General features: G+C 59.6%; 63 protein-coding genes and 3 tRNA genes (2 of these 66 running past the window's edge). 32 read left to right on the top strand and 34 right to left on the bottom strand.

Going from position 1 to position 55,445, the window contains the following annotated elements:
• The 5 genes from HDE76_RS03500 to HDE76_RS03480 all read right to left on the bottom strand — a co-directional run.
• Positions 1–213 carry the 5' portion of a capsid protein gene (locus HDE76_RS03500; RefSeq protein WP_184505417.1) on the bottom strand. The gene continues 735 nt to the left of window position 1, outside the view, so only the first 213 of its 948 coding nucleotides appear in the window; the start codon lies at positions 211–213; the stop codon falls past the left edge of the window.
• 110 nt (positions 214–323) lie between these two features.
• Positions 324–1,085, bottom strand: a complete 762-nt coding sequence (locus tag HDE76_RS20925) for a hypothetical protein (RefSeq protein ID WP_184505415.1) — start codon at positions 1,083–1,085, stop codon at positions 324–326.
• The gene (locus HDE76_RS03490; RefSeq protein ID WP_184505413.1) at positions 1,082–1,291 is read right to left on the bottom strand and encodes a hypothetical protein; all 210 of its coding nucleotides are present in this window, start codon (positions 1,289–1,291) and stop codon (positions 1,082–1,084) included. Before HDE76_RS03490 ends, HDE76_RS20925 begins: the two co-directional genes overlap by 4 nt.
• Positions 1,278–2,849, bottom strand: a complete 1,572-nt coding sequence (locus tag HDE76_RS03485) for a portal protein (RefSeq protein ID WP_184505411.1) — start codon at positions 2,847–2,849, stop codon at positions 1,278–1,280. Before HDE76_RS03485 ends, HDE76_RS03490 begins: the two co-directional genes overlap by 14 nt.
• Before the next feature lie 179 nt (positions 2,850–3,028).
• Positions 3,029–3,208, bottom strand: a complete 180-nt coding sequence (locus HDE76_RS03480; RefSeq protein ID WP_184505409.1) for a hypothetical protein — start codon at positions 3,206–3,208, stop codon at positions 3,029–3,031.
• 287 nt (positions 3,209–3,495) lie between these two features.
• Between HDE76_RS03480 and HDE76_RS03475 the strand changes: the two genes are divergently transcribed.
• Positions 3,496–4,056 (top strand): hypothetical protein, encoded by a 561-nt coding sequence (locus tag HDE76_RS03475; protein ID WP_184505407.1) that lies wholly within the window; start codon positions 3,496–3,498, stop codon positions 4,054–4,056.
• A gap of 328 nt (positions 4,057–4,384) precedes the next feature.
• Here HDE76_RS03475 and HDE76_RS03470 read toward each other — a convergent pair whose 3' ends face one another.
• The 19 genes from HDE76_RS03470 to HDE76_RS03380 form a co-directional block, all read right to left on the bottom strand.
• Complete coding sequence (locus HDE76_RS03470; RefSeq protein ID WP_221262265.1) at positions 4,385–5,194, bottom strand: phage exonuclease; 810 nt, start codon at positions 5,192–5,194, stop codon at positions 4,385–4,387.
• On the bottom strand, positions 5,188–5,505 hold the full coding sequence (locus tag HDE76_RS03465) for a hypothetical protein (protein ID WP_184505405.1): 318 nt from the start codon (positions 5,503–5,505) through the stop codon (positions 5,188–5,190). Before HDE76_RS03465 ends, HDE76_RS03470 begins: the two co-directional genes overlap by 7 nt.
• Positions 5,505–5,657, bottom strand: a complete 153-nt coding sequence (locus tag HDE76_RS03460) for a hypothetical protein (protein ID WP_184505403.1) — start codon at positions 5,655–5,657, stop codon at positions 5,505–5,507. The genes HDE76_RS03465 and HDE76_RS03460 overlap by 1 nt, the downstream gene beginning before the upstream one ends.
• On the bottom strand, positions 5,654–5,878 hold the full coding sequence (locus HDE76_RS03455) for a hypothetical protein (protein ID WP_184505401.1): 225 nt from the start codon (positions 5,876–5,878) through the stop codon (positions 5,654–5,656). The genes HDE76_RS03460 and HDE76_RS03455 overlap by 4 nt, the downstream gene beginning before the upstream one ends.
• A gap of 92 nt (positions 5,879–5,970) precedes the next feature.
• Positions 5,971–7,815 (bottom strand): DNA polymerase, encoded by a 1,845-nt coding sequence (locus HDE76_RS03450; RefSeq protein ID WP_184505399.1) that lies wholly within the window; start codon positions 7,813–7,815, stop codon positions 5,971–5,973.
• A 7-nt stretch (positions 7,816–7,822) separates the two neighbouring features.
• A complete protein-coding gene (locus HDE76_RS03445) occupies positions 7,823–8,071 on the bottom strand; it encodes a hypothetical protein (RefSeq protein WP_184505397.1) in 249 nt (82 codons plus the stop codon).
• 172 nt (positions 8,072–8,243) lie between these two features.
• Complete coding sequence (locus tag HDE76_RS03440) at positions 8,244–9,707, bottom strand: toprim domain-containing protein (protein WP_184505395.1); 1,464 nt, start codon at positions 9,705–9,707, stop codon at positions 8,244–8,246.
• Between the two features lie 145 nt (positions 9,708–9,852).
• The gene (locus HDE76_RS03435) at positions 9,853–10,014 is read right to left on the bottom strand and encodes a hypothetical protein (protein WP_184505393.1); all 162 of its coding nucleotides are present in this window, start codon (positions 10,012–10,014) and stop codon (positions 9,853–9,855) included.
• Complete coding sequence (locus HDE76_RS03430; RefSeq protein WP_184505390.1) at positions 10,011–10,364, bottom strand: helix-turn-helix domain-containing protein; 354 nt, start codon at positions 10,362–10,364, stop codon at positions 10,011–10,013. Before HDE76_RS03430 ends, HDE76_RS03435 begins: the two co-directional genes overlap by 4 nt.
• Entirely contained in the window at positions 10,364–10,756 is a 393-nt protein-coding gene (locus HDE76_RS03425; RefSeq protein WP_184505388.1) for an N-acetylmuramoyl-L-alanine amidase, read from the bottom strand. The genes HDE76_RS03430 and HDE76_RS03425 overlap by 1 nt, the downstream gene beginning before the upstream one ends.
• Entirely contained in the window at positions 10,753–11,199 is a 447-nt protein-coding gene (locus tag HDE76_RS03420; RefSeq protein ID WP_221262263.1) for a RusA family crossover junction endodeoxyribonuclease, read from the bottom strand. Before HDE76_RS03420 ends, HDE76_RS03425 begins: the two co-directional genes overlap by 4 nt.
• Positions 11,177–11,842, bottom strand: a complete 666-nt coding sequence (locus HDE76_RS03415) for a hypothetical protein (RefSeq protein WP_184505384.1) — start codon at positions 11,840–11,842, stop codon at positions 11,177–11,179. The genes HDE76_RS03420 and HDE76_RS03415 overlap by 23 nt, the downstream gene beginning before the upstream one ends.
• Positions 11,843–11,988: 146 nt before the next feature.
• Positions 11,989–12,513 (bottom strand): hypothetical protein, encoded by a 525-nt coding sequence (locus HDE76_RS03410; RefSeq protein WP_184505382.1) that lies wholly within the window; start codon positions 12,511–12,513, stop codon positions 11,989–11,991.
• The gene (locus tag HDE76_RS03405; protein WP_184505380.1) at positions 12,510–12,797 is read right to left on the bottom strand and encodes a hypothetical protein; all 288 of its coding nucleotides are present in this window, start codon (positions 12,795–12,797) and stop codon (positions 12,510–12,512) included. Before HDE76_RS03405 ends, HDE76_RS03410 begins: the two co-directional genes overlap by 4 nt.
• Positions 12,794–13,030, bottom strand: coding sequence for a hypothetical protein (locus HDE76_RS03400; protein WP_184505378.1), 237 nt, complete (start codon positions 13,028–13,030; stop codon positions 12,794–12,796). Before HDE76_RS03400 ends, HDE76_RS03405 begins: the two co-directional genes overlap by 4 nt.
• Entirely contained in the window at positions 13,023–13,178 is a 156-nt protein-coding gene (locus HDE76_RS03395) for a hypothetical protein (protein WP_184505376.1), read from the bottom strand. Before HDE76_RS03395 ends, HDE76_RS03400 begins: the two co-directional genes overlap by 8 nt.
• A gap of 4 nt (positions 13,179–13,182) precedes the next feature.
• Positions 13,183–13,323, bottom strand: coding sequence for a hypothetical protein (locus HDE76_RS03390; protein ID WP_184505374.1), 141 nt, complete (start codon positions 13,321–13,323; stop codon positions 13,183–13,185).
• A gap of 33 nt (positions 13,324–13,356) precedes the next feature.
• Positions 13,357–15,777: a DNA-directed RNA polymerase gene (locus tag HDE76_RS03385; protein WP_184505372.1), complete on the bottom strand. Its 2,421-nt coding sequence runs from the start codon at positions 15,775–15,777 to the stop codon at positions 13,357–13,359.
• 69 nt (positions 15,778–15,846) lie between these two features.
• A complete protein-coding gene (locus HDE76_RS03380) occupies positions 15,847–16,554 on the bottom strand; it encodes a phage antirepressor KilAC domain-containing protein (protein ID WP_184505370.1) in 708 nt (235 codons plus the stop codon).
• 409 nt (positions 16,555–16,963) lie between these two features.
• On the opposite strand from HDE76_RS03380, the gene tig reads away from it, so the two are divergent.
• The 8 genes from tig to HDE76_RS03340 all read left to right on the top strand — a co-directional run bounded on the left by tig (position 16,964) and on the right by HDE76_RS03340 (position 25,894).
• Positions 16,964–18,256: a trigger factor gene (tig, locus tag HDE76_RS03375; protein ID WP_179476901.1), complete on the top strand. Its 1,293-nt coding sequence runs from the start codon at positions 16,964–16,966 to the stop codon at positions 18,254–18,256.
• Positions 18,257–18,297: 41 nt separating this feature from the next.
• Entirely contained in the window at positions 18,298–18,921 is a 624-nt protein-coding gene (clpP, locus tag HDE76_RS03370; protein WP_304624554.1) for an ATP-dependent Clp endopeptidase proteolytic subunit ClpP, read from the top strand.
• A gap of 109 nt (positions 18,922–19,030) precedes the next feature.
• Entirely contained in the window at positions 19,031–20,323 is a 1,293-nt protein-coding gene (gene clpX / locus HDE76_RS03365; RefSeq protein ID WP_179476899.1) for an ATP-dependent Clp protease ATP-binding subunit ClpX, read from the top strand.
• 183 nt (positions 20,324–20,506) lie between these two features.
• Positions 20,507–22,984, top strand: a complete 2,478-nt coding sequence (lon, locus tag HDE76_RS03360) for an endopeptidase La (protein WP_179476898.1) — start codon at positions 20,507–20,509, stop codon at positions 22,982–22,984.
• Positions 22,985–23,358: 374 nt separating this feature from the next.
• Positions 23,359–23,631, top strand: a complete 273-nt coding sequence (locus HDE76_RS03355) for an HU family DNA-binding protein (protein WP_179476897.1) — start codon at positions 23,359–23,361, stop codon at positions 23,629–23,631.
• A 16-nt stretch (positions 23,632–23,647) separates the two neighbouring features.
• Positions 23,648–23,722, top strand: a tRNA-Val gene (locus tag HDE76_RS03350).
• Between the two features lie 9 nt (positions 23,723–23,731).
• Positions 23,732–23,808, top strand: a tRNA-Asp gene (locus tag HDE76_RS03345).
• 154 nt (positions 23,809–23,962) lie between these two features.
• A complete protein-coding gene (locus HDE76_RS03340) occupies positions 23,963–25,894 on the top strand; it encodes a SurA N-terminal domain-containing protein (protein WP_184505368.1) in 1,932 nt (643 codons plus the stop codon).
• An 85-nt stretch (positions 25,895–25,979) separates the two neighbouring features.
• Here the strand turns inward: HDE76_RS03340 and HDE76_RS03335 are convergent, their stop codons facing one another.
• Positions 25,980–26,723 carry a hypothetical protein gene (locus HDE76_RS03335; RefSeq protein WP_343205637.1) on the bottom strand — a complete coding sequence of 248 codons (744 nt, stop codon included), beginning with the start codon at positions 26,721–26,723 and terminating at the stop codon, positions 25,980–25,982.
• Positions 26,724–27,115: 392 nt separating this feature from the next.
• Here HDE76_RS03335 and HDE76_RS03330 point away from each other — a divergent pair, with 392 nt between their 5' ends.
• From HDE76_RS03330 to HDE76_RS03290, 9 genes are all read left to right on the top strand, one after another.
• Positions 27,116–27,451, top strand: coding sequence for an FAD-binding monooxygenase (locus tag HDE76_RS03330; RefSeq protein ID WP_179476895.1), 336 nt, complete (start codon positions 27,116–27,118; stop codon positions 27,449–27,451).
• A 140-nt stretch (positions 27,452–27,591) separates the two neighbouring features.
• A complete protein-coding gene (locus tag HDE76_RS03325; protein WP_166946612.1) occupies positions 27,592–27,906 on the top strand; it encodes a RebB family R body protein in 315 nt (104 codons plus the stop codon).
• 62 nt (positions 27,907–27,968) lie between these two features.
• Positions 27,969–28,442, top strand: coding sequence for a hypothetical protein (locus tag HDE76_RS03320; protein WP_343205636.1), 474 nt, complete (start codon positions 27,969–27,971; stop codon positions 28,440–28,442).
• A 65-nt stretch (positions 28,443–28,507) separates the two neighbouring features.
• Positions 28,508–28,855 carry a hypothetical protein gene (locus HDE76_RS03315; RefSeq protein ID WP_184505364.1) on the top strand — a complete coding sequence of 116 codons (348 nt, stop codon included), beginning with the start codon at positions 28,508–28,510 and terminating at the stop codon, positions 28,853–28,855.
• The gene (locus HDE76_RS03310; protein ID WP_184505363.1) at positions 28,852–29,166 is read left to right on the top strand and encodes a hypothetical protein; all 315 of its coding nucleotides are present in this window, start codon (positions 28,852–28,854) and stop codon (positions 29,164–29,166) included. Before HDE76_RS03315 ends, HDE76_RS03310 begins: the two co-directional genes overlap by 4 nt.
• Entirely contained in the window at positions 29,163–29,366 is a 204-nt protein-coding gene (locus HDE76_RS03305) for a Ras family protein (protein WP_179476891.1), read from the top strand. The genes HDE76_RS03310 and HDE76_RS03305 overlap by 4 nt, the downstream gene beginning before the upstream one ends.
• A 3-nt stretch (positions 29,367–29,369) precedes the next feature.
• Entirely contained in the window at positions 29,370–29,591 is a 222-nt protein-coding gene (locus HDE76_RS03300; RefSeq protein WP_179476890.1) for a hypothetical protein, read from the top strand.
• 4 nt (positions 29,592–29,595) lie between these two features.
• Complete coding sequence (locus HDE76_RS03295) at positions 29,596–30,291, top strand: hypothetical protein (RefSeq protein WP_255481392.1); 696 nt, start codon at positions 29,596–29,598, stop codon at positions 30,289–30,291.
• A 96-nt stretch (positions 30,292–30,387) separates the two neighbouring features.
• The gene (locus HDE76_RS03290; RefSeq protein WP_184505361.1) at positions 30,388–31,458 is read left to right on the top strand and encodes a hypothetical protein; all 1,071 of its coding nucleotides are present in this window, start codon (positions 30,388–30,390) and stop codon (positions 31,456–31,458) included.
• A gap of 399 nt (positions 31,459–31,857) precedes the next feature.
• Here the strand turns inward: HDE76_RS03290 and HDE76_RS03285 are convergent, their stop codons facing one another.
• Both HDE76_RS03285 and gloB read right to left on the bottom strand, forming a co-directional pair.
• Positions 31,858–33,093: a LysM peptidoglycan-binding domain-containing protein gene (locus HDE76_RS03285; RefSeq protein WP_255457557.1), complete on the bottom strand. Its 1,236-nt coding sequence runs from the start codon at positions 33,091–33,093 to the stop codon at positions 31,858–31,860.
• Positions 33,090–33,854: a hydroxyacylglutathione hydrolase gene (gene gloB, locus HDE76_RS03280; RefSeq protein WP_179476888.1), complete on the bottom strand. Its 765-nt coding sequence runs from the start codon at positions 33,852–33,854 to the stop codon at positions 33,090–33,092. Before gloB ends, HDE76_RS03285 begins: the two co-directional genes overlap by 4 nt.
• A 327-nt stretch (positions 33,855–34,181) precedes the next feature.
• Between gloB and HDE76_RS03275 the strand changes: the two genes are divergently transcribed.
• The 3 genes from HDE76_RS03275 to dnaQ are packed head-to-tail and all read left to right on the top strand — an operon-like array spanning position 34,182 to position 36,088.
• The gene (locus HDE76_RS03275) at positions 34,182–34,871 is read left to right on the top strand and encodes a methyltransferase domain-containing protein (protein WP_179476887.1); all 690 of its coding nucleotides are present in this window, start codon (positions 34,182–34,184) and stop codon (positions 34,869–34,871) included.
• Positions 34,872–34,895: 24 nt separating this feature from the next.
• The gene (gene rnhA / locus HDE76_RS03270; protein WP_179476886.1) at positions 34,896–35,384 is read left to right on the top strand and encodes a ribonuclease HI; all 489 of its coding nucleotides are present in this window, start codon (positions 34,896–34,898) and stop codon (positions 35,382–35,384) included.
• Complete coding sequence (dnaQ, locus tag HDE76_RS03265; protein WP_179476885.1) at positions 35,381–36,088, top strand: DNA polymerase III subunit epsilon; 708 nt, start codon at positions 35,381–35,383, stop codon at positions 36,086–36,088. The genes rnhA and dnaQ overlap by 4 nt, the downstream gene beginning before the upstream one ends.
• A 13-nt stretch (positions 36,089–36,101) precedes the next feature.
• On the opposite strand, the gene HDE76_RS03260 is transcribed toward dnaQ, so the two are convergent.
• Positions 36,102–36,803: a protein phosphatase 2C domain-containing protein gene (locus tag HDE76_RS03260; protein ID WP_179476884.1), complete on the bottom strand. Its 702-nt coding sequence runs from the start codon at positions 36,801–36,803 to the stop codon at positions 36,102–36,104.
• A 112-nt stretch (positions 36,804–36,915) separates the two neighbouring features.
• On the opposite strand from HDE76_RS03260, the gene HDE76_RS03255 reads away from it, so the two are divergent.
• A tRNA-Ser gene (locus tag HDE76_RS03255) sits at positions 36,916–37,005 on the top strand.
• Between the two features lie 205 nt (positions 37,006–37,210).
• Here the strand turns inward: HDE76_RS03255 and HDE76_RS03250 are convergent.
• Positions 37,211–38,176, bottom strand: a complete 966-nt coding sequence (locus tag HDE76_RS03250) for a DJ-1/PfpI family protein (RefSeq protein ID WP_179476883.1) — start codon at positions 38,174–38,176, stop codon at positions 37,211–37,213.
• A gap of 123 nt (positions 38,177–38,299) precedes the next feature.
• On the opposite strand from HDE76_RS03250, the gene HDE76_RS03245 reads away from it, so the two are divergent.
• From HDE76_RS03245 to HDE76_RS03235, 3 genes are all read left to right on the top strand, one after another.
• Complete coding sequence (locus HDE76_RS03245; RefSeq protein ID WP_179476882.1) at positions 38,300–38,980, top strand: alpha/beta hydrolase; 681 nt, start codon at positions 38,300–38,302, stop codon at positions 38,978–38,980.
• A 36-nt stretch (positions 38,981–39,016) separates the two neighbouring features.
• On the top strand, positions 39,017–39,889 hold the full coding sequence (locus HDE76_RS03240; RefSeq protein ID WP_179476881.1) for an alpha/beta hydrolase: 873 nt from the start codon (positions 39,017–39,019) through the stop codon (positions 39,887–39,889).
• A 142-nt stretch (positions 39,890–40,031) separates the two neighbouring features.
• Entirely contained in the window at positions 40,032–40,793 is a 762-nt protein-coding gene (locus HDE76_RS03235; protein ID WP_184505359.1) for an MBL fold metallo-hydrolase, read from the top strand.
• Positions 40,794–40,922: 129 nt separating this feature from the next.
• Here the strand turns inward: HDE76_RS03235 and HDE76_RS03230 are convergent, their stop codons facing one another.
• A complete protein-coding gene (locus tag HDE76_RS03230) occupies positions 40,923–41,219 on the bottom strand; it encodes a DUF2384 domain-containing protein (RefSeq protein ID WP_179476879.1) in 297 nt (98 codons plus the stop codon).
• Positions 41,220–42,043: 824 nt separating this feature from the next.
• Between HDE76_RS03230 and HDE76_RS03225 the strand changes: the two genes are divergently transcribed.
• Together HDE76_RS03225 and HDE76_RS03220 are read left to right on the top strand one after the other, a co-directional pair.
• Positions 42,044–42,580: an acyloxyacyl hydrolase gene (locus HDE76_RS03225; RefSeq protein WP_255457556.1), complete on the top strand. Its 537-nt coding sequence runs from the start codon at positions 42,044–42,046 to the stop codon at positions 42,578–42,580.
• Positions 42,581–42,724: 144 nt separating this feature from the next.
• Positions 42,725–43,669, top strand: coding sequence for a 3-hydroxyacyl-CoA dehydrogenase NAD-binding domain-containing protein (locus HDE76_RS03220; RefSeq protein WP_179476878.1), 945 nt, complete (start codon positions 42,725–42,727; stop codon positions 43,667–43,669).
• 489 nt (positions 43,670–44,158) lie between these two features.
• On the opposite strand, the gene HDE76_RS03215 is transcribed toward HDE76_RS03220, so the two are convergent.
• The 3 genes from HDE76_RS03215 to HDE76_RS03205 form a co-directional block, all read right to left on the bottom strand.
• The gene (locus HDE76_RS03215) at positions 44,159–45,391 is read right to left on the bottom strand and encodes a family 1 glycosylhydrolase (protein ID WP_179476877.1); all 1,233 of its coding nucleotides are present in this window, start codon (positions 45,389–45,391) and stop codon (positions 44,159–44,161) included.
• Positions 45,388–46,110, bottom strand: a complete 723-nt coding sequence (locus HDE76_RS03210) for a TetR/AcrR family transcriptional regulator (protein WP_218861926.1) — start codon at positions 46,108–46,110, stop codon at positions 45,388–45,390. The genes HDE76_RS03215 and HDE76_RS03210 overlap by 4 nt, the downstream gene beginning before the upstream one ends.
• Positions 46,111–46,194: 84 nt before the next feature.
• Positions 46,195–48,558 carry a TonB-dependent receptor gene (locus HDE76_RS03205; RefSeq protein ID WP_179476875.1) on the bottom strand — a complete coding sequence of 788 codons (2,364 nt, stop codon included), beginning with the start codon at positions 48,556–48,558 and terminating at the stop codon, positions 46,195–46,197.
• Between the two features lie 839 nt (positions 48,559–49,397).
• Between HDE76_RS03205 and HDE76_RS03200 the strand changes: the two genes are divergently transcribed.
• From HDE76_RS03200 to HDE76_RS03190, 3 genes are all read left to right on the top strand, one after another.
• Complete coding sequence (locus tag HDE76_RS03200) at positions 49,398–50,021, top strand: TetR/AcrR family transcriptional regulator (RefSeq protein ID WP_179476874.1); 624 nt, start codon at positions 49,398–49,400, stop codon at positions 50,019–50,021.
• Between the two features lie 94 nt (positions 50,022–50,115).
• On the top strand, positions 50,116–50,361 hold the full coding sequence (locus tag HDE76_RS03195; RefSeq protein WP_179476873.1) for a hypothetical protein: 246 nt from the start codon (positions 50,116–50,118) through the stop codon (positions 50,359–50,361).
• A 256-nt stretch (positions 50,362–50,617) separates the two neighbouring features.
• The gene (locus tag HDE76_RS03190; protein WP_179476872.1) at positions 50,618–51,409 is read left to right on the top strand and encodes a GDSL-type esterase/lipase family protein; all 792 of its coding nucleotides are present in this window, start codon (positions 50,618–50,620) and stop codon (positions 51,407–51,409) included.
• A gap of 144 nt (positions 51,410–51,553) precedes the next feature.
• On the opposite strand, the gene HDE76_RS03185 is transcribed toward HDE76_RS03190, so the two are convergent.
• Positions 51,554–51,910 (bottom strand): hypothetical protein, encoded by a 357-nt coding sequence (locus HDE76_RS03185; RefSeq protein ID WP_218861922.1) that lies wholly within the window; start codon positions 51,908–51,910, stop codon positions 51,554–51,556.
• A gap of 186 nt (positions 51,911–52,096) precedes the next feature.
• Here HDE76_RS03185 and HDE76_RS03180 point away from each other — a divergent pair, with 186 nt between their 5' ends.
• Entirely contained in the window at positions 52,097–55,168 is a 3,072-nt protein-coding gene (locus HDE76_RS03180; RefSeq protein WP_179476870.1) for a sensor histidine kinase, read from the top strand.
• Between the two features lie 3 nt (positions 55,169–55,171).
• A protein-coding gene (locus HDE76_RS03175; protein ID WP_179476869.1) for a response regulator transcription factor crosses the window boundary here: on the top strand, positions 55,172–55,445 show its start. It continues 359 nt past the right edge of the window; 274 of the gene's 633 nt are visible here — the first part of the coding sequence; its start codon is at positions 55,172–55,174; the stop codon falls past the right edge of the window.

Here is a 55,445-nt window from a genome sequence, read left to right as displayed (position 1 = left end):
GCCCGGTACGTGGTACTCGGAGCCGATGGTGCCGATGGCCGGAAACGACGCCGACTTGCCGTGCATGATGTTGCGCTCGGTCACATGACCGGCCATTGCGTACTCGGCGACGAACGAAGCCAACACCTCACCAGCGTACTGCTTGAGGAATAGTGCCTGTGCATCACCAGCGCCCTGAATCTGACCAAGGCGGTTCGGAGTAGCGTTTGCCATTTTGTTCTTGGGTATTTCCCTTTGGTATTGGATGAGTAGTGGAAGCCCCCCGTCGACGACGCATCGGCTGCTCTTACCGGGCAGTGGCTACGTGGGTGCGGGGGTCTTGTTTAGAACTCGGAGAGGGCCAGCCGCTCCACGACCTTTGCGCGGAACGCAGGATCAGTCTTGTACTGCCGCGAGTTCATCGCGACGGTTACCTCGGCCTGCGACTTGAACGGCTCAACGCCGGTAGCGGCCTTCTTGCCATTTAGCAGGTTGTTCGGTGGAACGCCGTGCGTCTTGGCGTGGCGGGCAGTCAATGCCTCCACAGCAAACTTTGCACGGGCGGCGTCGCCGGATGTCACGGCGTCATTGAAGGCAACCTTCTCGGCCTCGGACAGCGCGGACTTCGCCCACGTCACGAGAGAGCCGTAAGCCTCCTCGCCACCAGCGGTGCCGTAAACAGCCGCATCGTATGCGTCGGCCTGTGCCTGCTTGCCCTGGATGTAGGTGTCAACGGCTTCACGCGGGATGCTGGACTTCGCCAGCTTCTCGTAGGTTTCCTCGGACAGCTTCCCGTCCTTCGCGTATTCCGCATTGAGCGCGTCCCAGTCCAGGCCGGCACCCTCGACAACCTTCTGAGCCTCCTCGTCCCCAGCAGGGATTTCCAGAGGCGGCTTGTCGGCTTCGTTTCCGGCAGAAGCCGCCGCTTCTTCAGCAGCGATGTCCTCGGCGGTCTTGGCCGGCGCGGCGGTCTTCGCCGTCAGCTCAGCGTGAGCGGCTACCAGCTCCTCGACGGTCTTGTAGCCACCATAGGTGACTTCTTCAGACGCCGGGTTGCTCTCGACCGGGTGTTCGACATTGAGTACGAGTTCGGTCTTTTCGCTCACAGTGCGACCTCAGTGAAGTTGTAGATCGACAGGCCGTCAACGACCTTGCGGTATTTCGCCAACGGGTCAGCGGGAGCCAGGGCTTCCTGCTTGACCTCGGGGGTGACCGCAGGGGTCGTATCGACGGCCGCAGTGGCCGTGTCGGTGACTTCGGGGGTTGCTGCCGGATCAGCCGGCGCGTCGGTCACTGGTTTAGCTTTCGCCACTTGGAACTCCTTGTGGTGCCATAGCGGCACCTGCGATGGTTGGGGCTGCGCGGATGGCGGCCTGGTGCATGGTGTCTTGCTGCTGTTCCTGCTGAAGCTGATCGTCCGACTTGATGAGACCCTTCATGGTCAGATCGGAAGCCGCGCCCATACGGGCCATCAGCTCGCCTGGATTGACGTACTGAGCGAACACCTGCGGCCCGAGGGCTGTCTGTGCAGCCTGCGACCACTCCATGATCTTCTGCATGTCCTGACCACGACCGAGGGCGGCGACGCCGACAACGATGCGAGGCTTGATGAGACCAGGGGGCAGATCAGGGAGCCGATGGGCGCGGGTGAGGCGATCCATGATTCGGCGAACCAGGGGAAGCAGTAGGTCTTCAGCAAGGATCGAGTAGATGCCACCGAGTACGTCCTCCAGCTCTTGAGCCAGGTAACGGATTTCCTCTGCAGTGACACGCTCGCCATTGCGCTGAATCGAGGTGCGTACACCGAAGGCCATCTCCAGCCGCGAGATGAGTTTGTCGATGTGCTGACCGACGAAGTTGAAGTCGCCGAACTTTTCCTGTGACACGGCCTTGAGCTGTTCGGCCTTGAAGCGCAGCACGTCGCCGGACTCGGCTTCGGTGATGGTCTTCGGGCGGATCGCGGCGTTCTCATCGAGTGCCCACAGAACCTTGGCGGCTGCTGCGGCTCCCTTGAGGATGGCCTTGCTCAGCTTCTCCAGTGCATCGAAGTCGCCGTAGTAGTCGTAGATCAGGCCAGCGCCGTAGTCCTCGCCGTCTTCCTCGGGAATCCGCAGGGGAATCCAGGGGCACGCGTCGATAGGGTAGGTGCCCTGGGAGCCGGGAACGATGTTGCTGTTCACTTCCTGGTACACCTGCCACAGCTCACCGTCGCGGTAGATGCGGGTATACAGCTCAACGTCCTGCTCGGGGCCGGAATCGGTCTTGCCGCCTTTCTTCTCGTCGAGACCCAACGAGGATTTCAGCTCGTCGCCCAAGGTGGACGGAGCGATGCTGTCGAGGGTGATGATCTCAAGGACGGAACCCATCCCGTCGCGGTCAACGACGTAGCGGGTCAGCGGGTACATCTTGGCGTTGCCTTCGTCGGGCACGTACATCAGCACGTTGCCGGTTGCCACGAGATGCTTCAGGCCGAGGCCCAAGCGTCCACGCATACCGGACGTTTCGATGTCGTTGATGACGGTGCGCTCGATCTCAGCTAGACCCATCTCCAGTTCACCCTGCTGGATGCCGGCCTGCTCTGCGAGCTGGTTAGCGTCCATACCATCGGGTGACAGCTTGAAGAAGTTGGCGTTCGCGGGGAACAGCGCCAGCAGTAGACGGGCGGACAGCGAGTTAACGCATCGCGCGCCTGTGCCTTGGTACGGGGTGGTGCGGGAAGAACTCGACTTGCCCTTCGAGACTTCCTTGTAAAGCGTCGGCAGTGTGAGAGTTGCGCATTGCTTGGCGCGGGACTCGGCGTTGTTGCGATCAGACTTGAGCTGAGAGTAACGGCCTTCTGCTGAGACGGTCTGCGGGGCGGACGTGCTCAAGTTGGGATGACGAGACTGCTTCCGTAAGGGGTGGAGGTGGAGTTATTCAGGTCGATGCGGAGATTCTTTCGACCGGCAGTCGCACTCTCCTGATCCCCAAGTCCGTCGCGGGCGGTCAGCAGGATTGCCGGCTTCTCCGCTTCGACAGGCTTGGGGGCCTTGGGTTTACTGGTACACATTCAGTGCTGCTCCTCTTGTTCGAGCTGTCGCTTTCGCAGGAGGGACAACACCAGCCGACGTTCACCTGATCTCAGAAGGAACTCGTTGTGATCCCCTTTCGGGTCGTAGATGACCTCGGGGTATCGCTTATCCAGCTCGTCGATCAGGTCGTAGGCGTGAAGGGGGATGGTGTCGGACATAGGGGGTTCCGTGGTTCGTGAACGGGATCTTCAGGAACCGTCGGAACCCTTGATGGGAAACGGTTGTTTCCTCCTATGCTTGTGTTTTTACCCCGCCTCTGTGCGTTCGCGGGAGATGCCAGCTATCCTCCGTGCCTATGGGGATAGTCCGAACAAAGTCGCATATATATTTCTGGATCGCAGGTGTATTTCTTGCGTCCGGTGTTGTCTATTACGTTTTGCCACGAGGCGACCTTTTCCAGCAGTTATCCGGTGTCCCACTTGTGGGTTCATTGGTGGGACTGTTGGTGAAGATTTTGCTGGATGAATCAGCACATCAGCGCGAAATTGCTAAAAATGCGGCGCAGAACAATTTCACCTTTGCCGCAACATCGCACATGGCAGCCGTAGCTTTTGATAAACATGTGGAGTTCAGTGAGGCGTACGCGAAAGGACTGCTTGAGGCTCTTTTTGAGCTATTCCGCAAAGGGCCGACAAAAGACGTGCGCGACCAGGCCAATAAGCTGTCGAATCTCAGGCACGATTACGTTGTGTGGCTCACAAAAGACATTGATTCGCAGCTGCAAAAGTTCGAGAAGGCTTTGCTGGAGCTTGCAATGGGTGCCAGCATTGTTTACGACGAGTCCATACCCCCAAATGCCGAGCGCCAAAAAGTCCTGGAGGAGATGTACCGAACGTTTGCGAAGGTAGCGAATATGAAGGAATGGTCAGGCCAGCAACTTACCGACGAGCTAGCTGTAAACACGGCACTTCAACAGCTCAGAACCATCCTTGGTATCGAGACGCTAGTCGGCCTTCGGATGCGAATTGTTGAAAACGCAACCAAAGAACTAGCCACGCAGCCTTAATCTACGGAAGCCACGCGGACTTGTTCCTTCGGGCCACGGTCGTCTGTACCGAGACCGCGTAGCCGATGAGACAGCAGCATCAAGATGCAGCATCCTGCATGCGCGAGATGGTCACGGCCGCTCTCCGGGTCGGTATCTTCCCCGGCCAACGAAGCGAACGTATGTCGAAGCATGGCGTCGTACAGACGCCGATGGTCGAACCCGCCAGTCCAGTTGAACGCGGCGTACTTCTGAGCGCCGAAACCGAAGACGTTTGCGATCTCGGTGATGGCGTCAGCGGGGATCAAGCTGAGCGGTGCCTTACCGGCATCGTGCTTGATTCCCGTTTTTACTGTGGTGTCCAGAGTTTGACCTCCTCGGTCTTGAAGTTGTAGTCGCCGTCGCGCAGGATTCGAGCGCAACGGGCCTGGACTAGCGCGTCCTCAGCGGGGAAGCCCTTGGACTCGTAGACCATCTGCACGGTCGCCCATAGGGCGGCCAGGTGCTCCTCTACCGACAGGCCCATCAGGGCCTCATGCGCTGGCACAAGGAACTCGTCGGCCTTCTTGGGGCCGATACCGGGACAGCCTTTGTAGTTGTCCACGGTGTCCCCGGTGAGCACCTGCTTCATCCAGAACAGATCGGCTTCGTGCTCGGTGATCGAGCGGGTGCCGATGTCGGGCTTGCCGGGGTTGTAGAGGCGGCCGGGGATGGTCTGCATGTCCTTGTCGATGGACACGATGATTCGCTTCCCAGGGCACAGGCGCGGCTTCGGCATGGTTGCCAGCAGACCCAGGATGTCATCGCCTTCGAGGTATTCGCGGGTGATGATCTTCTCCGGGTACAGCTCGTGCAGAAAGCCATCCACTGCGTTCCACAGGGCCGGCTTCGGCTTCGTGCGGTTGCCCTTGTAGGTCGGCAGGATTCCCTTGCGGAAGTTCGTGGACACCGAGAGGGGCAGGAGGAAGTTGCGGGTGCCGAACTTCTCCAGCAGCTCCTCGATATAGTCGTCCAGGTCGGCCTTAGCCTTCTCGGGGTTGGTGACCTCTGCGACTACTACGTCAGCGCCATCGTCCTCGTCTTCCCACTTCACTGTCTTGGTGTTCTTGAACGACAGTTGGTAGCGGAGAACGTCGGCGTCGATGAGGAGGGTCAGCAAACCGACAGTGATCCTTCGATACGAAGCACGCGGCAGAAGCGGCGCGGGTCTTCATCCAGGAACTCGTTCATCTTGACCATGCCTGACCGGATCAGCGCGTCGGCCAGCTCATGCGCGAATCGACGACGTTTGGCCTCGCGGATGTGATCGAGGCGATCCATCTCCAGGCGGGAGTTCACCATGCTCATGTGGTCAATGACGGACTCCGCGCCGACCTTCAGAACTTGCGCTTCCTTCATGTTGCTTACGGCGTGGCTCATCGCTTCGAGCTGACGCTGCAGCTCGGCTTTCGTGGTGGTCTTCGGTGGCATCAGGATTCCTTGGTCTGCATCTTGCGAATTGCAGCGGCGTACTTCGCGAGCTGCAGGTTGTGGCGTGCGGCACGCTCGCGGCTCTTGTGCAGACGCTTCTGCGTGATGGTCTCGACGATGCCTGCGAGGACGAACTGAATCAGTTTGTTCACCTGTGCTCCTGGTAATAGGCGGCCACGCGCAGCAGCTCCTCGGGAGTTGCGTTGCTCTTGATGGCGTTGGCTTTGGACGAGATGACCGTGACGTTTCCCTTCGTGTAACCAAGGGTCGGGTCGTTGCGGTCGAGGGATGGGGAGTTCGGGCCTTGGGCCAGTCCTCCGGTGTTGCGGTAGAGCGGTAAGCCCAGCACCGGGCAGAAGTCGGGGATCACCACGTCCTCTATCGAGAGGTTGAATGGGATGCCCCGCTTCTTCGCCCGGTGCTTCGTCAGTGCAAGTAGACGGCTTGCCGGTGTGGCGCTCTGCCTCAGTGGCAGTCGTGCCAGTTGTTGCCGACTTTGAACTCGCCGGCCAGCGGGCAACGGAAGCCGTAATACTCACCAGCGCGGAAGATCGCGTCGGTGGCGGCGGCACCTACGGTCTCGGCAAGTTCCTCATCGACCTCTAACTGGAACTCGTCATGCACGTTGGCGACGAACTCGTAGTGGAGGCCGGGGATCAGGCCGTTCTCTTGCAGACGCTCATCAAGTAGCACGAGAGCCTTCTTCATCACGATTGCACCGGCACCCTGCAGCAGAGTGTTCAATGCAGCGTGGGCACTGCGGACATGCACACGGCGGCCATCCAGGCCCTTGAGGTATCCCTGCTTGCGAACGGTCTGCTGGATCGCCTTGATGAGCGAGTCCAGAGCTGGCAGTCCTTTCAGGAATTGAGCCTTCAGCTCAGCCCCTCGCTTCGCACCCTTGCCGACAATCGAGCCGATCTTCGCGTCACCTGCTCCGTAGAGGAAGGCGTAGATGAAGGTCTTGGCTTCGTTGCGGGTGAGGAGTCCGGCGGCGAGCTGGTTGGTGGTGTGAACGTCACCTTCCAGGATCACCTTCGCGTATGCACCGCCATCCCATCGGCCCATGAAGTGAGCGAGGCACCGCAGCTCAAGACCGCTGGCGTCTGCGCCGACTTGCTTCTTGCCCTTGGGCACGCCGAACAACGCACGGCACTCAGGGCCGTACAGGGAACCGGAGGAGGGCACCTGCGCCATGTTGGGCGAGGAGTGCGTCATGCGACCGGTGACTGCGCCGTTCTGATTCACTCGACCGTGGATACGGCCGTCCGCCTTCACTGACTTGAACCATGCCTGCTTGCCTTCGCTGAGCTGGCCCAGCCGTTTCTCAACGGTCAGGTATTCGATCAGCAGGGGCACCTCGGGATACTTCAGGCCCTCCAGCGTGGTCTCGTCCATCTTGACCGTGCCGGCGTCGGTGAACTCCGTGGGCTTCCAGCCGTAGAGTGCGGACAGGCGGTCGGCGATGTGCGCGCGTGATCCGGGATTGAAGGTCACGGTCTTCCACTTCTGGAAGGGGACACCGACCTCGTAGCCCTTCGCCTTGTTGGCGCGCTTCGGGATGATGATGCCGGCCTTCGCCTGCCACGGTGGGAACACCGCACGCAGCTTCTCGACCAGCTCGGCGCGGCGGCCGATCAGCGTAGCTTCCAGCTCCGCACCCTTCGCCTTGTTGAACAGGAAACCGTAAGCCTCCTGCCGCCGAAGGATCGGCGCGATGTCGTGCTCCAGGCGGATGCTGTCTTCGCTGAAGCCTAGAGCCATCAGCTTGTCGTACAGCTTGGCGGTGACGCGGATGTCCTGGACGCAGTAGTCGTCCATCTCCTGATTCCACTCCGCCCAAGGGTCGAGGCCCTTGGCTTTCATGATGTCGGAGTAGTCGCCCTTCCAGACGCCCATACGCCAGCCCCACGCTTCGAGCGAGTGCTTGCCCATGAGCCTCTTCGGGTAGATGCCGGCAGTGCGCCGGCCCGCTGCAGCATCCTTCTCGTGCTGCCGTACTCGCTTCACGTCATCGTTGAACAGATCGGTGAACATGAGTTGGGACATAATTAGCGTGTCCCACACACGACCCTTCGGCTTGAACCATGGGTAGACCTTCTGGATCGCAGGGATGTCGAAGCCGATGACGTTGTGCCCGCAGATGTCCGGGGCTTCCATCAGGATGCGCAGTGCTTCCTCAATGCTCAGCTTCGATCCGTGATCGTTGGCCCTGTACGTGATGCCCTTCTTGATGTCGCGCATTGCGATGCAATGAACGCGATCCATTTCCGGGATGAGGCCGTTGGTCTCGATGTCGAATATGAGCATCGAGTGCTTAGTCGATCAGGGCTTTGACGCGGGCAGCAACGCGCTCGGCGCGGTCGGCTTCGTCATGCGCAGCGTCGGCCATGTCCAGGAAGTCATGGGCCAGGTCGGTGTGCGACTCGGCAGCAGCGCGGTGATCCAGTGCCAGCTTCTCCAGCTTGGACACGTCCTTGTTGAAGCGGTTGGTGATCGCGTCAACGGTGGTCGGCACGACAGCGGAGACGACAGCAGCGATCAGGTTCTTGAAAAACAGGTTCATGGCAGTTCCTCGACAGTGATGGTTACGCGCACACGTCGGCCGCCCTGCGGGAATCGCAAGGCGGCATCGGTGGCGGTGGATGGGGTTGCGTAGGGGAAACAGGCGGACGCTGCAGCGAGTAGCGGGGCGTCCTTGGGGATGTAGAAAACGTGCTCGACAGCTTCGGACTCAATCAAAAGTCGTTGCTGCCTTCCCCTGGTTCATCAGGGAACATCGGGGACTCCTCAAGCTCCTGCTCGAACAGCCGGCCGGACTCCACGTCGTAGCCGAGACCGATGGTCTTGCCCGTCGCTTGTCCGGTGAAGCGATCCTTCAGGATGCGGAACGTGGTGTGCTGGCGGACTGCGATGTCCTCCGCCTGCTGGTCACGCTCCAGGCCGAACATGAAATGCGCCCAGAAGCCAATCGCGCGGGAGCCTTTGAAGTGGCGAATCATCACGCGGCCACCTTCCTCATGCGGCTTGCCCTCGGGCGTAGCCAGATGCGAGATGACGTACATGCACACGTTGTTCGCCTGTGCAAACGAGGCGATCTCGGCGGTGATCTTTTCCAGGGCCTTCCGCTCGTCCTCCTCTGCAGCCGCAAGGGCCGTGAGGTGATCGAGGAAGAAGTGTTTGACGCCCTCGGCAGCGGCCAGGTACTTCATCTTTGCGAGCACGGTGGCCCATTCGGTGCTGCCGAAGGAGTCGTACATGAAGACGTTGCCGCTGGCCTCGACCTTCTCGAACGCGTCGGTCAGCTCCTCCTGTGACCACGAGTCGTCAGGCACATGGAAGCGGCGGCCGGCGAGCTTGCCAGCAACACGCTTGCCGGTCTCGACAGGTGGCTGCTCCAGGTAGAACAAGCCGCACTTCTCGTTGAGGTCGATGGCGGTGTGGACGATCTCCTGAGTGAACAGGTCGGTCTTGCCCACGCCTGTGCCGGCACCGAAGAAGTAGCTCTCGCCGTAGCGGCGGCCGTAGGTGGCAGCAGTCAGCGTCGGGAGGAACCAGGGGAGTCCCTGAGTCACGGCGGAGAGCGCCTTCTCCTTGATGTCGCCGAAGGTCACGATGCCATCGGGACGGAACACCTTGGCGTTCCAGATAGCCGTGATGATGTCGCGGGCCTTGCCGGCCAGCAGCATCTCATTCGGGTCTTTCATCGGGAGATGGGCGATCTTGCACTTGCCCGGTGTGAACAGCAGCGCGCACTCCTGTGCGGCGGACTGGCCCACTTCGTCCATGTCGAACAGCAGCACCACTTCCTCGAACTTCTCCAGCCATTCGAGTTCGGCAGCGATTGCCTTGCGTGCGCCCTGCGCGCCGTTGGGAACGGACACGACGGGCCACTTGTTGTCCTGTACCTGACTGACGGTCAGGCAGTCGATCTCGCCTTCAGTGACGACGATCTTGCGGCCCGGACTCCAGAGGTGTTGACCGTACAGGCCAGCGCCCTTGAGTGAGCCGCGCACGTTGAACTCTTTGCCGGCGTACCGGACTTTTTGCGCAACCACTTCGCCATCGCGGATGTAGTTGGCGATCTGTACTGGCTTCCCGTGGTGCTCTCCGACTGTGTAGCGGAACTTGGCACAGGTATCCTCTGACAGCCCACGCTTCGTTAGAGCCTGGGGCTGTCCGTGTAGAAACTCAGCGGACATTCGCTTGCTCCGTTTGTGTGTGTTGGTGCCGTCGCCCTGGCGGGTCTTGCCGCAGGAGAAGCAGTGCGTGTGCCCATCGGAATAGAGGGCACACGCATCAGAGGAACCGCAGTCGTCGCAAGAGCCTTTCGAGACCAGCTCGGATTCAGCGCTTTCCACGCTGGATCGACCACATGGTCTTGCGGGTCACCAGACCGACGTGGCGCTTCAGCGCCGAACCGACGAGTGCGGTTGTCTTGTTGGTGTGGTTCGCAGCGATGTAGGCACTGTGGAACGCGTTACGCATAGCGGTGGCAGTACGGGTCATGCAGATTCCTTCAGGCGGTTGATGAGTTTTTCCACAGCGCAGCGGCAGTAGCCGAGTTCGTGCATCGTTTCTTCGATGTGTTCGACGGTCAGGCGCAGACACTTCGCGCGCGGCGGATTGATGGGGCCGGCGTAGCGCTTCTGCGCTGCGCTCAGGGAGTAGCGGATGTAACGCTGACCAGTGGCGTCACGCGCCTCGGTCTTGGTGACCTCGTATCCCGCCGCAACGATCTCGTCGATGCGCGAGGCAAGGCGTCGGATGCGGTACACGCCTTCGGCTTGCCATGAGGTGATGTGCGCTTCGGCACGGAGGTGCGCGAGCACGGTCTTTGATTGCGGCGGGAGGTTCATCAGGATTCCTTGAGGAGTTCTTTCAGTGAGAGGAGGGGTGGCTCGTGGCCGAACGCCAACGGCACGCCACGCAGCTCTGAAGCGCGCCGCAGCACCTTGATCTGCTCAGGAGTGAATCGACCCTTGGTTTCCAGGGACTCGTTAAGGCCACCGATGAGGCAGACCTGGAGCGAGCTGGAGGCATGGGTGGGCGCAGCAGCACCACGCAAGCTTTCGTCGCGTCCCTTCTCCACGGTGCCGTCCCGTCGAATGACGTAGTGAACAGCGATCTCGGAGTAACCCTGGCGGCGATGTGCGCTCGCCAGTTCCGCAACGCCGATGTCGGCGGAGGGAGCGGTCATGGAACAGGTAACGAAGATGCGCTCGATGGTGTCGAGGGCTTTGATCTTCACAACGAGTAAATACTGAGGGAGGTGTGCGCTGGCTCGTCAGGTCTGACGAAGCGCTTGGTTGTAACCAGGTGGACAATCTGATTGTCGTCAGCCCAGTAGCCGCCGATCTTCGTGATGATGTCGAGGGCCGCCTTTGCGGTGTTATCGACATCCATGCGGGGGAAGAAAAGCTTGGACGTGCGGGCCTTCGTACAGACGGCCGTGGTCACAACGAGGAGCGGGAGGTTCTTGTCGAGCCAGAGGTTGCCCTGGGGGACGACCTTGAGTGCAGCGTCGATCCACTGCTTGTACGGCTTTGCGATGTAGGTGCCCCACTTGGTAACGCGGGGGCGGGATGCGGGTAGAGGTTCGAGTGGGATGACGATGGTGGCGAGATGTCCCGCCACCACTGCTTCCGGCTTCATGCCCGGTGTCAGGAACTTAGAAGTCCCCGCTGCCGCCATGATCGCCCTCGTCACTGCCCGACTCGTCGGAGTCGAACGAACCCGATGCCGGTGTGTCGTCGTCGGCCTCGTAGCCGCCTTCGTCTTCGCCGAAGCCGCAGCCTGCAGCGGTCACGCTACCGAACGTCACCAGCTCCAGCAGCTTCACGCCGACCAGCTTCGGTGACAGGTAGAACTTCTTGGCGCTCGGCACGCCGCCGCCACCCAGCTCGCAGGCAACGCGGAGAACCGAACCGCCACCGATGGTCGGCGGGTTCTTGATTTCCTTGCCCTTGCTGTCGAAGATCGTGGGCTTGCGCGTCCACGGCTTGTTCGTCTTCTTGCTGACGCCGCTCGCCTTCATCTTGAAGTTGATCGTGATGCGGCCGGTTTCTTCGCCTTCCTTGTCCAGCTCCTCGGTGAACACCGGGGCAACCTCGAACTTCTTGTGGGCCGGCTTCTCAGCCTTGAACTCCTCGAACAGTTCGTCGCGGACTTTTTCCAGCGTGGAGATGAGCTTCTGCACTTCGGGCAGGTTCGGATCGAACGCCAGTCGCGCGGTGTACTCGCCTTCGGGCTTGAACTTCGTGTCCGGGGCGTTAAGGTTCGGCCATACGGCCACACCCTTCGGGGTGTTGAGGATCGGGTACTTCTTCTGTGCCATTCAGTCTTCCGTTTCGAGGGTTGAGATTGCAGTCAACACGGCGGTGTCGATGCCGGCCGTGTGGAGATTGCGCAGGGTCGTGGGGGACAGGGAGCCGGATTCATCCAGCTCCCGGTAGGCGTCCCGGAGGAGTTCGGTGGGGGTTATCACGGGGCTTCGACGGTCAGCTCGTGGCCGACGATGAGTACGCCGAGGTTTGCTGCGACGCGGGCCGCGTGCAGGGTTGGATGGCCGGTGGAGTAGCCGTCGCGGTAAATGTTGATGAACGTGGTGAGCGTGGACTTGGTGGGGATCAGATCGAAGCCGCAGTGGCCCAGGTTCGAGGCTCGCCCATCCGGGTAGTAATCGCGCACGGTTCCGTTAACGTCAGCGATGATGGACTTCGCGCGCTGCGGGAAGACAGCGAGCACTTCGTACTTATGGCCTGCCTCGGTCTTGCCTTTCATGCCGGTCTTGAACGCAGTGCTTGGCTTTCCTTTTGCGGCCTTGACCAGCTCCAAGCGATGCTCAGCAGCAGGCTCAGGGAAGGTGCCGTTGTCCAGCTCTACGTAGTAGCAGTCGTAATTCCCCAACGACCTGACGACGCCCACCGAACCCAGCGGAGCGCCGTGGACGCTGTAGTCCTTGATGAACTTCACTCGGTCACCGACGTTGAACTTCTTGTGGCTCATGCGTATTTCCTTTTGATTTCGCCTTCGACGTACAGCGTCACGGCGGTGAAAAAGTCTTGGTTGTCGAAGCGCGCCTGAGCCTCCATGCGAGTGACGATCCCCAGCAGTTCGCGGGGGTCGATCTCGAAGACATCGGCGGTCACCTTCAGCGCGGCGGCCAGTGCGAGAACCTGGCGAGCCGGGTGAAGGTCTTGCAGGGCGTTGATGACCTCGAAGGCCCCCTGAGCCGCAGCTTCAGGGGACGAGGAGAGAACGCGATCCCGGACGGTTGACGCGAGACTCAAGAAAAGCGCGCCATCAGGCCGAGGTTCGTGTCGATGCGGGCGTAATTGACGCCGGACATCGGACGAGGCCACGAGTGGCGCAGCAGGTGGTTGTACGCGCGCCACTTGATCGCACGCTTGATCTCGCCGGTGACGGTGAGGATCAGGTTCAGATCGTTGGTGCGCGTAGCGGCGACGGCCATGCGCTGCATGCGCTTGGTGTAGAACGGGGAGACGGTGCGTGCCTTAGCCATGTTTGCGGTTCCAGAGGTTGCGGAAGGAGTTGCGGATGCGGCGCGCGGCGCGGCGGCTCAGCTCGAAAATCCAGAGGACGACGAGAGCGCCGCTAGCGAGGGCGAAGAAGGAGACGGCGATGACATCGCTCAGAGTCCAGATCAGCACCGGGTCAGCCTCCGACCAGGGCGCGGGCGGTGGCGCGGAAGTCCGCGAGGGTGCCGTGGACGGCCGGGTTGTAGACGGCCAGCACCACGCCGTAGCGGTCGGTGGCGGTGTGGGTATGCAGCATCGAGTTGTATTGAATGGTCATACGCATCCTCAAGGGTTGACTAGAGTCAAGTGATTAGGCAAAAAAGTAGAGGGACTGCTCCACGAGGGAGAGGTCGAGGTCGCCGTTCGGCGGGAGTTCGGGAAGTTCTACGGCCACTTCAGCGGGTAGCTGAGCGACCAGCTCGTTGCGGAAGTCGGTGAGGACTTCACGGGAATACTGCTCGTTGAACGCAGCTCTCAGCGAGGCCGCCAGCACGTCGGTGTCCGCCGCGTGGGTGCCGTATGAATCGTGGATCATGGCGAAGTCCACAATGCCGTTCTCAAGGGCGGTGCAGACAGTGAGCATCAGGTGGGCCGCGTCGCAGGAGTGGATGAAGTTCGGCGAGATGCCGAGGGCCTGACGACGTGAATCAAGTTTTGTTCCTTCTACGCTTGTGTTTATACGCACCGATCTGCCGGAAACATAGGTCTGGACTTGCGTTGCGAGGCTTTCGCGATACTCCTGAAGGACGGGGAAGCCGGCCGGCGTAGTCCAGCTCACAGGCATGTCGCCCTTCGCTGCAACCTTCGCCGACGCCTTCAGCCAATCCATCGCGACGCGCGCGGCGATCACGACCTGACCGATGGAATCCCACAGGACACCAGCAAGGTACGAGGCTTCCTCGTGGGCACCCTTGTCACGGTCGTTGCCCATCTTCTCCATGAGCTGACCGCGCATGCCTGCCTTGGTCACTCCATAAGGAAGGGTCATCACGGGACGCTTAACAATGTCTCTCGTGAGCTGGCCGTCCCAGCGGGCCGCCATCGGGTCGCCGCCTTCGGCTTCCTTCTTGATGCGCTCGGCGGCGACCTTCATCACCTGCGTATAGATGTCAGCGGGTTTCTCCTGGGGGATCAGGTTGGTTGCCTTGCCGCCCACGGGGTCACGCAGCATGGCGCTGAAGTTCTGCAGGCCATTGCATGAGCCGTCGAGGGCGATGGGGAGGTGTGACACGAACTCCGTGCCAGTCATTACATAGCCGGCCCACTCGAAGCAGGCGGCCAGCGCCGACCACGGGGAATCCGCTTCAGTCCAGAAGCGTTGCCCGTCGAGCGGCTGCAGGGCGGAGTCGAGAATCTGCTCCTGGTGATCCTTCACCCACTGGATGCGCTCGGCGAACGGCACCTTGTCCACGCCGAACAGGTTGGCAACGTGGATTGCCAGCCAACGCGCGCCACTGGAACCCAGCGGTTTGCCCTTGGCGAACGTCAGCAGCGCCTTCGCCGTGTCGTCGCCCTGGGGATTCAGGGTTCCCGGTACGGGATAGACGCGGCCCCGGAAGTCCAGGGAGTGCGGGAAGTAGATGGCCTCCTCGCTGGAGAAGCGGGTAGCGAGCGCGATCTTCTGCGCCGCCGAGACGCGCTGTGAGGTAGTGCGTGCGTTGAGTTCGTAAACGTCGGCGCGGGCGCGCTTCCACGCCTTGAACTCCTCGGGCTGCTCTACCTTATATCTGTCCATATCCAGCGACGGCAGTGGTGCCACTTCGATCAGGTCGCGGGAGGGCAGGCCAGCGATACCGCCGCCTGCATCCCACGCATCACGCATGACATTCAGTACCGATGTGTTGATCTTCCAGGCCGTTGCCTGGATCGCGTTGACCGACTGATAGACGGCTGGCATGTCCACGTTCCCCAGCTCGCGCAGGTAGGGCTTGTTTCGGGTACGCACCAGCGGCACCAGGCCGCCAGCGTCGGTCAGGTATCCGCCGCCCTTGGAGGACACCCAAGGTGTCGGAGGAACCAGCATGGGCATACGGATGGGGCTGAAGTGAGCTGCCGCGTCGTGCGCGTTCTCAAGGAAGTCGAGGACGTGCTGCGTGCCGCGCAGCAGGACGCGCTCCTTCGTCTTCCCGTGGGACGAGTCGTTGAACAGCATGCCGAAGCCGGTGGACTCGATGAACAGCTCGACCATCTTCATGCCGAAGTGGACGCCATCGTGGCCGGGGAACGCGAACTGCTCCAGCTCGACGCGGCGGGTTGCTGCTTCCATCACGTTGCGCGAGTGGCGCTGCGATGTGCTCTTTTTCAGGACGTTCTGGATGTGCTTGTGGAGACCGGGGGAGACCTCGCGGAATCGCGAGTAGTTGATGGAGTCCTCAATCGACGTAGCGATGGCCTCAGCGACCGTCTGCACACGGGTATCCCTGTTCGAGATAGCGTTGAGGCAGTGGCGGACGGTGATGTAGGCGAGTTCGGTAGACGGGAACTTCTCGACCCAGCGCACAGCGGTATGCTTCTTGCCGGGCTTCCCGTTGCGAGCGTCGGACACGAAGGTGTCGATGGCTACGGAGAGGGGGTTGATGCTGTCGGTGATGAGACGGCGGCCGGGGCCGGAGTCGGCTTCGTCCTGGCGTCCGCGCTCCTTCTGGTAGCGGTCGATGCCGAGGGTCAGGGATTCTTCTTCGAGGGCGAGCTGTCTGTCGCGGAGGGAAGCGGTCTGCTGCACGGTATCCATGCGGGTCTCCTAGAAACGAAAAAGGCCCCGGTGAGGGGGCCTTGAGGTGGTGAATGAGTTGTTGGTGGATCAGGCGGTGGCGCGCTTCAACCTGCGGTGCAGGTAAAGCAGTCCCTTCGCGGTGACGCGGACTTGCTGGCGGAGACCGTTGTTCCTCTCCACTATCCGGGTCACGAGATAGCCTTCGTTGAGCATCGCCTGCTTCGCCAGCCAGGGGCCGCCCATCTTGTAGAGGAGTCCTTTGGAATCCATCCAGAGACCGAGGGCCTGCCCACTCATCTCTAAGAGGTGGGCTGCTTCTGTGATCGAGTAGGTGCCCTTCAGGTCGCCGACCTTCGAGTGGAACCGCAGCGCCTCATCGGCACCTTCGAGGTTCTTCTTCAGTGCCGCGTTCTCGTCGTGCAGGTCAGCCAGCTCCCGGTAAATCTTTGATAGGTTCGACGGCAGCACGTGCCCTGGCTCGGCGACTTGCGCCATAGCGTCATAGGCATCGACTACTTGATTGTGGAAGGGAGCCGATACCCACATGGAGTAGGAGTAGACGAGGCCCTTGATGACGTAGGTGCCGCCGTATCGACCGCGCGTGGCGACCACAGGCGCTAAGTCACTAATTTGTGCCTTTAGCCGGTCGGCGATGATTTCCTTCACCTGCTTGTTGCGCAGCCAGTAGGCAGGCTTGTGGTGGTGCGCCCCGCCTGCAGCGAGGTGGATGTCGTTCAGATTGAATCTGCCCACGCTGTCCATGCGGACGGTGGTGTTACCGAGGACGATACTCATGGGGTTCTCCTGGACACATAAAGAAGCCCCGGAACCGTGTGGCTCCGAGGCTGGAAATGAAGATGGAAGGGGGACACACTGGAGACCGGGTAGTGCTCCTAAAGAGTCTTTAGGTTCTCTCTCTTGGTTCGTCTCCCCTAGGCTTGTGTTTATATCCACCTGGCACCTGCCGATGGCACCCCGAGAGGCACCGCTGGGACCTGATTGGCACCGAAAACGGCACCTGTTAAGCTAAGTGGCTGTTTATTGTTTGGATGCGTCGGCTTTAGGTTCTGGCGACTAATCATCGTGGGGGTTCGAGTCCCCCCTTTCGCACCAAACCGGGTGATTTTTCTTTTTTTTGTCGGCGGCGGTTGCTGCCAGGGTGCCTATTGCAGGCCCATAACATCAGGTTGTACCAGGAGACGTCATGCAGGTTTCGGTTGAAAACATCGGCACGCTCGAGCGCAAGCTCACGGTGAAGTTTCCCGCGGAGCGGTTCGAGACGCAGGTGACTGCACGTATTGCGGAAATGGGCCGTACGGTGCGTCTGAAGGGCTTTCGTCCGGGCAAGGTGCCTACCACGGTCATCAAGCAGCGCTTCGGCGCGCAGGTGCGTGGCGAGGTGCTTTCCGACCTGATCGGCAGCACGCTGCGTGAAGCGGTGGAGCAGGAAAAGCTGCAGCCCATCGCCAATCCCTCGATCAACACGACCGGCCAGCCGGAAGATGGCGAAATTGCCTACACCGCTACCTTCGAAATCCTGCCGGAGTTCCCGGTCATCGACGTATCGGGTCTGGAAATCACCCGCCCGGTCGCCGTGGTGACCGATGCCGACATCGACAAGATGCTCGAAACCCTGCGCCAGCAGCGCCGCAGCTTCGATGAAGTGGAGCGGGCGTCGGTGGAAGGCGATTTTGTGATGTTCGAATATTCCGCCGAGGCCGGCGAGTATCGTTTCCCAGCCGAAGGCATGGAGCGCGCGGGCAGCGTGCTGGGTTCGGGCAACCTGTTCAAGGCGCTGGACGATGCGCTGGTCGGTCACAAGGCCGACGACAGCTTCGACACCGATATCGCCTTTCCGGCCGACTTCCGCAATGAGGAGCTGGCCGGCAAGACCGCCAAGGTCAGCTTCAAGATCATCAAGGTGCAGGAGCCCAAGCTGCCCGAGATCGACGGCGAATTCGCCAAGCTTTTCGGTATCGAAGACGGCGATCTGGAAGTGTTCCGCAAGGAAGTGCGCGCCAATCTCGAGCGCGAGCTGAAGGCGGCGCTGATGGCCCGTCTGAAGTCCGAAGTGGCGGAAAAGCTCGCCAATCTGCACGGCGAGCTGGAAGTGCCCAAGCTGATGGTGCAGTCCGAGGCGCAGAACATGGCCGCGGGCAACGTGCCGCGCGGCCAGCAGCCGCCGCCGCAGTTGATCGAAGCGGCGCTGCCGATCGCGCAAAAGCGTGTGATTGCCGGGTTGTTGATGGGCGAAATCGCCCGTAAGCAGTCGCTGGTGATCGATCGCAAGCGCGTCGCCGAGCAGCTGGCAGCTATCGCGTCCACCTACGAAGAGCCCGAGAAAGTCATTGAACTCTACAACGGCGACCCCCAATTGATGTCTGGGCTGCAGAATCGTGTGATGGAAGACCAAGTCGCGGAGTGGGTGGCAGAACATGCTAAAACTACGCAGCAAGATCTGAGTTTCGATGACGTGATGCGTCCGGCTAACGCCTGAGCCTTACCAGGTCCATTCAACGGAGAGCTGCAACCATGGCTATGGACCAAATCCAGAATCTCAATTTGATACCGATGGTCGTCGAGCAGACGGCCCGCGGCGAGCGCTCCTACGACATCTATTCGCGGCTGTTGAAGGAGCGCGTGATCTTTCTGGTCGGTGAAGTCAACGACCAGGTCGCCAATCTGTTGGTCGCCCAGATGCTGTTTCTGGAATCGGAAAATCCAGACAAGGATATCCAGTTCTATATCAACAGCCCGGGCGGCGCGGTCACGGCCGGTTTGGCGATCTACGACACCATGCAATTCATCAAGCCGAACGTCAGCACGATGTGCATCGGTCAGGCGTGCAGCATGGGTTCGTTCCTGCTGATGGCGGGTGCCAAGGGCAAGCGCTATGCGTTGCCGAATTCACGCATCATGATCCACCAGCCCTCCGGCGGCGCGCAGGGGCAGGCGACCGACATCGAGATTCAGGCACGCGAGATTCTCTACATCCGCGAGCGCCTGAACCGGCTCTACGTCGAGCACACCGGCCAGCCGATCGAGAAGATCGAGCTGGACATGGAGCGCGATCGCTTCATGAACGCCGTCGACGCCAAGGCTTACGGCCTGATCGACGAAGTGCTCGGCAAACGCGCGGGCGACACGGTCAAATCGGCCTGATCCCCTCGCTGCACACGCGTGTCCCGACCAGCGTTTCGCTCCTGCATGCAGAGGCGGAACGCTGTGTTATTCTCGGGACGCACCCAGATTTACCAGCGGGATCGAAAGTATGAGTGACGATCGGCAGGGCCGTTCTAGCGATAGTGGCAAGATTCTCTATTGCTCCTTTTGTGGCAAAAGTCAGCACGAAGTACGCAAGCTGATCGCGGGTCCCTCCGTGTTCATCTGCGACGAGTGCGTGGAGCTTTGCAACGACATCATCCGCGAGGAGCTGGAGGAGAAGGCCGCATCCGGCCGCACCCAGCTGCCCAAGCCGCGTGAAATTCGAGAATCGCTCGATCAGTACGTGGTCGGCCAGACGCGCGCCAAGAAAGCGCTCGCCGTTGCCGTCTACAACCACTACAAGCGTATCGAATCGCGTCAGAAAAGCGACGACATCGAGCTTGGCAAGTCCAACATCCTGCTGATCGGTCCGACCGGCTCGGGCAAGACGCTGCTGGCGGAAACGCTGGCTCGGCTGCTCAATGTGCCGTTCACGATCGCCGACGCCACCACGCTGACCGAAGCGGGCTATGTCGGTGAGGATGTCGAGAACATCATCCAGAAGCTTCTTCAGAAGTGCGACTACGACGTCGAAAAGGCGCAGTCGGGCATCGTCTATATCGACGAAATCGACAAGATTTCGCGCAAGAGCGAAAACCCGTCGATCACCCGCGATGTGTCCGGCGAAGGCGTGCAACAGGCGCTGTTGAAGCTGATCGAGGGCACGCTGGCTTCGGTGCCGCCGCAGGGTGGCCGCAAGCATCCCCAGCAGGAGTTTCTGCAGGTCGACACGAAGAACATCCTGTTTATCTGCGGCGGCGCGTTCGCCGGGCTGGAAAAAGTCATCCAGCAGCGTTCCGAGAACACCGGCATCGGCTTCTCGGCCGAAGTGCGCAGCAAGGAGCGCACCGAAAACCTCGGCAAGACGTTGTCCGATGTGGAGCCCGCGGATCTCGTTCGCTTTGGCCTGATTCCCGAATTCGTCGGTCGTCTGCCCGTGGTGGCCACGCTCGACGAACTGGATGAGCCGGCGCTGGTCAAGATTCTCACCGAGCCCAAGAACGCCGTCACCAAGCAGTTCAAGAAGCTGTTCGAGATGGAAGAAGTGGAGTTGGAATTTCGTCCGGAGGCGCTGCAGGCGATTGCCCGCAAAGCGTTGAAGCGTAAGACCGGTGCGCGCGGTCTGCGCACCATTCTCGAGCAGGTTCTGTTGGATACGATGTACGAACTGCCGTCGCTGGAGCACGTCAGCAAGGTCGTTGTGGATGACGCGGTGATCAATGGTCAGGCCGAACCCTACTTGATCTATCGCGGCAACCTGCAGCAGCGTGTGGCAGGAGAGGGCGGCGACGCTGCCTGATTCGATCGCAACATGCTGCGTAAGTCGGCATCAACAGCGGCTCCGGTGAATTCCGGAGCCGTTTTTGCTTTACGCAACGGTGATACCTTGAGTGGGCGCTGGTTGGCCTCCACATGAGTAACAGATGCACCCGACGCCGTGTCGGGGCTAACTTATATTCGATTTCCGAGGGAACCCTCTTCGATGGCCAAGAACATCTCACCTCCCGTGCTGATTGACGCGCTGCCGGTATTGCCATTGCGAGATGTGGTGGTTTACCCGCACATGGTCATTCCGCTGTTTGTCGGACGCGACAAATCGATGCGCGCGCTCGAGCGGGCGATGGAGGGCGAGCGGCAGATTTTGCTGGTCGCTCAGAAATCCCCGGATATCGACGATCCGGAGATTTCCGACCTGCATCAGATCGGCACGCTCGCCGGCGTATTGCAGCTGTTGAAACTTCCCGACGGTACGGTCAAGGTGCTGGTCGAGGGCCAGTCGCGCGTGGCAGTCGAGGATTTTCGCGAAGAGGGCGGCATGCTGACCGCGCGTTCGCGCGTGATCGAGCCGGTCTACAACGCCAAGGAGCGCGAGCTCGACGTGGTGTCTCGTACCCTGATTTCGCTGTTCGAGCAGTTGGTCAAACAAAGCCGCAAGCTGCCGCCTGAAGTGTTGGCCAGCCTTTCCGGTATCGATGATCCGTCGCGCGTTGCCGACTCTATCGCAGCGCATCTTTCGGTGCGTATGGCCGACAAGCAGAAGGTGCTTGAAACCACCGACGTGGGCGAGCGCCTGGAGCTGCTGATCGGGCTGGTCGACGGCGAGATGGATTTGCAGCAGGTCGAAAAGCGCATCCGCGGCCGGGTCAAGTCGCAGATGGAAAAGAGCCAGCGCGAGTACTACCTCAACGAGCAGATGAAGGCGATCCAGAAGGAGCTCGGCGACAGCGAAGACGGTACCAACGAAGTCGAAGATCTGCAGAAAAAGATCGAAGCCGCCGGCATGCCGAAGGCGGTGCTGACGAAGGCCCGGCAGGAGTTCAACAAGCTCAAGCAGATGTCGCCGATGTCGGCGGAAGCTACAGTCGTGCGCAACTATCTGGACTGGCTGGTCGGCGTGCCGTGGAAAAAGCGCAGCAAGGTTCGCAAGGATCTGCAGATGGCACAGGAAGTGCTCGACGCCGATCACTTCGGTCTGGAAAAGGTCAAGGATCGCATCCTCGAATACCTCGCCGTGCAGCAGCGGGTCAGCGTGATGAAAGGCCCGATTCTCTGTCTGGTCGGCCCGCCCGGCGTGGGCAAGACCTCGCTGGGACAGTCGATCGCCAAGGCGACCAATCGCAAATTTGTGCGCATGAGCCTGGGTGGCGTGCGTGACGAAGCGGAAATTCGCGGTCATCGCCGTACCTATATCGGTTCGATGCCGGGGCGTATCGTGCAGAACCTCAACAAGGTAGGCGCAAAAAATCCGCTGTTCGTGCTGGACGAGATCGACAAGATGTCGATGGACTTCCGCGGCGATCCCTCATCGGCGCTGCTCGAAGTGCTGGATCCGGAGCAGAACCACGCGTTCAACGATCATTACCTGGAGGTCGATCTCGATCTTTCCGAAGTGATGTGGATCGCGACGGCCAACTCGCTGAACATTCCCGGTCCGTTGCTGGACCGCATGGAAGTCATCCGCATTCCCGGCTACACCGAGGATGAAAAGATCGGCATCGCGCAGAAATATCTGTTGCCCAAGCAGCTCAAGGCCAACGGGTTGAAGCTTGAAGAACTGAGCGTCAACGAGGAAGCGGTGCGCGACATCGTGCGTTATTACACGCGCGAATCGGGCGTGCGCAATCTCGAGCGCGAGATCTCCAAGATATGCCGCAAGGTGGTCAAGGAACTGACTCTTGGCGAAGTGAATAAGGCCAAGGCCGGCGTCGCTGCATCGACGAAGTCGACCAAGGCCAAAGCCAAGGCCAACGTCGGCAAGGTGAAGGTGACCTCCGACAATCTCGAGCATTATCTTGGCGTGCGCCGCTTCGACTTCGGGCGCAAGGAACTGCAGAACGAAGTGGGTCTGGTTACAGGTCTCGCATGGACTCAGGTCGGTGGCGAGTTGCTGAGCATCGAGGCATCGGTCGTTCCCGGCAAGGGTCGGCTGGTGCATACCGGCCAGCTGGGCGATGTCATGAAAGAGTCGATTCAGGCGGCGCTTTCGGTGGTGCGCGCGCGCGCCGATCAGCTCGGCATCGACCCGGATTTCCATCAGAAACTGGATATCCATATCCATGTTCCGGAAGGCGCCACGCCGAAGGACGGTCCGAGTGCGGGCATCGCGATGTGCACCGCGCTGGTGTCGGTATTGACCAAGGTGCCGGTGCGTTCCGAAGTGGCGATGACGGGTGAGATCACCCTGCGTGGTCGCGTGCTCCCGATCGGTGGCCTCAAGGAAAAGCTGCTGGCGGCGCATCGCGGCGGTATCACCACGGTGATCATTCCTGAAGACAACAAGAAGGATCTGGCGGACATGCCGGCGAACATCACCTCGTCGCTGGAGATTCATCCGGTGCGTTGGATTGACGAGGTGCTGGACATCGCGCTGGAGCGTCCGCTGCAGCCGAATCAGGCCAAGGAAGAGACGCCTACGGCCGCGGTCGGCGAGCCGCCGGAAGTGCACTCGCGCACGCACTGATCGGCGGCGTGTCGCACGTCATGGATAGGGTTGTGGCGATTTGAAGAAATGCTTCGCTGCGGCGGAGCATTTTTTTTGTGGATGACGATCATTGCAACACGATGTTCCGTCGTGACGGTTCCGCTTTTGTTTCGCAACCGATTTTGTCAAGTGTGTACAGGCCAAAAACGTTGGTGCAGCTTGTGTTGCGGAGTCTGGCAACGCACTGGTATAAAGACGTTATCGCAATCCAGGCGCTACGTGTGAGCGCAGTCATGCGGGTTGCGTAACGGCGCTTAGCAAGAGTAAGAGCAAAGATTTAACCATCCGTGTCGGCGCCTTTTCCTCCATTTCCGATAAACGCCGGCCGTAAACCGAATCAAGGGAGTTTCTCAATGAATAAAACTGATCTGATCAATGCCATCGCCGAATCCGCCGAACTGACCAAGGCCGACGCCGGCCGCGCCCTGGAGGCTTTCTTCGCCACCGTGCAGAAGTCGCTGAAAGCGGGCGAAGACGTTTCGGTGGTCGGTTTCGGCACTTTCACCGTGCGCAAGCGCGCAGCACGTACCGGCCGCAACCCGCGCACGAACGAAGCGATCAAGATCAAGGCTTCGAAAGTACCCGCTTTCAAGGCTGGCAAGACTCTCAAGGATGCCTTAAACTAAGCGGCTGCTTGGTTTCGGGTGCTTAGCTCAGCGGTAGAGCGTCGCCCTTACAAGGCGGTGGTCGTAGGTTCGATCCCTACAGCACCCACCAGAAAAATGTGGAGCGGTAGTTCAGTTGGTTAGAATGCTGGCCTGTCACGCCGGAGGTCGCGGGTTCGAGTCCCGTCCGCTCCGCCACAGTTCGCAAGGGCGCCCCTGTGGCGCCTTTGTTATTTCGGCAGTGCGCGTTTGTTGGGGTGCAGTAAACAGGTAGCGGCCGCTTGCGGCTATGTCTGTGCTACTGGTGGGTACCCGTTTGACGCGCCATCAATCACGTTGCGGGAAGATTTCGATGCTGCAGGCAATACGTAACAAGATGCATGGGTGGCCATCGGTCATTCTTCTGGGTATTTGCGTTTTGGCGATGTCGCTGTTCGGTATGGAAAGCTATTTCACCTCGCACAACGATACGTTCGTGGCCAAGGTCGGCAAGCACGAAATCACCCAGAATGATTTCCAGACGCGCGTGAACCAGCGGCGCCAGCAACTCAGCGAGCAGGAGGGCGACCAGTTCGACTCCACCGCGTTCGAAAAGCCCGAGGTCAAACAGCAGATTCTCGATGCGATGGTCGATCAGCAGCTCCTGCTGCAGGCCAACGACGACTGGGGCATGCGCGTATCCGATCAGGCGGTTCGCGATTACATCGCGACGATCCCGGCGTTTCAGCTGAACAACCAGTTCGATCCGACCACGTACCGTACCTATCTCGAAAGTCAGCGGCAGACGCCCGACAGCTTCGAAAACGAAATTCGCGCATCGTTGGCGACTCAGCTGATTCCCGATGCGGTCAACGACAGCACCATCATCACCGATGCCACCACGGATCGTTTTCTCAGTCTTATCAGCCAGCGCCGCGATCTGCGTTACTTCGTGCTGCCGCGGCCGAAGCTTGCCGATGCTCAAGTCACCGACGCCCAGATCGACGCCTACTACAAGGCGCATCAGGCCGATTACATGAATCCCGAGCAGGTTTCGGTGAAGTATCTCGAAGTCAACGGCGCCGATCTGAAGCCCGATGCGGCGCCCAGCGACGACGAACTCAAAAAGCGCTACGAAGACGAAAAGCAGCGCTTCGTGCAGCCCGAGCAGCGGCTGGTGTCGCACATCCTGATCAACGTGCCGACCAACGCCACGCCGGATCAGCAGAAGGCTGCACTGGCCAAGGCCGAGAAAATTGCGGCGCAGGCCACGCCCGGCAATTTCGCCAGCCTGGCGAAGCAGGATTCCGAGGATCTGGGTTCGAAATTGCAGGGCGGCGATCTGGGCTGGCTGCAGAAGGGCGTGACCAATGCGCCGTTCGAAGCGGCGATGTTCGCTTTGCAGAAGAATCAGATTTCCAAGCCGGTGCTTTCGCCCGACGGCTACCACATCATCTTTTTGCGCGACCTGCGCAGCGGCGAGTCCAAGCCGTTCAACGAAGTGCGCGATCAGCTGGTCAAGGAGCTTTCCACCGGCGGCAAGGATCGCAAGTACAACGAGGTGGCCGGCAAGCTTTCCGACAATACCTATCAGAACCCGTCGTCGCTTGAGCCGGCTGCCGCGGCGCTCGGCCTGCCGATCAAGACTACGGCCCTGTTCTCGCGCAAGGGCGGCAGCGATGCGCTGTCGTCCAACCCCAAGTTTGTCGCGGCCGCTTTTGGCGACGACGTGCTGGTCCAGGGCAATAACTCGGCGCTGATCGACCTGGGCAACGACCATTCGGTCGTGCTGCATATCGACAAGCTCGTGCCGGCCGCGCTGCGTCCGCTGGCCGAGGTCAAGGCCGACGTGCAGAAAAAGATTCTCGGCGAGCGCACGCTGGCCGCTGAAAAGAAGCAGGCGCAGGACATGGTCGCTGCCTTGAACAAGGGTGAAGCCATGCAGTCGGTTGCCGCGTCGGTCAACGCACCGCTGAAGACAGTGGCCGAGGCCGTTCGCAGTCAGGCGCCTCAGGCTTCTGCAACGACCACGCCCACGCCGGCGCCGCTGCTCAAGCAGGCGTTTTTGATGCCGCACCCGGCAGCCGGCAAGTCGCAGTTCGCCGCGGTGGACATGGGCGACGGCACGTTCGCACTGCTGGCGGTGGACAAGGTACAGGACGGCGATCTGTCCAAGGTTCCGACCGAAGAGCGCGATGCCTTGCGCCAGCAGATGGCCCAGGCCTACGGTGCCGAAGCGACCAGCGAATTGATCGATCAGCTGAGAGCGAAAATCAAGATCCAGATCAACAAGGCGCAAATGTAGCCAAAGCCACGCGGAAAACCTCAGCGTAGAGCGGCCAACCGCATGCGGAACTCGTGGCGAGCATCGAACGAATCGTTTGCGGGTGTCACGTCGATACCACACCACGCAACGCATGACATATCGATGCCGCCAGTTCCTCCTGCTCCCGTATACCGAACTGCACGGAGCGATCAAAATTCTGCGCCCATGTGATACGCCGAAGCGAGTAATCGACCAGTCGTATGGAGGTACGTATCCGCTCCGCGTCCACCCTCATGCTGCCCTCGATAAGCCGGCGCGGCGTGCCGGGGCCTGCGGCGTCCGATGCCGCCTCCTGGCGCACGAAAACATCACCGAATGATGAGAACAGCTGGTTGATCAGCTCTTCGTATAGTCCGTTTGCGAACGCTCTGCCTTCCGTGCGGTCCGCCAGATATCTGATCGGCTGAACCAGAAGGCGGTCGTCCTGCGCCACCGACTGCTCCGGCCGCACGATACGGCGGAACACCGGCGTCAGACGTCCCAACGGGATACTGATCTCGACATCGCCCGATACCGCGTGTTCGGTGTAGTAGCCGGCCAGGCGGTGACGGAGTCGGCCCACCTGCACCCTGATGGCTGGATCCTCTGAGATGAAATCTTCCGGCCGCCGATCGAATACCTCGATGCCGATGGTGTACTCGCTGACATTGCCCGAACAACCTTCCAGCGCCTGATCCACGAGGTATCGGAAAAGGCGACGCATGCGATGTGCCTTCAGGAAGGTTTCACTGGCCAGCACCGACTCGTAAGCGACTCGTATCTCTCCCTTGGCTACATCCTCACTGACTTCGTTGTCATTCTTCACCACATTCCCCCCTCCTTGAAATCCCACTCCGTCCTAGATGGCGCGCGCCCGGCCCAGTGGCGTGCTGTGGGGGCGTACGGGTCAGATGGAAGGATGTCCGATACGCGTCGACCTGCCCCTTGGACCTCCGCCCTCTCGTCCGGGCGCGAATGCCGGCGTCAAGAAAACGGCATCAGCCGAATTGCCGACGGCTAGGAGTGTATGGCGCATGGATGGAGTCGACTGGGTCTGCGTCTCCGACGATAACTCCAGAGCCGCTGCAGTCAGGCATTGTTACCGCAACACGGCATCCGCGGTTACGGTAACGATACTTGTATCCGGTACCTGCGCTCATAAGATCACTCCATCGAAACGGGCGAACGACAACACGTCGCCCTTTAATCCATGGGGGACACATGGCTGGCCAACTTCCGGATGACATAGTCCAGGCAATCGCGATATCCAACGCGAAATCGATCGGCGAGCAACCAGCCATCCTGGCGAACCTGGCACTCGCCCAGCAGATCTTCAACCAGAACATGCAGCAGCAGATCAGTCTGAGCCAGCAGCAGGCGATGAACCAAGTGCAGATGGCCGCCACGGCCAAATGCGTGGCGATAATCGACAACGCCGGCTGCAAGAACCAGTCCTCCATCGACCAGATGGGCAAGGACATAGAGAAGATTGTCAAGGACATGGAGCGGCTCATCAAGAACAAGGAGCAGGGGCGCCAGTCCCAGGACGACACATGACGGGTGTTCGTGGATCGCGCCACCCGCATAGCGAATTCATGCGCATTCATCGCAAGTGAATGCGGTGGATGCCTCCGTCAGGAGGCTCTCATCAGGCAAGTCGGATACATCAACCATCACCTTCTAACAGGAGAATTCGTATGGCAACCCTTCCCGAAGACGTCGTGAGCGCAGTTGCAATCGGCAATCTGAAGTCCATCTCCGAACAGCCCGCGATGCTGTCCAACCTGGCCTACTCCAATACCGTGGCCAGCACCAACCTGTCGCAGCAGAACGCCGTGGCCAACCAGCAGGCCATGAATGAGCTCGGTATCTCCATCGTGGCCAAGGCCTCCAACACGATCAGCAACCTCGGCCCCCTGGAAGCCCGTTCGGCCGTCGACATCCTGACCAACAACGAGCTGGCACAGACCATCGCCGACTTGAAGGCAACGCTGCAGGCGTTCCCCAAGTAAGTCGATAGCACTGCCGTTAATCAGGAGGACGGATCATGTTACATGAACAGATAGTCAGTGCGGTGGCGACGGGCAACCTCAAGGCGATCTCGGAGCAGCCGGCCTTGTTGTCCAACCTGGCCTACTCGAACGTGGTATCCACCACCAACCTGGGCCAGCAGAACGCTGTGGCCAACCAGCAGGCCGGTAACCAGATCAGCACACCGATCGTGGCGAAAGCGGTCAACACGGTGTCCGATCTCGGCCCGATGGACAGTCGTTCCGCGTTGGATGTGCTCACCAACAACGAGCTTGCCCAGACGATCGCCGATCTCAAGGCCTCCGTCGAAGCCTTCGCCGCTCCGCATAAGGGCGCAAAGCACCTGCGGCTTCGTGATCTCGATCTGGCGATCAACGATCAGGGACAGCTGGTGGTTGTCGTGCCCGATGGCCGGGCACTTGAGGTCTTCATCCCAGGGAAGTTCACCAAGGATGATGTGGAAGTGGCCGTCGATACTGGTCGCGGCATCGTCCTCAGGGTGAAGCGTTCGCGGTAATCGCCTTGCGGCAATGACTCCGGGATGGCCGTGCGGCCATCCCGGCTTTTCAGAGGGTCGTAAACATGGAAACGATAGACGTAAGCATATCCATCGAAGAGGCCGACGGCAGCGCCGGCCCCAAGGGAGCGGTTTCCGTGGCCGGCGCGACCATTGCCGAACTTCCTGGCGCCCTGAGCGATCTGGCCTTTTCCAACCAGGTCGGCAGCACTGGCATGGCGGCGCGGTCGCAGGTCGCCAACCAGGATGCTATGTACCGGTTGCGGCAGATGATTCTCGCCGACGCGGTAAACGCCGTACAGACAACGTCACCCACGACGGCACGATCCGCCGTCACCGTGTTCACGTCCAATGAACTGGCACGCGAGATCGCCGGGCTCAAGGCATCCATCGAGGCGTTCGCATCGCCATGACGAACGAAACGCCCATGGAGGATTACAACCGGATGCTCATCGAGCAGATCACCTCGCGCGCGCAACAGGGCTTCAAGGCAAACCTCGTCGTGCCGCACTACGCGGTGGTGCACACCGGCGAGGACAGGATTCTCACCATCGTGCCCGCCAGTTCGCTATCGGAAGACCAGCCCCCGGCCTTTGGTCCCCGCCCATTCGCGGATTGCATCCAGTACGTCAACCGGCAGCTCGTCGTCGATCCGGGAAAGCCGAGGCATCCACTCCTGGAGTCGAATGACGACACCACCCATTCTGCGAGGACAAGGCGATGAACGAGAAGGAATCGATCTCGCAACTCAGCGAGGCCGTGGAACGAATCGCCGAGTCGATGACGAAGGTTGCGACGAACATCGCATTGCTCGGCGTCGAAGGCGACGCAGATGAGCAGATGCGCATCATCACGGAAGAGAACAACAAGGTGCTCGATCGCATCCGCAAGCTCTACAACCTTCCACCCGCACCGGGCCGCTGAGCCATGGCGGCGACCGGAAGCATCGTCACGGCACCGCTCGCGGCCGCCGACGCGCTCAACGCGACGGCGATACCGAGCGCAGAAGCCGGTTACACCTTCATGATGCAAATCCTGGGCAACGAGGCCACGCCGCTCATCTTCGCCTCGCTGGCCTTGAGCGGCACGGCTATCGTGGAAGGCCTTTTCGCCTATGAAGCCGTGACGGCGCTGGCACGAAAGGACTGAACCCATGACCAGGCAGCGCTACGAACCTCGGCCACTTCCCGAACAGGTGATCGTCGTTGCGTTTCCCGACGCCTGGAGCCAGTCCTCGTGGCCGTCCGGTGCGCCACAACCCGATGGCGATTTCTTCGTGGTGCAGGCGAATAGCCAGGAAGTTGTGCTGCCCCGGCATGTCATCGACTGGCTGACGCTTCACGCGCCCACTCCGCTGGGAACGGACATAAGTCGCGTCGATTACCTTGCGCAAACCAATGTCCAGGGCAAGCGAAGCCTCGTCGCTCCCGTGATCGTCAAGGGAAAATCCTATGAGGTGACCTTCATCCAGCAACCCGGTGATCTAGTGCAGGACGAACTCGCCCGGACGCTGAATTGCCCGTTGAACCTCGATTGCCAAATCGCCGTCGGCTTCGTCGCGAACCTTATCCAGAAGATTCCCGTTCCTCCCATAAAGTACATCGTGCTGCTGATCGCCATGCTCGCCATCCTCGTACTGGCGGGCATCGTCATGGCGCTGCGCCACGCGTTCGCCGGCGTGCCCGAACCGCGGCCGCTGTCCACGGATATCCATGGCGTCCCGATCGTCATTGTCCCCGGCATACCGGTGCCTTTCGCCTTGCCCACGAAGGCGATCGCCGCGGAAGACCAGACCATCGGGCTGCAAGCAGCGCGGGCCATCTACTGGCTGGCAAAGCTGGCGCTTTGAAAGCCGGTCGACGATCGGGTTCCGGTGCGCCCCGGACCCGGGTCATAGCTTGAACCAGGGCGTACCCATACTCAGCCACTGCAGGAGTACAGCATCATGCCGACACCTCGATATCGCTCCATACTGCCGCTCAGCCTCATGGCGCCCACGTTCTATCCCGCGGACCATGGCATCGTACAGCCCAAAGGCCAGGCGCCGCTGATCCAGCTTCAGGATCCGGACCTCCAGGCTCGCGCCCAGCGCCTAGTCAACGTCCTGTACTGGACTGCAAACACCTACAAAGATCACGATGGCATGGCCGACAGCGACACGCTGAAGGTGTTCATCGTTCCGGAGTTCTATTTCCGCAAGGCTTCCGCGGAAGAAGTGCGCCGTGGCGGCTTCGTGCCGGGAACCAGTTTCGGCTCGTATCCGGAGGAATCTCGCTACGCCCTCGCCGAAGCGCTCTACGACGCTATCCATCAGTCCGCCCTGTTCAATGACTGGACGATTGTCGCTGGCACCATCTGCTCGGCCATGACTCCGCGCCCCGATGGGCGGCTGAACCTGCTCAACACGGCCATTATGCTGCGTGGCAGGCGGCCGGTGATGGATGACAGTGTTCCCTATGTTCTGATGGAAAAGCACTACATTTCCAATATCGACGGCCCCGACCCACACTCGCATGCCAACCTGGACCCCACCACCACCTACAGTTTCCGTCTCAATCCCGACCAGCATCTCGACAACCTGATCTACTGGGACGGCATGAGCCTCGGCCTCGAGGTGTGCCTTGATCACTGCATGCAGGTGGTGAAGAACGCGGTCAGCGTCATCCGGCAATCGCTGGGCCCGGACTCGATCAATCTCGACCTACAGCTGGTGACCTCCTGCGGCATGTCCATCGTCGACCAGGCCGTGGCCGTACGCGATGGTGCGCTGGTGATGTTGACCGACGGCATGTCTTACGCGGGTAACCATTTTCCCGAGCCGATCTTCCAGGTAGGTCGTTACAACGCCCGCACCGGACGCGTCGACGTCAACGATCCCGACAATTTCCTTTTCACCGAATTGCCTGGCGAGTCCAGCTACCAGATCTTGCAGTACGCGCAGGGCAGATATGTCGAACTGGGCCGCCGGCAGGGCGTATGGGTGAGCAACGATCGCCTGCCGATGTTCATCGTCTGACGAATGCCGAAGCGGTGGGGGCACTCTCTGCCATCGCTTCGCATTTCCGGCAGGTCCACCATGGAATCCTGTGAGCCTGCACTTATGGCGCTGACAGCATTGCCTCGAACAGGCTCTTAGGCGAGGTCGACATAGGCATCGATGATGCACCATCGCGCCAGTCTTGCCGGCCGTGCCTGGAACGCGGTCGAGCGCCCCTGGATGCCTTGGTGGGCCTGGGTATCGGGCCAGGGACTGCCTGTAGATCAGCTCGTCTTTTCCACTTGCTCGATCACCGACAGCTTAAAAGTCAGCGTGTAGCCCCGTTATGTGCGTTTGATCCTTGAATTCATGAGATCGCCTTTTTTTCAGGAAAAAGGCGTCAACTCAATTCAGGACGGATCAGCCGCGTCGGCAAGTTCATTCGTCGCCGCTCACCTTAAGCACCTGTCCAGGCTTCAGCGCAGGGCCACGCAGATGATTCCACTGCTGCAGTTTCTTGGTGCTGACAGAATATCGGTGCGCGATCTGCCACAGGCTTTCGCCGCTTTTTACTGTATGGGTTTTTCCGCTCGGTGCCGGTTTTCTCGTGGCTGCTTTTGAAGGGTTTGTTTCAGCCGTTGCGTCGGCGTCCTGCTGGACGTCATCCGCAGACGGCACGGCATTGGTATCAGTCGCGCTCGGCGTCTGCAGTAGCGAGTCACGAAACTGCTGTGCATGATTGGCAGGCAACAGCACATACGACACGGCGCCGGCATCCATCGTGTTGCCGCGAAACGCCGCGTTGAGATCTTTCATCTTGCTCACCGGTATGCCGGCCTGATCCGCAGCTTTGGCCATTGGCATGGATTGCGAGATGCCCACCTGCACCAGATGCTGTTCGTCGGAAATGGTCGGCAAGCTGACGCCGAAGCGCTCTGGTTCGCGCACTACGCAGGCCATCGCCAGCAGTCGCGTCAGGTGCTCTTTCGTGCCGCTTTTGACCGGCAGATGCGGGATTACCGGTTCCGCCGGTGGCGTACCGAATTTGTCGACCAGCTTGGCGACGTTGAATTCGCCGGTGTTGTACGCGTAATCGACGACGCGCCAGTCGTCGAATTTATCGTGGTAGTGGCTGAGCAATTTCATGACCGCGTTGGCGGAAGCATCCACGTCAAGCCGTGCGTCGAAGCGGCCGTCCACCCGCAGCCCCATCTTGTTGGCTGTCATCGGCATGATCTGCCACATGCCGGCGGGTCGGTTGCGGCGTCCCGGCAGCGATTGAAAACCGCTTTCGATCCACGGCAGCAGCGCGAATTCGCCGGCAACGCCGTAGCGGGTGGCCACCTCGTGCACATAGATCAACTGCGGCATCGCCTGGCGCAGCTGATCCTCGAAGTGGTCGGGGTTTTTGGTATAGCGCTGCGCCCACGCCAGGACGGCAGGGTCCGCATCGCAATCGCTCATCGCAAAACTGCTGCGCATCTGCGGCCAGAAGTCGGGCACCGCGGGTACGTTTACCGAGGGTGGAGTGACCGCCGGCGGAGTGACGTGATTGATAACGACGACGGGCTTCTTGATAACCGCTCGACGAGGACTTTGCGAGGGCGTGCCGACGCAGGCGGCCAGGAGTATCGACAGGGCCGGCAGCAGCGACCGCCATCGCCGGGCGTTCAACGGAAAGCGTCCTTGGCGCTGCGCAGCGCCGCGAAACGGGCGATGCGATCGTCGCCAGTGGCGCCTTGCTGACTGCACCATTGCGCGATCGCGTCGCTGTCCACGCGAAGAAACGGATTGGTCGCGCGTTCGACGGCTATCGTTACGGGTAGCGTCGGCTTTTCCTGCGCGCGCAGTATGGCTACTTCTTTCATGCGCTCGTGCAGATGGGGATTGTGCGGCTCGATGGTGCAGGCAAACCGCCCATTGGCTTGGGTGTACTCGTGGCCGCCGCAGACTTCGGTGGTATCGGGCAGTGCGCACAGCCGATCCAGCGAGCTAAGCATCTGCTGCGGCGTACCTTCAAAGAGTCGGCCGCAGCCCATGCTGAAAAGAGTATCGCCGCAGAACAGCAGGCCGTCGCCGACGTAGGCCACGTGGCTGAGGGTATGCCCAGGAACCGCGATCACCTCGAACTCGACGCACGGCGAGGCCAGCGCGATGCGTTCGCCGTCGTGCACATGCACCGTGGCTTCGCCGATGCGATCGTCGGTCGGCGCATACACGGGCACGTCGTGATGACGGCGCAGTTCGGCCACGCCGCCGATATGATCGGGGTGGTGGTGCGTCAGCAGGATCGCCCGCAGAGTGAGATGTCGCGTCGTCAAAGCGTGCTGCACCACCGCGGCGTCGCCCGGATCGACCACGATCGCCATACCTTCGTCGTCATGGAGGAGCCAGATGTAGTTATCGGCGAGCGCCGGCAAGGGTATGAGGTGCACGAGGATCTCCGAACTCTCTGGATCGACAATCTGAGAATGGGCTGCCGAAAAGCTGCAGCGGTCACCGGCCTTTTCTCAACTTATGGCGCAACTCGCGCACGGCCGGCGGTATGTCTGGTGTTCGATCATCCCCTTGCGCAAATAAGTCGGGCAGGCGTAAGCCGAGCGACTATAAACAGCTCCGCCCGGCGGGTCGTTATCAAGGCGTTAACCGCCGGATGAATGGTTCAGCTCGCCGGCCGAGTTCCTACGGCGATCGATGGGCGAGCGGCACCGCCTTGCCGTGAGCCGTTACACTCGCACGGTAGTTCCAACCGGAAAGACCGCATGTCCCGACGCGACGAAAATATCTACGCCAGTGCGCCGGTACGCCGTTTGCAGGATGAGCAGACGCGGGCGATGACTCCCGCCTTGCAGCGCTGCGTAGGCGATTACGCGCTGCTGATCGGAACCTCGCCCGACGAGGCTGCGCCACCGGCACTGCCCATGCTTGGATGCTGGATCCGCATGCAGCTGCAGGGTGGCCGCTATCGCGGCGATCTGCTGGCGGCGGGCGACGAGTCGCTGCCGTTTGTCGATGACGCCTTTGAACTGGTTCTGTTGCAGCATGCTCTGGAAGCCAGTACCGTGCCCGGCCCCTTGCTGGACGAAGCGGTTCGCGTGCTGGCGCCGGGTGGAGTGCTCGCAATCACCGGCGTGCATCCGATGAGCGCGTGGGCGCCCTGGGTCCGCTGGCGTTCGCGCGGCGCGGGCCTCAAGTTCAGCATGCCGCTGCGCCTGATGACCGATCTGCAGCGCGAGGGTTTCGACATCGAGCAAGCCCAGCGGGTGGGCGGCGTACTGCCGGGCAATGCAACCGCGCACGCAAGCAGCGCCAAACTGCTTGGCGGTGGCTTCGTGCTTATCGCGCGCAAGCGCCGGCGCGCGGTGACGCCGCTGCGGATTCAAACCAACCCGGTCGCGGTGCCGGCAACCGGCCGGCTGTCGCCGAGTACGCGGCGCAGCGCCAGCCTTTAGTTTTGACCAGAAAGACGAGTACCGATGAGCGAAGTGGAAGCATTCACCGATGGCGCCTGCCTCGGCAACCCGGGGCCCGGCGGCTGGGCCGCGCTGCTGCGCGCCAAGGGCGGCGAGCGTGTGGTCGCCGGCGGCGATCCGGATACCACCAACAACCGCATGGAGCTGATGGCGGCGATCGGCGCGCTGGAGGCGCTTACGCGCCCTTGCAAGGTCAAGCTGACCACCGACTCGCGCTACGTGATGCAGGGCATCGAACAGTGGGTGCCGAAATGGCGCGCCAACGGCTGGCGCACCGCCGACAAAAAGCCGGTGAAAAATCAGGATCTCTGGCAGCGGCTGTCCGAGGCGGTGAGCACGCATCAGGTTCGCTGGGAGTGGGTGAAAGGACATAACGGCCATGCCGAGAACGAGCGCGTCGATCAGGCGGCGCGCGAGCAGGCCGAACGGATGAAATCTGCTCCGTCGACGTCGGCGCAAACGCCGACTGCCCAAACCCGGAGCCCGGCATGAGGCAGATCGTCCTTGATACCGAAACCACCGGCCTCGAGGTGCGTCAGGGCCATCGCCTGGTCGAGATCGCCTGCGTCGAACTGGTCGAGCGCCGCCTCACCGGCCGCTACTACCAGACCTATCTCAACCCGGGCCGCCCCATGGACGAAGGCGCTCGGCAGGTCACCGGCATCGAGGACGAGTTTCTGCTCGACAAGCCGCTGTTCGCCGACGTGGTGCAGGAGTTTCTGACCTTTGTCGATGGCGCCGAGCTGATCATCCACAACGCCAGCTTCGACGTGGGCTTTCTGGACGCCGAACTCGCTGCGCTGGAGCAGGGCCTGGGTTGCATCACCGACCGCTGCAGCGTGCTGGATACGTTGAAGATGGCGCGCGATCGCTACCCCGGCCAGCGCAACAGCCTGGATGCGCTGTGCAAACGACTGGGCGTGGACAACTCGCGTCGCGATCTGCACGGTGGCCTCATCGATGCGCAGCTGCTGGCCGATGTCTATCTGGCCATGACATCGGGGCAGGTCGCCTTCGACCTCGGCTTTGAAAGCGCTGGCGAAGAGAACCACGCGGTTACCCTGGCGCCGATCACGCTGCGCGCGCGCCCGCGAATTCTCCGTGCCGATGCCGACGAGCTGGCGCTGCACGAACAGCGGCTGGATGCGCTGGATAAAAGCGCCGGCGGTAAAAGTCTTTGGCGCCAGCTCAACTGAGCGAATCCGGTCGTCAGGTGTAGCGCACCATGACGACCGTGATGTTGTCATCGCCGCCGCCGTCAAGCGCACCGAGCAAGAGCTGATCGACGCATTCCTGCGAGGCCAGATCCGTGCGCGTAACAGTGTGGGCAATCGCAGCGTCGCTGATGCTCTCGGTCAGGCCGTCGGTGCACAGCACGAACGCCATGCCGGCTTCCAGCCGACCGCGCGCCATGCCGATATGCAGCTGCTCCGTCGCCGTGACGCCCAACGCCTGTGTCAGCACGTTGCGCTGCGGATGTTTCGACGCTTGCGCGGCGTCCAACTGGCCGGACTCCACCAACGCCTGCACCAGCGAGTGATCGTGGCTGATCTGCTGCAGCCCGGCCTTCCAGCGATAGATGCGGCTGTCGCCGACCCAGGCTACCTCGTAACCGTCGGCAACCACGCGCAGCGCCGCGATGGTGGTGCCCATCGGCAGCATTTCGCGGCCTCCGCGCGCATGCGCCAGCAACCGCTCGCCCGCACCCTGCACGGCCTCCACCAAGCTGTGGCCGCGCGTGACCAGATCCACCACGGTGTCGCGCACCATCGCCGAGGCCACCTCGCCGTGCTGGTGACCGCCCATGCCGTCGGCGACCAGAAACAGGCCCAGCGATGCGTCGGCGTAATAGGTGTCTTCGTTGCGCAGGCGGCGCAGGCCAACGTGCGTTCCGTGTCCGAATTCGATCATGACTTGTCTGGTGCGGCGAGTGGGTGGAGCATGCCGGATGTCATGGTTGTTGTCACGAAAGCCCTCTGCGCGTATCATCTCCGGCTCGCATGAACCACCATGCAAAGCCTTTGGAGAGGTGGCAGAGTGGTCGAATGTACCTGACTCGAAATCAGGCGTGCGTGTAAGCGCACCGAGGGTTCGAATCCCTCCCTCTCCGCCAGAAAAGCAAAGCGCCCCGTAAGGGGCGTTTTGCTTTTCTGGCGGACGACGACAGGGTGAGAACCTCAGGGGTTCGCCGAATGCGTCCGGAACGCATTCGAACAGCCGCAGGCTTGCCCCTTAGCGCGGCGCGCGAAACTTCCATTTTTGATACGTAACCGATTCAACCGCCTTGGAGGCAGGCACTTGCAGGCCTTCCTTATTACCTAAGTCTGTGCGCGACCCCGTCGACGCAGCGCCTGTGGCGACTGGCCGTAGATGCGAAGACACACGCGGCGCATACGCTCCATCGCGCCGAATCCTACTTTGATCGCGATCTGGTCGAGCGGTTCTCGTGTGCCCTCGATGCGCGGAAGCGCCGCTTCGCAGCGCAGGCGTTCGATGGCATGTGCCGGCGTTTCGCCGGTTTCCGCGACGAACTGGCGCGCAAACTGGCGCGCGCTGATGTTGGCCACGTCGGCCAGTTGCTCGACGGAGAGGCGTTCGTCCAGGTGCGTGCGGGCGTAGGCGAGGGCGTCACGGATACGCCCGGGCCGCGGCTCGAGCTCAAGCATGGTGGAGAACTGCGACTGGCCGCCACTGCGTCGGTGATACACGACAAGATCTCGGGCGATCGCTTTGGACGTCTCGATGCCGCAGTCCTCTTCAATCATCGCCAGGGCGAGGTCGATGCCGGCGGTGATGCCGGCCGACGTCCAGAGATCGTCCTCACGAACGAAGATGCGATCCGCCTCGACCTTGATCGACGGATGGCGCTGTTGCAGTTTGGCGGCGTAGCGCCAGTGCGTGGTCGCGCGGCGACCGTCGAGCAATCCTGCTGCGGCCAGCAAAAACGCGCCGGTGCAGACGCTCGCCGAGCGCCTTGCGCGCGGGGCGAGCGCGCGCACGAGAGCGGCGGTCTCCGTTTGCTCGTCAAGGATATCCACGGTGGGCGCCCCGACCACCATCAGCGTATCCAAGTGGTTCGGCGACGGCGGCGGCACGCTGTCGATCGCTACGCCGGAGGACCCGCGCACCAGTCCGCCGGAGGTTGAAACGATGCGGATGTCGTAGCGCGCCTGATGGAAGTCCACGGCAAGGTTGAACGCGCAAAGCGGTCCCCCAAGGTCGAGTAATTCGAAGCCGGGAAACACCACGAACCAGAGGGTTCTCGATACACCGAGACGCTGCATGGCGCTTTCCTTGATTGGCAGAATAAGAGGGAAATATGTCATTTCCGCCAGCTGCTGCCAAGCCTAGACTTTCTCCTGTCGATTCAACCGCCGCCGACGGCCAACCACTCACGGAGAAAGATGATGACGACCGTATCAAACGTAATTCTGGTTCATGGCGCCTGGGGCGATGGTTCGAACTGGGCCAAGGTGATTCCGCTGCTTGCCGAAAAAGGGATGGCCGTCACGGCCGTGCAGCTGCCGCTCACGGGCTTCGAGGCGGATGTCGCGGCGGTGCGCCGCGCGATAACGCTGGCCGAGGGCGATGCGGTACTGGTCGGCCACAGCTATGCCGGCGCGGTGATCGGTGAGGCCGGCAACGATCCCAAGGTCGTGCGCCTGGTCTATGTGGACGCGTTCGCGCCGGACGCCGGTGAGTCGGCGGGCACGCTGTTCGCCCAGTTCCAGTCGGCCCCGCTGAATGCCGAGATTCGGCCCGACGCCGAAGGCTTTCTCAAGCTCACCCGCACGGGCATCTTCGAGCTGTTCGCGCAGGATCTGAGCGACGACGAAAAAACCGTGGCGTTTGCTACTCAGGGTCCGATCAACGGTGCCGCGCTGGGTGGTGTGTTGAGACAGGCCGCGTGGCGCAGCCGGCCGACGTACTACCTCATCGGCGACCAGGATCATGCGATCCCGCGGGTCGAGCAAGAGCGCATGGCGGCCCGGATGAACGCAACGGTAGTGCATGTGGACAGCAGCCATGTGCCGATGCTTTCCCAGCCGAAGGCGGTGGCGGCCATCATTCTCGACGCCGCCGCCTGACCAAAGCTCGCCATCTTTCCCGCTAGGACCACAGTCATGATGATCGTATCCAATGGCATCGAGCTGCACGTTGAGCAGCGCGGCGCCGGCTCTCCCGCCGTCGTTTTTCTGCACTACTGGGGCGGCTCCTCGCGCACGTGGCAGCACGTCGTTGACCCGCTGGCGCCGGATCTGCGCACCATCGCGATCGATCAGCGCGGCTGGGGAAGGTCGGCGGCGCCAGCGAGCGGCTACGCTTTGGCGGACATGGCCAACGATGCGCTGGCCGTGGTCGAAGCGCTCGACCTGGAGCGTTACATCCTGGTCGGGCATTCGATGGGCGGCAAGGTGGCGCAGCTAATCGCGTCGCGTCGCCCGCGCGGATTGGTTGGCCTTGCGCTGGTGGCGCCAGCGCCGCCGACGCCGCTCAATCTTCCACTTGAGATTCGCGAAGGGATGGTGCGGGCCTACGATTCACGCGAGAGCATCATCGCCACGCTCGATCAGGTGCTCGCGCCGGACGGACTCGACGCGGAGGACCGGGAAACCGTCATTGCCGACAGTCTTGCAGGTGCTGCTGCAGCGAAAGAGGCGTGGCCATTGGCCAGCAGTCAGGAAGACATCGCCACAGCGGTGGCGGCGATCGATGTGCCGGTCATCGTCATCTCGGGCGAACACGATCGGGTAGATCCACCGGAAGGACTGCGGCGTGAGCTTCTCCCGCGCATACCGCAGGCGGAGCTTTACGTCTTGCCTAAGGTCGGCCACCTCTCACCGCTGGAAGCGCCCGACCTCGTCGCCGATCTGATCAGAACGTTCGCGTTATCTATCGTGCAGGAAGGATTCCCCTCAAGGTCCCAGCATGCACAGACCGCCTTATTGAGGTGTCCAGAATGTTGGGCGGCCCGCCCGGCGACCGGCAGAAACTGACTTCGCTCGGGAACGTTGTGAGAAGTGACGGCCCTAGCACCACATGGCTGGAGTCACTCACACGGTGGCCCAACGCATCCGCTCCATGAAGATTGACCCCACAGTTTTGCATTTAACCCCATGCACCTCAGAGGAAAAGCTCATGTCTAATCCAGAGATCATTCGGATCCCCATCTTGCCCTTCGGCATGGTGAACGCGCACCTGATCAAAAGCGAGGCAGGCTGCATACTCGTCGATACAGGGATACCCGGTTCAGAGCGAAAAATCGCGCGGGTACTCGATCAGCACGGCCTGTCCTTCAAGGACATCAAGTTGATTGTCGTGACGCATGCACACACCGACCACGCGGGCAGCGCTGCAGGTGTACGGAAACTGTCAGGTGCACCCATCTTGGCGCACGAGGCCGACGCCGATTTTTATAATCGTAAAGTGCCGATGACTTACTGTCCGACCGGTTGGTTCGGCAAACTTTTTCTGAAAACGCCAGCTCCGCACGAGCCTTATGAAGGCTTCGAGCCCGATATTCTGATGGATAAAGTGAAGGCCGTGAGCCTGCTTGATTTTGGCATAGACGGAATTGTCCGCCACACGGCAGGGCACACCCCCGGCTCGATCGCGATTGAACTATCGACGCAAGATGCCCTGGTTGGTGACTTGATTGCATCGGGAATTCTGATCGGTGGTATCGCGTTCAAAGGCCATGCTATTCGCCCTCCGTTCGAAGATGACCCGCAACGGGTTGCGCGTGAACTCGAACGCCTCGTCCAGGGCGGCGCGAAGCGCTTTCATATGGGCCATGGCGGACCGCTTGAGGCAGCTGAGGTTTTGCGGCATGCGAGGTTCTTGTCGGAGCTAGAGCCAACTCCTTCCGCTCATCCGTATTGCAATCATCCATCCCACTGATGGGATTTGAGGCAATACGGTGAAGTAGCGGCAAGGCCATCGGGCTCGCCATCTCAGCGGAATCCTTAATGCAGTCGGCCTATCTACAGATAACTGAGAGCGTCAATGCGATTCTCTGAGCAAAGAGCCTTAACGGCGCTCCGTCACGTTGATATCCACTTCGTCCGGAGGATCGAGCAAGTCCCAAACCTCATCCTCATTGCCCTCGGCAAGCAGCTCCCAGGGAGTGCGGTGATTGGCAGATCGGTGTGAGCGGGCCATCCATCGCGCAGCGCGCTGGGGTGTGCTCATCCGCTCAATCAGCATATCGGCAAGAGATGGGCGCAGTGCTTGCAGATCATCGAACGCCGATGCGACCAGGGCTTCGCGTTCCGCGCGAAGGCGGGCCAAGTCGTCGGCGACACGGGTAAAGTTCAGAGTGGGCATCAGCAGTCTCCGCAGAATGTGGTCCGCTGGCATGGGTACCAGCAAGGACGGTCAAGCAAACCCGGAACTAGCCAGCCGAATTCTTTATTTGCCGTTTAGGCGTCGGTTTTACTGGCAGAAGCATCGCAGAGCTCCGGGAAATGCTGATGCTCATCTCTTGCATGTTGTCTATAGATCGTGCCGAAAGAATCAACAGAGCTTGGCCGTGTGAACAGCCTTTGCTGCCGGGCCCGCTGCACTTCTCCGGCTCGATAGCATTCCTTGCCGTTGGAAAGCTTGCGAGACGGCAAACCTCACTCAATCGCTCATCGGCCGACCGGGAGTCGAGCTTCGTCTGAGCCCGCAACGGTGACTTGTTCATTCTTAGCAGACTTGGTGATATTTGATCAAAATCGATTTCAAGCGCACTGCCGCACCCTAGAGCGCCCGAGATATTCCGCTTCACCACATCGTTCGGCGGCTGGGAGCAGTCACGAAACATCGGCTCTTGGTCATCAATCTAATGCGCGGACTGCAAGTGCCTGGTAGCGACCTCCCCATTTAGCTTGGGCGTAATCCGAAGACACCAAACAATTTGTGGGTCGCACTCAGTTCTTGCTGCGAATCTTTGGATGCTCGGTCCCTTGCGTTATTCGTTGCCAATCGGAAAAGTCAAAAACCCGCGTAAAGAGCCAAGACGTCTGGTGGCTCGCTGTTTAGATTAGGAGGGCAATCGACATCGGCAACGACTTCTTTCGATACGGCTTGCTTCTTGCACCTCACGCTCAAGCCGTCGCCCGGAAATGCAATCGACGCTGATGGAACAAATTTTCCTTAGGCAACACATGACTACGCCGCATATGAAATATTCGATCCGACCCTTCCACGCGATTGTGGTTTTCTGCCTTTTTTGCTCCAGCTTGTCCGCCAGCGCCAACACGCTGGAAGTCGAGGCGGGACGAAGTTATTCCGACAGCCGGGGTACGAATACGCTGTTCCTGGAGAATGTGTTCGAACCAACGCCTATTGGCATCAGCCGTTTCAGCTGGGCTGCCGATGTCTCTTTTGGTTGGATAGATGGGCGCAATGAATTCAATTATCGACCTGGCCGCTATGACGTTCGCGATCACGCATTCGTTGCGGCGGCTGGAGCCCGATTCCAATACGGCAATAAGGCCGACTGGTACAGGCACCTATTTTTCAGTTTCCAGCCGACCTTCAACACGGGGCGGACGCTCGCGCTGAGCAGCCCTTATGAATTCACCAGTTCACTTGGTTGGCAGACCAAGCATTTCAGCGTCGCCGTGCGTCATATCTCCAACGGCGGCATCCATGATCCTAATCGCGGCGAGACCATGGCTTTGTTGGGACTGGTTTTTTAGCGCGGCCCACATATTCACCAACCTCGTGATTGGCGGCGGCACCGATGGTGCCGGTGGCCGGGCTTAGCCGTAAGTCGTATAGCTATTGCTGAAAACACCGAGCCTTGTGCGGAACCTCGGTGTTGGACAAATCAAGGATATTGCATGACCTCTCCGATCAAACGTGTGGCCATTGTTGGCACAGGCGTCATAGGCGCAAGTTGGGCAGCTGCTTTTCTGGCAAGCGGCCTTGATGTTTCAGCAAACGACGTCGCGCCTGGTGCCGAGGTGCGTTTGCGCAAATACATCAGCGAGGCGTGGCCAGCTTTAGAGCAGCTGGGGCTAGCCAAAGACGCGTCACGCGAGCGCCTGACGTTTTCAGGAGATCTTGAAACGGCCGTGAAGTCGGCGGATCTTGTTCAGGAGAACGGGCCGGAGAAAATCGAATTCAAGCGTGGTCTTTACGAGCATCTGGATGCATTGCTTGATGCCAACGTCATCATTGCGTCGAGCTCGTCGGGCCTCACTATGGGTTCCATTCAGTCGGCTTGTACGAAACACCCCGAGCGATGCGTCATCGGCCACCCCTTCAATCCACCGCATCTGATTCCCTTGGTAGAGATCGTCGGTGGCGCATTGACCTCGGAGGATACGATTGAGCGCGCAACCCGGTTCTACAGGTCGCTTGGGAAAAAGACGATTCGTCTTCGCAAGGAGGTTCCCGGCCACGTTGCCAACCGGCTGCAGGCAGCGCTTTTTCGTGAGGTAGTTCATCTGATTGCAGAAGGCGTTGTCAGTGTCGAAGACGCCGATGCCGCCGTGTCTTGGGGTCCGGGCCTTCGATGGGGTGTGATGGGGCCGACGATGCTATTCAATCTAGGAGGTGGGGAAGGCGGCATCGCGCATTTTCTTGAACAGTTCACCGGTCCGATGAATGCTTTATGGAGTGCGCTCGGTTCCCCCGTTCTTACACCTGAGCTTTGCGCGATGATTGCCCAGGGTGCAACAGAAGAACTCCATAACCGTCCATTTGCCCAGCTTGTTTCGGAACGTGATGAGGTGTTGCTTGGTTTGCTGGCGTTACGCAACCAAGAGTTTGTCGCGCCATGAATGGTTTTTTCACTCGTGGGCGTCAGCGAGCTTTCGATCCGAAATCGCGTCCAGTCTCCCCCTTAGCGGCAATCGACGATTGCCATGCAACCAATACGGCTTCCCAATGCCTTCAGCTTAGGTCCTCGAATCGAGTTGGGCCGACTTGGCTCGGCTTAAATTCCTTGGGTATGGGAAAGGCAGTCCACATTCCAATGGATGGAGAGACTGTTTGCTCGACATGGACAAAGTTCTTCGTCTCTTTGACATATGGCCAGCAGGCGCCTGAGGTTAGCGCCAAGCTTCCATCAAAGTGAGCCTCTCAGTGCGACTCCATCGTAACGACGGAAAGATGTGCAGGCTTTGGTAAGGCATTTCGATCAGGGGCGCTCGCGACCGAACTTTTGCGTCATTAATGAGCGCATGCCCAGTCCGTTGAATCGGTCCCTGTTTGAAGTTTGCTCGAGACGGAAGCCGCCAGGACTCAGATTCGTATTACAAAAGCCTGCGTTACCCAAAAAGGTTTTGGCGCGCACGCGACCCGAGATGAAAAGCGCTTGGCCGGGGCTTGCGTTCGAACGTGTCAAAGTCGACTTCGACCAAGCCGAATCGCTGACCGTAACCGGCAGTCCATTCATAGTTATCCAGTAGTGACCACTGGATAAAGCTGCGGACATCAATGCCTTCATCGATGCATGCCTTTACTTCAGCCAGTGCCGCGTCGATGTAGGCAATGCGACGCGAATCATCGTCGGTGGCGACGCCGCTCTCGGTCACGTAGACCGGCTTCCCGGTGCGAGCGGCAGCCAATCGTATTGTGGCGCCCAGCGCTTGCGGATAAAACTCGTAGCCGGCAGTCGTCATCTCGGCATCCGCTGGTGGGTCGATGCGTCCACGTAGCCCTATCTGTACGCGCGTGTAGGTCTGTACACCGATGAAGTCGGCGCCTTTGGCCTCATCCAGCCACGGGCCGTAAAGTCGGTCGGTGACGACCTTTGCCAAGTTGATCCAGCCAACACCCTGAACGTCCTGCATGGTCAGCGAGATGCCGACGGGAAAACGGCCTGGTCCGGCCTTGATCGCGGCCATCGCCTTGCGGTGCGCGTCCAGCAGCACCGGCTCGGTCTTTTTGAAATCGGTAAATACTAGCGATGAAAAACGCGCTGAGCCGCATCGCCTGGCACATGCTTCCAACATCGCGTCAATCCCAGGTTGCGCATCGGACGTGCGGATCAGGGCAAGTAGCCGCTGCACATTCGCTTCGTTGAACGTGGTAGCCGCAGCCATGCGATCACCCAACCGCTCGGTGGCTTTCTCGGCAAACCGAGCGAACAGATCGGCACCGTCGGCTACCTCGAAACCGCCGCGCGCCGCAAACCAGAGTGGTACGGAGAAATGGCTGAAAGTCACCATGGGTGCGAGCCCGCGCTGCGCGCATAAATCAAGCATGCGTGAATAGCGGTCGAGTTCGGCCATCGAAAACTTTCCAGGCTCTGGCTCGATGCGCGCCCACTCGATGCCAAATCGATAGCAGTTGAATCCGAGGTCGGCAGCAATCGCAATGTCTTCGGCAAAACGGTGGTAGCTGTCGCAGGCTTTTCCGGAAGGATCAACGAAGAGTGTCGGCGTGACATTCTCGGCGAGCCAGATGTCGGAATTGGTATTGTTGCCTTCGCTCTGGTGCGCGGAGATAGCTACACCCCAAAGGAAATTTTTAGGAGCGGGACGAGGTGCCTCGTTCAATGTGCTTTGCCTTTTGATGGTGCTTTGCGTTTTGATGATTTAGTGTCTCTGGCGGGATAGAGCAGGCCGAGAATTTCACCGAGCACCGCCAGAGAGTTTTCACTATCGGCCTTATCACGACGGAACAAGGCTTCCATCGATAGGCCGCGGATAGCTGCAACGAATAGCCGGTGGACGGCTTCTCCATTCGGCCGATCGTGTAGGCCCGCAGCGGCGAGTCGCTCAATAATCCAGTCGTGCGATCGGGCATCGATGGCCTGTTGCTTTGCGCGCAGCTTGTCTGCCAGTTCGCTGTCGGAACGCGATGCGAGCATGATTTCCATGACTGCGGTGCCCGATGGACGGCTGACCGCCTCCCAGACCGTTGCCGGAAGATCGAGAACCCACTGCTTGGGTGACTTTGCCATGACGGTTGACTGGTAATACTTCGCGTCCGCTTCGAACACTGCCTCGACGACCGCCAGCATCAGGTCGGTTTTTGCAGGGAACTGATGGGACATGGCGCCGCGACTAACCTTGGCCTCCTCTGCCACCATGGTGACCGTCGTAGCGCTATAGCCGACGCGATGAAGGCAAGCAATTGCCGCGTCGATCAGTTTCGCTTGTGTATCGGCGCTGCGTTGTGCCTGCGGCCGCCGCAAAGGCGTCGACGAAGAACCCGTATTTGCATGGGCTGGCGAGACCGGGGCACTCCGTTTGGCTTGAGTTTTCTTCGTCAAGAGAATCTCTCTATTGGTCAACATCTGCTCAATACAGCGGCGTGTTTTGCCAGAAGGCGCGCTGTTTAGAAAGATCGTTACCTATTAAAATTTTGCGTCGAACGAAACGCCGATCGTACGGAATGCATCGGCACCGAAAGTCTGGCTGTAAGTATTCGTGTCGCCCAGCGTCGTGCCTATGGGTGTCACAAAACGAAATTGTGGCACGCGCTCATCGGTCAGATTGCGACCATAGACATAGATACCCCATCGGCCATCGTGTGAGCGGACACCTATTTTTGCTCCGAACAACACGTGGCTACCCGTAGTGTCGGTGGGATCATAGGCCTGATCGAAATAAATGCGCGACGTGTACACGCCGTCGGCCGAAACGAAACCGTCCAGCGTTGCATTCAGGGCGCGGCTGTAAGTTCCGTTGAGGGTGACTTTCCATTTGGGCGAAGCGACCAACTGATTGCCTCCGGCATCGGACTCTCTCGTCGTCTTGCCGGGCACCGCGTGGCACCCGTCGGCGTCGGTCTGAAAGTTGGGCGCACAGCCGACGAAGTAACCGTTGCCGTACTTGCCGTTGTTATACAGCGTGCCGAAGTTGAGCGTGAAGTTGTCATTGAGATGTCCAAAGGCGCTCAGTTCGACGCCCTTGATCGTGACCGTCGGTGCATTGCCGTAGACAAAGGTTGCCGATGTGGGATCGAAGTAGAGCGCCTGGAAGTTTTCAATATGCGTGTGATAGATCGACCCATTCACGCCGACGCGGCCATCGAGCCACGTCGTCTTGAGACCAGCTTCCCAAGCGATGGGAATTTCTGGCTTAACCAAGAGTGGAACGTCGGTGCTGGTGGCCTGGTCATTGACCGCAGGACCTTTGTAGCCCTTGGTAAACGTGATGTATCCCATGGCATTGGAGGTCAGATCGTTCTGTATGCCCAAGCGGAAGGAGTTGTATTTGTTTTCCGTACGACCGTGGATGTCCGCGGTGCTTGTGATGGGGAAAATCGCCCCTGGCGCGAGCTGACGCAGCGTAGTGGCTGAGACATCGTCGTCGCCGTAGCGTAGGCCAATAATGCCGCGGAACGTCGGCGTGAATTTCAACGTCGCTTCACCGTAAGCCGCGTAACTGCGTTCACGCGACTGCGTGAGCGACGATTGACCGAGCAGGAACGGCAGGCCGTCCTCCAGCAGCGGCATACCTTCCTCTACGGTGCTGGTGACATTCGTGCTGTGGTAGTAGTAGAGGCCGCCGACATAATCCAGGAAATCGTTGTTAGATGACGTCAGTCGAAATTCTTGGCTCTGCGTGCGCAGATTGATGTCTTTGGTGTTGGTATTGACCAGATCCACCGGAGCGCTGTCGGCATCGCCACCGTCAGCCGCTCGAAGGTGGCGTACGGCGGTAATCGACGACAAGGTGGTTGCGCCGAAGTCATAGTCGACTTGGCTGGATAATCCATCTGACTTTGCCGTGCTGCGGTTCGGGCCATCCGAGCAGGTGCGATTGTTGTCTTGATTTGGCACGATCCCGCACGTGGCAAGCAAATTGCTCAGAACGCCGCCGGGTGTTGCCTGGAATACCGGGAAGTCGGTATCGCTGACCTTTGAGGTGACGCGACTATAGTCGGCGATGATGTTGAAGGTGAGTTTGTCCGTGGGCTGCCACAGGTAACGAATACGTGCACTGCGTGCCTTGTTGTCGTCCCAGATGTGCTGGTATGCGTTGTAAATCGTGTCTGGTTGTCGCGTATCCGCCACCGACAGGCGCAGCGCAGAGTAGGTTGACACAGGCAGATTAAGCACTGCTTGGTCGGTGTAGCTGTCCCGACTTCCCTGGTCCGAGTGGAGAGTCAACTCAGTCTTGCTGGGATCCGGTGCGTTGGTGGTGATATTGAGCACGCCAGCAGAGGTGCTGCGCCCGAACAGGGTGTCCTGAGGTCCCTCAAGCACCTCTACCCGCGACACATCGAACAATTGCGGGGATGCCGCGGTAGCATTACCCAGCGATACACCATCCACCACGACGCCTACACTAGGCTCTGCGGTTTGAGCATTTTGCGGTACGCCAATGCCGCGAATCTGCAGCGTCGTAGGTTGGCTTTTTTGAGCCGTCAATGCAGGGACAGCATGGGTGAGATCCTGCACTTCGTTCAAGCCTTGATTCTGCAATTGCGCAGCATTGATCACCGTCACGGTCACCGGCACCGACTGAATCGACTCCGCGCGTTTTGTTGCAGTCACCATGACTTGCGAGAGATTGGCCGCCTTTTGGGGCGACGCGTTATCGGTTTCCTGTGTCTTCTCGATCCCTCTAGCTGCTTTTGTGCCAGCAGTGGACTGAGCGTTCGATGCCTGTGCCGAATCCAAACCGAAAGATGTCTCCAGCGCGTACACCGGCGCGGTGACCGATATCAAAGCGCTGCTGCAGGCGAGCATGATGAGATAAGAAGTGCGCACAAGGTACCCCTCCAACGATTCTAGTGGTGGCGCTCTTCATCAACGCTGCTGTCGGGCGGCAATTACAAAGCGTGGCCGAAAGATAGGGACATATTTACAAACAGGCAAGTCTGTTTGTTGGTGCGATGCAACGAACTAGATGCTGAGGCCTAGCGCGGAATGCCATGCGATATGCGAAGCCAAATAGGCTTGGCGGCGAGCGATTGTTCAATCGTACGCTGCGAGTGATAGCTCTTCTTCAAGCCGTTTCGCTGATCAAGTCGACATTGACTATCTTTAATGGCCAGGGCGTTTCAGTACGTCATCGATGCTTTGCGCGGCTGAGGAAAGCGCAGATAGACAAGGGGGAAATCAGCGTGTGCAGCGCAACATCGATTATTTTCCCGAACCAAATTTTCGTCAGAGGGCAGCTCTTTCCGAGACAATCTGCGTAGTACAAAAGTGGTTTGATTTGTTTTCGTAATACGTTGTTGAACTGCCGTTCTCGCGGTGGGGAGCGTCGGCTGCCATCGCGCTAAAGGACATACTGTGCTGGATGTCGGCATTGGATTTCATGCTTGCCGTGCTCGAGACCCATACGCGCGGCATGAGAGGGTTGCAGTAGAAATATGTGGTCGCGCGCGTTGGTTCGTCAGAACGCGCATGTCTCAGGAAGGCAATGTCATCCGTGCTCACGCTATTCTATTTGGCTAGTCACGGTATCGAGACTTATGCTCGGCTCAACTTGCCCTGCGCTAGGGCTTTCTGTGCAACCGGGCTGCTTTCGTACCGTTCCATTGGGCACGTCGGGACTGATCGACGCGCTAGAGTCGTCCCCAAATGGAGGAAAGGTAAACATCATGAACAAGCCTGCTGCAGCCAATCCACGTAAGGCAATGACGAAATCGAGACTGTCCGCCGCCGAACGACGCAGCAAGTTTCTTGAGGCGGCAGCTGCCATCGTCGTGGAGCAGGGGCTCCCGGCAGTTACGATGGAGGAGGTAGCTGCCCGCACGGGGGTCAACAAGCGCCTGGGCTATCGTTACTTCACCAACCGTGAAGAGTTGCTTCGAGCCCTGCTAAATCAAGAGATGAGAGAGGCTGGTAGCCGAGCTCGCGCGATCCTGCCTGCCAAACCGGATTTACGCCAACTCGTCAGCGCCAATATCCAGGTGTGGCTAGAACTTGCGCGCGAGCGTGGGCCTTTGTTGTCAAAAATGTTTTCCGACGATGCGGTGTTTCCAGACATCGCCAAAGAAGTTCATGACCTTGCAGTCAAGGACTGGGCTGCAGTACTGCGTAACTCGCACGCTATTCCAAAGGCAAGAGCGGACGTGGTGGCGAGAATGTATCTGGCGGCGCTGCGTGGCGCGGTGGACGCGCTGGGGCTCAAAGTCGCAACGCTGGATGAAATTGTCTCGATTTACACCACCGTCGCTGTGGCAGGTGCCGACGCTGTGGCAAAACTCAAACGCGCTCGTTGACGCTTGCACTGCGCCTTAAGTCACGTTAACGTGACAACTCATGAGGGGCTGATTTTGTCGGCCGTCTTGTTGGTTGGCGTGTGTGAGAATCGACATGTTCAGTACTTGGTGGGGGAGTGATTTCGATGTTGGCGCGGCTGCTTCGGGTCAGGTAGGACGGGTCGGTGCAGAAGCACATGGCTGGGTCGAAGTTTCCCTGCGTGGCCATTTTTATCCCGCGCTGCACACGGCAAGACGCTTACTCGATTCGTGCGACGACTACGCCGAGAATGAGTGCGCATCGAGCAAGAATCACGAATGGTGGTGGTATGCGGATGTCGATGCACCATCTCTGGCGTGAAGACAGCAGCTGTTCCTCGACTTTGAAGCCCTCGTCCCAATTGCCACGGTTTGTTTGAGTGGCGAGGTGCGCGGTTCGATCGACAGCATATTTTGCGCCGATGAACGTTGAAAAATCGTGGCGCGCAATGATGATTTGGCCAATTCGCCTTAGAAGATCCAGATCGTCAGCGGCCGAACGGTTTGACTCGGACGAGCTACCCGTTTGCTTTTATCCGCGACGAGCTTTCATCAACTTCCACTGAAGGATGTGACCAATGACCCAGGCGCAAACACCCGTCGGCATGGTGGATCGGCTTGATCCGACGCCGCGTAGACATTCGCCATTCGAGCAGGCATTACTTAAGTTCCTGCTTGGTTCGGGTCCAGCGGGGCCGGAGCTGATAGCTCTTGTTACTGACCCAGAGGCTCGCGCCGCTTACACCGCCGCAGAAGTAGGACAGCGCTCGCGCGACTGGCCCTTTCTCGGCCTGTATCGCGGAGAGAACGAGACTGTACGAAAAGAGGGTTGTCCGAAAGTGGTTTTCATTGGCGACTCCATCACTGAGATATGGCGTTACGCCGATCCAGGCTTTTTTACGAACGGTATCATCGGCCGAGGTATCAGTGGCCAGACGACGCCGCAGACGTTGATCCGCTTTTATCCCGACGTGGTGGCGTTGAGGCCACAGGCGGTGCACATCCTTTGCGGCAGCAACGACATTGCCGGCAACACCGGCGCAACGACGCCGCAAGACTACAAGAACAATATTCTGGCCATGCTCGACATCGCGCAAGTCAACGGTATCAATGTCCTGCTGGGCAGCATCACACCTGCCGCGGGGTTTACGCATAGCCCTCAGGTTAGGCCGATCGCGCGTATTGCCGAGTTGAACGACTGGTTGCGCCATACCGCAAACGAGCGCGGTGCGGTTTTTATTGATTACTTCAGCGCACTGGCTGCCGAAGACCGTTCGCTCCCTCCGCGATATACGAATGATGGGCTTCACCCTAATCGGGCGGGGTACGACGTTATGCGCCCACTTGTGGTCGAAGCCATGAGGGTCTAGCCCAATCTTGAACGGCATAGCTTGGATCAACCGGAGCGCGTCGTTCTTCAGGCGTATGGCACAACCGGTTTGGTCATAGCTAGTTTTATAATTTTCCGTGCAGAAATCGCCAAAATGATGTTGCTTTCGCAAAAAACTTCGGCATCAATCGTCGCGATTTCGTTCAAGATTCAGTACGCGCCGGCCATAGATCAGGGCATCGAGCGAGTAAGCCCCAGGGCCCAGTAGAAACAGGGCCACGCCCAGCGTTATGGTGATAGCCGAAACGCTCTGACCCAAGCCGCTCAAGCGTAATATCCCGGCTATACCCGAGAGCACAACCAAGCAGGAAAAAACGGGCGTTAAAAATCCGATGACTAACGCGATGCAGACAAGCACCAGTCCAATCAGTAAAACCGTACCAGCGTGACTGGCTGGCGCGCAGTAACCCAGCAGAAGGCCTAGAGCCAGCGCAATACGTAACAGCAGTAGGCCAATGCCGGGGCCACCGTGTGGAAACATGGAATATAGTCGTTGCACGGCAGAAGCCTGGTGGCTTTATACGCGATCAGAATCTTCTTTAAGAGATGTGCATGCGACACCCTTTCGGGTGATTGACCGGGAACTTTATGGTTATTGAACACTTGCTGGCCGTGGAGGCCTGAGCCATTGCGGCATTTAGGTAGACATGAGTTGCTCAACAGAGGTATGTCCTGCCTGCTGGCGGGATGTCTTTTTTTTATTCTGACAGGGATGGCTAGATCCTTCGACATTACCGCCTCCCCGATGGATCAGTTCCATCACTCGGCTTGGAGTGCAGCAACGGGAGCGCCGCGTGATGTCTGGTCGATCGCGCAGGGAGTCGATGGTTCTCTATGGCTGGGTACGGGCGCTGGGCTGTATCAGTTCGACGGAGTCAAATTCAGATCTGCCATACAGTTTGATAAATCATTTTCATCGTCCAACATCACGTCACTGAGCGTTCTGCCGACCGGGGAAATTTTGGCCGGCTTTTATCTGGGTGGCATGACGCTTATCAAACAGGGCCATGCCACGACCTATGGAAAAGACGACGGTTTTCCCAGCGGGTGGGTTTTGGCATTTGCGCAAACCCAGGATGGTGTCATCTGGGCAGCTGCGAGGCATGGATTGGCCCGGTACGAGAATGGGCGGTGGACCACGATAGGCAATGATTGGGGCTTTCCTCCGAACAGTGCTGGATGGGTGCTGGTCGATAAGGAGGGAACCTTGTGGGCGTCGGGCCCCTCGTCGCTTCTTTTTCTCGCCAAAGGCTCTCATCGATTCCAGGACACTCATATTGCGCTGGGCTCTGGCGCGGTGCTGGCATTGGATCGTGATGATGGTCTATGGGTGTCCGACAAGGTTCATGGTACGCGTTCGCTCCCCGGCGTGACGGTTCTTCATCCGAGCCTTTCGATCGCGCCCAAGTTACTTTCACAGAACTTCATAACGTCCAACCGAATGCTTTTTGACCGTAACGGGCACATGTGGGGCACCGATTCTCAATCGGGTGGCGTCTATATCGTGCTTGACCCCAAGACTGTTGCGGATGGCCGTTCTTTACAGAGCAGCGATCTCTCATACGTGGTGAATCGGAAAAATGGTCTGACTTCAGATTTGACAGACCCTCTGTTGAACGATCGCGAAGGCAACGTCTGGGTTGGCACAAATTTTGGACTTGATAGCTTCAGAAGCAGCAACGTTTCCGTCGTTCCCGGGTTGGAGGTGATTCCAGGCGTAGACTTCAACGGGACTGTCGACAGCGCGGGGAATGTCTGGATACTGAACGGAAGATCGATATATCGGGTTGAGAACGCCGTACTTCATTCTGTCATCAAGATGCCGGAAACCGTCCACGATCTGGCCGGCACCGAAGATGGTTCGCTTTGGTTTGAATCAGAAACTGGGATATATCGTTATAAGGACGGCGTTACGCAGTCCATTCCCTTGCCGGCGGGAGTCACCAACGCCTCGTTGGCGGCTTTTACTTCGGACCATGCGGGCGGAATATGGGCGTCTTTCGTCAACGGTCGATTGTTTCATTGGTCATCGGGACGATGGAGCGTTAGCAGCGATTCCTTGATTCGAGATACGCCGACGGCTTTAGCTCTGGCCAACGAAGGCCTGTGGGTTGGTTTTACCAATAACCGGGTTGTGGTGGAGGACGCACACAGCGCACGGTTATTCTCTTCGAAAGATGGTGTCGGCATCGGCGCGGTGAGCTCCTTCAATGTGGCGACATCACTGAAGCTCGTGGGAGGCGAACTGGGGCTGGCCCGTTTCGAGAACGGCAAGTTCCAAACGCTTTCGTCGATTGGTGCCAGCCCGATCAGCGGTATTTCCGGCATCGTGCAGTCGGAGGGAATGTTTTGGCTTAATACGGGCCAAGGAGTGCTTAGAATCAGTGCTCTGGAATTAAAAAAAGCGTTTGACGATAGCAATTACAGTCCCACCTATAAATTGTTTCAGTATCGCGATGGATTGCCCGGTTTCGCACTGCAATCGAAGTCGCTGCCAACGGCATGGGTGGATAGGGATGGCCAGATATGGGTCGCTACGAATCTTGGTATTGCCTGGATCGACCCGCGGCATACTCATCTGAATCGCGTACCACCAACCGTGGAAATTGTGGACGTGTCGAGCAATGGCCGGCACTACCTGCCAGAGCCGCACGCCGATGGTGAGACTAGGAATGATCTTTCGGTGATGCAGTTACCGAAAAGAACGTCCAATTTAGCGATTGAATACTCTGCTACAAGTCTGTCTGTTCCGGAGGGTACGCGCTTTCGATGCAGGCTCGATGGTGTGGACGAGGTTTGGCAAGATGTGGGTACACGCAGGGAAGCTTTTTACGCCAACCTTTCGCCGGGTACCTATACATTTCAAGTCGAAGCTGAAAATGAAGACGGTGTGTGGAGCACTTATCCAGCGTCGGTGGGGGTGACCATACCGCGCATGTTCTATCAGACAAACCTGTTTATCATTGCTTGTGTGGCAGCTGTCTTGATCATCACAGCCTTGTTATTCGGAATGAGGCTTCGTCAGGTCGCCGACAACGTACGCAGTCGGCTGAATGAGCGCTACGCCGAACGGGAACGGATCGCTCGAGAGCTGCACGATACGCTGTTGCAATCGGTGCAAGGACTGATATTGAGCGTTCAAGCGGCCGCCCAGCGAGTCCCCATGGGCGAACCGGCAAGAGCAATGATTGATAAAGCCCTTGATAGGGCCGACGACGTACTGGTTGAAGGGCGCGACCGTCTGCTTGACCTAAGGACAACCGCCGAACAGGCCCGTAATCTACCCCGCGCTTTTGCACTAATCGGCGAAGAGTTGGGTAAGGACGCTAATGTATCTTTTCAGATCCTGGTTGAGGGACTGGAACATCCGGTCGATCCGATGGTTCGAGAGGAAATTTATCGTATTGGTCGGGAGGCAATTCTTAATTCCTACCGGCATTCGGATGCCGACGCGATTGAGATCGAGATCAGTCACGATAGCGATGAGCTCAGAGTGCGGTTTCGGGATAACGGTCGCGGGATAGGCGAGGGCGTCACCCTTAGTGGGGGCCGGCCTGGGCATTGGGGACTGGTGGGAATGCGCGAGCGCGCTGTTCAAATGGGCGGCAGTCTCGTCGTTTGGGGCGGGCCCGATCTGGGTACAGAAATTGAGCTGAAAATTCCTGCTGCGGTTGCGTATGGAGATACCCGCCCATCGTTTCGTCATATTCTGCGGCGTCTGGTCAAGGGTGGAAGATAACCTATGCAATCCGAAGATAACCTTATCCGAATTCTCACCGTCGACGATCACCCCATGCTGCGCGATGGCATCGCAGCGGTTATCGAAACGCAGCCCGATATGGTTCTGGTAGCTGAGGCAAGCGATGGCTATGAAGCCGTTGAAAAGTTTCGGCAGTACCGGCCCGATGTGACTCTTATGGATATCCAGATGCCGGGTATGACGGGAGTTGAGGCGATCAACCAGATATGCCGGGAGTTTCCTGCCGCGGTTATTCTTGTCTTGACGACTTATAAAG

It is taken from the genome of Rhodanobacter sp. ANJX3, from assembly GCF_014200755.1.
Classification (GTDB): domain Bacteria; phylum Pseudomonadota; class Gammaproteobacteria; order Xanthomonadales; family Rhodanobacteraceae; genus Rhodanobacter.
The sequence above is the reverse complement of the archived record's forward strand: the minus strand, read 5'-3'. Positions and strand labels throughout refer to the sequence as shown.

Excerpts from the sequence above, each read along its gene's own strand:
- HDE76_RS03480 (WP_184505409.1), bottom strand. The coding sequence starts at position 3,208 with ATGTCCGACACCATCCCCCTTCACGCCTACGACCTGATCGACGAGCTG.
- HDE76_RS03465 (WP_184505405.1), bottom strand. The coding sequence starts at position 5,505 with ATGCCACCGAAGACCACCACGAAAGCCGAGCTGCAGCGTCAGCTCGAA.
- HDE76_RS03450 (WP_184505399.1), bottom strand. The coding sequence starts at position 7,815 with ATGCTCATATTCGACATCGAGACCAACGGCCTCATCCCGGAAATGGAT.
- HDE76_RS03445 (WP_184505397.1), bottom strand. The coding sequence starts at position 8,071 with ATGAACCTGTTTTTCAAGAACCTGATCGCTGCTGTCGTCTCCGCTGTC.
- HDE76_RS03440 (WP_184505395.1), bottom strand. The coding sequence starts at position 9,707 with ATGTCCGCTGAGTTTCTACACGGACAGCCCCAGGCTCTAACGAAGCGT.
- HDE76_RS03435 (WP_184505393.1), bottom strand. The coding sequence starts at position 10,014 with ATGACCCGTACTGCCACCGCTATGCGTAACGCGTTCCACAGTGCCTAC.
- HDE76_RS03430 (WP_184505390.1), bottom strand. The coding sequence starts at position 10,364 with ATGAACCTCCCGCCGCAATCAAAGACCGTGCTCGCGCACCTCCGTGCC.
- HDE76_RS03420 (WP_221262263.1), bottom strand. The coding sequence starts at position 11,199 with ATGGCGGCAGCGGGGACTTCTAAGTTCCTGACACCGGGCATGAAGCCG.
- HDE76_RS03415 (WP_184505384.1), bottom strand. The coding sequence starts at position 11,842 with ATGGCACAGAAGAAGTACCCGATCCTCAACACCCCGAAGGGTGTGGCC.
- HDE76_RS03410 (WP_184505382.1), bottom strand. The coding sequence starts at position 12,513 with ATGAGCCACAAGAAGTTCAACGTCGGTGACCGAGTGAAGTTCATCAAG.
- HDE76_RS03400 (WP_184505378.1), bottom strand. The coding sequence starts at position 13,030 with ATGGCTAAGGCACGCACCGTCTCCCCGTTCTACACCAAGCGCATGCAG.
- HDE76_RS03390 (WP_184505374.1), bottom strand. The coding sequence starts at position 13,323 with ATGACCATTCAATACAACTCGATGCTGCATACCCACACCGCCACCGAC.
- HDE76_RS03385 (WP_184505372.1), bottom strand. The coding sequence starts at position 15,777 with ATGGATACCGTGCAGCAGACCGCTTCCCTCCGCGACAGACAGCTCGCC.
- HDE76_RS03380 (WP_184505370.1), bottom strand. The coding sequence starts at position 16,554 with ATGAGTATCGTCCTCGGTAACACCACCGTCCGCATGGACAGCGTGGGC.
- tig (WP_179476901.1), top strand. The coding sequence starts at position 16,964 with ATGCAGGTTTCGGTTGAAAACATCGGCACGCTCGAGCGCAAGCTCACG.
- clpP (WP_304624554.1), top strand. The coding sequence starts at position 18,298 with ATGGACCAAATCCAGAATCTCAATTTGATACCGATGGTCGTCGAGCAG.
- clpX (WP_179476899.1), top strand. The coding sequence starts at position 19,031 with ATGAGTGACGATCGGCAGGGCCGTTCTAGCGATAGTGGCAAGATTCTC.
- lon (WP_179476898.1), top strand. The coding sequence starts at position 20,507 with ATGGCCAAGAACATCTCACCTCCCGTGCTGATTGACGCGCTGCCGGTA.
- HDE76_RS03355 (WP_179476897.1), top strand. The coding sequence starts at position 23,359 with ATGAATAAAACTGATCTGATCAATGCCATCGCCGAATCCGCCGAACTG.
- HDE76_RS03340 (WP_184505368.1), top strand. The coding sequence starts at position 23,963 with ATGCTGCAGGCAATACGTAACAAGATGCATGGGTGGCCATCGGTCATT.
- HDE76_RS03330 (WP_179476895.1), top strand. The coding sequence starts at position 27,116 with ATGGCTGGCCAACTTCCGGATGACATAGTCCAGGCAATCGCGATATCC.
- HDE76_RS03325 (WP_166946612.1), top strand. The coding sequence starts at position 27,592 with ATGGCAACCCTTCCCGAAGACGTCGTGAGCGCAGTTGCAATCGGCAAT.
- HDE76_RS03315 (WP_184505364.1), top strand. The coding sequence starts at position 28,508 with ATGGAAACGATAGACGTAAGCATATCCATCGAAGAGGCCGACGGCAGC.
- HDE76_RS03310 (WP_184505363.1), top strand. The coding sequence starts at position 28,852 with ATGACGAACGAAACGCCCATGGAGGATTACAACCGGATGCTCATCGAG.
- HDE76_RS03305 (WP_179476891.1), top strand. The coding sequence starts at position 29,163 with ATGAACGAGAAGGAATCGATCTCGCAACTCAGCGAGGCCGTGGAACGA.
- HDE76_RS03300 (WP_179476890.1), top strand. The coding sequence starts at position 29,370 with ATGGCGGCGACCGGAAGCATCGTCACGGCACCGCTCGCGGCCGCCGAC.
- HDE76_RS03295 (WP_255481392.1), top strand. The coding sequence starts at position 29,596 with ATGACCAGGCAGCGCTACGAACCTCGGCCACTTCCCGAACAGGTGATC.
- HDE76_RS03290 (WP_184505361.1), top strand. The coding sequence starts at position 30,388 with ATGCCGACACCTCGATATCGCTCCATACTGCCGCTCAGCCTCATGGCG.
- HDE76_RS03275 (WP_179476887.1), top strand. The coding sequence starts at position 34,182 with ATGTCCCGACGCGACGAAAATATCTACGCCAGTGCGCCGGTACGCCGT.
- rnhA (WP_179476886.1), top strand. The coding sequence starts at position 34,896 with ATGAGCGAAGTGGAAGCATTCACCGATGGCGCCTGCCTCGGCAACCCG.
- dnaQ (WP_179476885.1), top strand. The coding sequence starts at position 35,381 with ATGAGGCAGATCGTCCTTGATACCGAAACCACCGGCCTCGAGGTGCGT.
- HDE76_RS03260 (WP_179476884.1), bottom strand. The coding sequence starts at position 36,803 with ATGATCGAATTCGGACACGGAACGCACGTTGGCCTGCGCCGCCTGCGC.
- HDE76_RS03250 (WP_179476883.1), bottom strand. The coding sequence starts at position 38,176 with ATGCAGCGTCTCGGTGTATCGAGAACCCTCTGGTTCGTGGTGTTTCCC.
- HDE76_RS03245 (WP_179476882.1), top strand. The coding sequence starts at position 38,300 with ATGACGACCGTATCAAACGTAATTCTGGTTCATGGCGCCTGGGGCGAT.
- HDE76_RS03240 (WP_179476881.1), top strand. The coding sequence starts at position 39,017 with ATGATGATCGTATCCAATGGCATCGAGCTGCACGTTGAGCAGCGCGGC.
- HDE76_RS03235 (WP_184505359.1), top strand. The coding sequence starts at position 40,032 with ATGTCTAATCCAGAGATCATTCGGATCCCCATCTTGCCCTTCGGCATG.
- HDE76_RS03230 (WP_179476879.1), bottom strand. The coding sequence starts at position 41,219 with ATGCCCACTCTGAACTTTACCCGTGTCGCCGACGACTTGGCCCGCCTT.
- HDE76_RS03225 (WP_255457556.1), top strand. The coding sequence starts at position 42,044 with ATGACTACGCCGCATATGAAATATTCGATCCGACCCTTCCACGCGATT.
- HDE76_RS03220 (WP_179476878.1), top strand. The coding sequence starts at position 42,725 with ATGACCTCTCCGATCAAACGTGTGGCCATTGTTGGCACAGGCGTCATA.
- HDE76_RS03200 (WP_179476874.1), top strand. The coding sequence starts at position 49,398 with ATGAACAAGCCTGCTGCAGCCAATCCACGTAAGGCAATGACGAAATCG.
- HDE76_RS03195 (WP_179476873.1), top strand. The coding sequence starts at position 50,116 with ATGTTCAGTACTTGGTGGGGGAGTGATTTCGATGTTGGCGCGGCTGCT.
- HDE76_RS03190 (WP_179476872.1), top strand. The coding sequence starts at position 50,618 with ATGACCCAGGCGCAAACACCCGTCGGCATGGTGGATCGGCTTGATCCG.
- HDE76_RS03185 (WP_218861922.1), bottom strand. The coding sequence starts at position 51,910 with ATGTTTCCACACGGTGGCCCCGGCATTGGCCTACTGCTGTTACGTATT.
- HDE76_RS03180 (WP_179476870.1), top strand. The coding sequence starts at position 52,097 with ATGTCCTGCCTGCTGGCGGGATGTCTTTTTTTTATTCTGACAGGGATG.